The following is a 40,916-nucleotide window of genomic DNA, read 5'->3' on the forward strand; positions in this document are numbered from 1 at the left end:
TGCAAAATACCATTATCGAATTAAACGAAGCAAATACAATAAAAGAAGAATATATTGGCTATTACTTTAATCTTATTTCTGAATACATTGATAAACTGGATAAGTTTAAACGTTCTGTTGATAATAAATTAATCACTAAACGATTTGATGATATCCGCATATTGGTTAACAATATTAACCTCACTAAAGAAAGAGAAGAGTTGTTTATAAATTTTGATAAAGCCTTCCTTAAAATATTCCCAAACTTTGTCCAGGCATATAATGCCCTGTTTTGTGAAGAAAACCGGGTGAAACTACTCCCTAACCAGTTATTAAATACCGATCTGAGGATTTTTGCTTTAATAAGGCTGGGAATTAATGATACCGAAAAGATTGCCCACATCCTTGAATATTCGGTTAATACAATTTACAACTACAAAGCCCGTATTAAAAGTAAATCTATTGTTCATAATGATGAATTTGAGCATGCTATAATGGCGATAAAGGCAATATGATGGCATATATTACCAGGTATTATTTATACCACGTTTATATTTTAATGAAATTATAATTAAAATAATAACCTGATAATCAGATGATTGTATTGAATGTAAATTTATATTTCTTTATATTTTAATTTTGAGACTTGTTGCTGTCCAATATATCTGCTCTCTTTGATGTGTAATTCTTCGCAATCGTTATAGTGATTCGGCAATTACCAATTATAACCAGTTTTAACATTTATTAGTATTTATTTTAAAATGTATCAACATAACATGGTATGGAAACATGCCTGCGTGTTTGAATGCACTATACATACAAGTAAAACAATTATGCTTAACCTATTACTCACATCTAAATAAATCATTATGAATAAAAAACAATTACTATTAAAGTTACTTTTTTGTCCCTTGTTTTTATTGCTGTCCGTAGCGGCGTTTGCACAACAAACATTAGTTGCAGGTAAGATTACTGACGAAAAAGGAGAACCAATTCCCGGTGCAACCATAATTGTAAAGGGAAGTCCGAACGGAACAAATACCGATTTAAACGGAAATTATGCCATTAAAGCAACCGGCAAAAGCGTGCTTGTTTTCTCAAGCGTAGGTTTTGTTAAACAAGAGGTGGCCGTTAATGACAGGACTATTATTAACATAACGCTGGCAAATGATGAAAAGCTGCTAAATGAAATAGTAGTTATAGGTTACGGCACACAGCGCAGAAGGGATATTACCGGGTCTGTGGCATCGGTTAGGGGATCTGATTTTAAGGACCAGCCAATAACCAACCCTATATTAGCCTTACAGGGCCGTGTTGCCGGGGTTAATGTTATTCAAAGCTCGGGTGCGCCGGATGCTACCCCAAGTATTGTTATAAGGGGGCTTGCATCCTTCCATCAACCTAATCCTTTATACATTGTTGATGGGGTGAGAGTGCCTGATGTAAATAGCGTCAACGTACAGGATATTGCTACCATTGATGTTTTAAAAGATGCCGCCTCGGCTGCCATATATGGCTCTGCGGCGGCGGGTGGTGTTTTGGTTATTACCACTAAAAAAGGTACAGGAACACAGCCAACTATCAACCTTAGCGCACGCTATGGCATTACCAAACCTAAATTGGTTAGCCTGCTTGATAAAAACGGCTTTATACAACTGCAAAACATTGTTAATCCTAAATTTTTTGCTGGCGCTACAAAGTTAGATACTTTGGCTAATACAGATTGGGTACATACCATGTACCGCGATGCGGTTGAGCAGAACTATAATTTATCAATTTCTGGTTCAACGCCGGTTGTTAATTATCTTTTCTCCGGGTTTTACAATGGCCAAAAGGGTGTTTATCTTAAAAATTATTCCAACATTGGCGGGGCGCGTATCAACACCGATTATAAATTAGGCAAATTCATAACAATAGGTGAGCAACTGGGTATATCGCAGCGCCAAACCTCACCATTGATAGGCAACGAGGCCAATCTGCATAATGCACCTTTCAGAACGCAGCCTATCATCCCGATATATAATAAAGACGGGAGTTACGGCACTGTACCGGCCGGATATAATGGGTTAGCATTTCAAGGACCAAACCCTTATGGTGCAGTACAATCAGCAACCGCGTCAAACGCTAAAAATAATTTGCAGGCAAATGTATATGCTGATATCAAATTGCCGCTGCATTTGGATTTCCGCACCACTATCGGTTATTCATATTATTATGAAGCGCAGGATTATTTCCAGGATGCTTATAAATTTGGCTCGGTTTCATTACCAAATAATACACTTTTTAAATATGATGTACAAAGCAGCCAGTTATTAACTAACTATGTACTGAGCTATAACCAAAGTTTCGGCAAACATAATATCAGTGCTTTAGCCGGTTATGAGCAAATTGTGAACAAAAACAATAGCCTGTATGGCAGTGAAAGCTCCATCGGAATAAACGGTTATTCTTTTGTTCAAACATCATCATCTAGTTTGGCGCTTTCAGGTACGAATGATCCTAACGGCCTTATCAAATCGCAGTTTGGCCGTATCAACTATAATTATGCTAACAAGTATTATCTGTCAGGCTCTATCAGGCAGGATGCCAATTACAACGTATTTGGCCCTAATAAGCAAAAAGGTGTGTTTCCTGCTGCATCAGCCGGCTGGAACCTGGGCGAGGAAGAGTTTTTTAAAAGAGCGGTACCTGCGCTCAATGTGTTAAAATTCCGCGGCAGCTATGGCTCGTTGGGTAATAGCAATATTCCTGCCTATAGCTATGCTTCTACCTACACGCAGAATAATACCAGTACCGGCATTTCTGGCGGAGCACAAGGCTTTGCGCCCGGCCAGCCTTTTCAAATTGCCAATTCCACCACCAAGCTGCCTAACGCGAATGTGCATTGGGAAACAGTTACCGAAACTAATATCGGTTTAGATGGCGAAGCATTAAGCGGCAATCTGTATTTTTCTGCTGAGTGGTATAATAAAAATACTAAAGACATGCTTTATGCGCTGCAATTACCCACCAGTACAGGTTTTACAACGCCGTATATAACAAATATTGGCAAGGTTAATAACACAGGGTTTGATTTTATGGTTGGCTACCGTAATAAAGCGGGCGATTTAGGTTATGATATCAGCGTTACTGCCGGATTCAATAAAAATAAAGTGGTTAGTTTAGCAGGTGCAGCTACCGATGCTGTTTATGATGGTTATAACTATTACAGCAATGGCGATGCGGCTTTTCAAAAGATGGCCAACCAAACGCTCACTATTAGCAAAGCCGGGCTGCCGCTGGGTTCTTTTTATGGATATAAAGTGTTGGGCATATTTACAACTGATGCCGAAGCAGCCGGGCAAAAAGTTAATGGTAATGTAGCACACGCCGGCGATTTGCACTATGAAGACATAGATGGCAATGGCACTATTAATTCTAACGACAGGCAGGTAATCGGCAATCCAAACCCTAAACTGGTATATGGTATCAATATGCATTTTAACTATAAAGGATTTGATTTGGCCCTGTTATTTAACGGTGTGGCCGGTGCGCAATTGTTTAACGGTGTAAAAGCTTATGAGCAGTCATTATTCCAGGACGGTAATACTACCAGCCAGGTATTTAATGATTCATTTTTAGGCAACAATGGTCTTACCAAACAGCCGCGTTTGGGTATAGCGCAAAGCGGCGGATTTACGATGGACCCCAACCAGAATTATAGCTCGGTAAACAGCTATTTTGTAGAAAGCGGAAACTATTTAAAATTAAAAAATGTGCAATTAGGCTATACATTTAAAAATAGCCTGCTGCAAAAAGTCGCTATTAAATCGGCAAGGATATTTGTGATGACTAACAATGTGTTCACCATCACTAAATACTCCGGCCTTGATCCCGAACTGGGTAGTGCCTTTACGCCATCAGGCTATGGCACGGTAACTACACAAGGTATCGATGCGGTAACTAATTATCCACAAACAAAAATTTACACAGCAGGTCTGGATCTTACTTTTTAATATTCACTTTAAAAAACCATGAAAATGTTAAAATATATATATACAGCAGCACTGGCGGTCATCCTAATTACCGGCTGTAAAAAATCACCTTTAAACGTTGGGCCAACCAACGCGTATAGCACAACCAGTTACCCATCAACGTTGGCTGACCTGCAAAGTGTATTAGTTTCTTGCTACGCTAATCTGCGCGACCAGGGCATATACGGTTTTCATTTTTTACCCAAGGCATTGTCAAATTCCATGCATACAATCAACTCGCAATATAATGGCGACCCGGGATGGAACGAAATGGCCAATACCAACCTAACCGCGAGTAATCAATATTCGGGTGAAGCATGGCAGGCATTATACACTGGTGTAAAAAACTGTAATGTTACCATTTATGCAGCAAATCAATACACAACCCAACATACCGGCTTAAGTGCGGCCGATAAACAAACCATTAATTTAATACTTGGTCAGGCTTATTGTTTACGCGGCTGGTATTACATGGAGCTGGAATGCCTTTTTGGCGAAAGTTACATGACCGCCGGCGGCGCCAATGGCGATAAAATGGGCGTACCCATTTATACCGGTTTGCCAACAAGCCTGACTGAAACCCAGGTAGCACGCTCATCAGTTAAAGATGTATGGACGTTGGTTCAAAGCGACCTGCAGCAAGCGGCAACCTTACTAAAAGGAAAAGTATGGGGCTCGACCGAATTGGCGCGCGTAACCGAATGGTCTGCAAAGGGTTTATTAGGTAAAGCATATGTTTACACACAGGACTGGACCAACGCTAAAACAACTTTACTGGATGTAATTACCAATAGCGAAAAAGTATTAATGCCGTTTGCTACCTATCAAAATTCATTTAACGGCTCCAATAAATTTAACAGTGAATCATTATTTGAATTATATATTGATCAGGATTCAAAAGGTGGTTATGGTATTTACAGCGGCGCTGCAAACTCATCAACTATTAATGGCCTGATATGGGCGCCAAGAACATTTGGCGGGTATAATGGCAGTACGCCTTTTAGCGGAACTGAAACCCAAACTCAAGCACTGGGTTATCCAAACGAGTTCTTTCATGATAAAAACGTAACCCGTTTTGGTTTTACTTTAGGCAGCAACTACAGTCTTGTGGCTAACCCTAATTATAATGCCACTGTAGGGCCAACTTTTTACAACCAGCAATTAACCATAGACCCGGTATATAAGCAAAACGCTTTACAGATACGCACCAATAAAACTGCCGACCCGCGTTTGTTTGTAAATGCTTTACAACCGTGGATCGATTCGGTTAAGTTTGACGGCAACACTTGGGCTAAAGTTTCTAAAGTGGATGTTTATGTTGGCGATCCTACTAAATACGGCTGGAGCGTTAAAAAATATTCACCAATAGATTATAATGAGAACACTATTAATTCAGATAAATGGGATTATTACATTCTGCGTCTGGCAGATGTATACTTGCTATATGCCGAAGCTTCTATAAAAGGCGGCGACGCGATAACCGGGCTTGAATATATCAACAAAGTTAAGCGCCGTGCTTATAGCTATCCTATTAACGCACCATCACCTGTTGATTATCTGACGCTTACCAGCCCAACCAGTGCTACAGACCCGGTTTTAGGTACCAATCCGCTTTATTATGAGCGTTGGGCCGAACTATTTAATGAGGGTTCATGGTGGTTCGATGTTTGCAGGTGGCGCATAGGGCAATCAGAAGCAACCTATTATGCAAGCGCTTTAAATGTTAACGGTGCACTGCAATGGAGCGATGCTAAATCATATACATGGCCCATTCCGTTAAATGAAATAAATTCAAACAGCAAGATCAAACAAAATCCAGGGTATTAATAAATGGTTGGTTTAGTGTAAAGCCTGTAAAAAGGCTTTGCACTTTTTTAATCTTCATGCCTAAAGAGCGTGGGTAAAGGGAACTGTCATGTTCTGACCGCTTGTTAAAATTAAATCGTACATGAAACACATATATATACTCCTGCTTGGCTATATAATGCCGTTAGGTTTGGCCGCGCAGGAAAAACCGGCAGTTAGTGCAGGCATGAATAAGGTGAAGCTTGATTTTAGGCTTGATGCCCAGGGACATCCTGAATATGCGGTGTATTATGATCAAAAGCCAATTATAAAACCATCCCGTTTGGGTGTTAAACTATTAGATAATACCGGGCTTGATCATGATTTTGTAATAACCGGTACCGAAAAAAAATCAATCGACGAACAATGGAATCCGGTTTGGGGCGAGGTTAAAACTATTCGTAACCATTATGAACAGGTAATTGTTCATTTAAAACAAAATGGCCCTGGCAGATTGATGGACATTGTTTTCAGGGTATTTGAGGATGGCGTAGGGTTTAGATATGTGTTTCCGAAACAACCTGATCTGAAACATTTTATCGTATCAGACGAGGTAACCGAATTTGCTCTTGCAGGCAATCATAAAACCTTTTGGATACCAGGCGATTATGATTCTAATGAGTATCCGTACACCACATCAGCTATAAGCGAAATAAATAACCAGCCTATAGTTGCTTCATCCGATGATATTGCGGTAAAAACAGTACCAGATAAATATGCTGTGCAAACCCCGCTGATGATGAAAACCGCCGACGGTTTGTATATTAATATCCATGAGGCTGCTTTGGTAAATTATACATCCATGCAACTGCATGTTGATATTGCCACCTATAAACTTACGGCCAGCCTGGTGCCGGATGCACTGGGTAATAAAGCTTATATGAGCGCTCCCTGCCATACACCATGGCGCACTATAATTGTAAGCGATAAAGCCACTGATATCCTGGAATCAAAAATGATTTTGAATTTAAATGACCCTTCAAAAATTACTAACACCTCCTGGATAAAGCCAATGAAATTTGTAGGTGTTTGGTGGGAAATGCAAACCGGCAAAGCCACCTGGAACTATGCAAACCGGGCAGATACTGTTGGTACCGACGGCCAGCTGATACCTAACAAAACCCATGGCGCAAACACGGCCAATGTAAAACGGTACATTGATTTTGCCGCCAAAAACGGCATACAAGCGGTGTTGGTTGAAGGTTGGAATTATGGCTGGGAAGAATGGTTTGGCACCTGGAAAGAATACGTTTTTGATTTTGTAAAGCCTTATCCCGATTTTGATGTGGCAGCCATAACAAGCTATGCCTCGTCCAAAGGCGTAAAAATGATCATGCATAACGAAACATCAGGCTCGGCCAGTGACTATGAACGACAAATGGATACGGCTTTCCGGTTTATGAATAAATACGGCTATACTTCGGTGAAAACCGGCTATGTTGGTAAAATTATACCAAGGGGAGAGCATCACGACGGCGAATGGATGGTTAACCATTATGTTAGAGCCGCGCAAAAGGCTGCCGACTATCATATCATGATTGATGCGCATGAACCGGTAAGGCCGACCGGCTTGCAGCGTACATACCCTAACTGGATGGCCAGTGAGGCCGGGCGTGGTAACGAGTATAATGCATTTGGGCATGGCAACAAACCCGAACACGAAACCATAATGCCGTTTACACGCTTTATGGGCGGCCCGATGGATTATACGCCCGGAATACTTAAAATTACTAATTACACGTCATTGCCTGATAAACAAATCCATACCACCGTGGTGAAGCAACTGGCACTGTATGTAGTGTTGTATAGCCCGCTTCAAATGGCTGCTGATCTGCCTGAAAATTATGAAAAGTATTTGGATGCATTTCAGTTTATTAAAGATGTGCCTGTTGATTGGGATGATACCAAAGTTATTGAAGCTGAACCTGGTAATTATATTACAACTGCAAGAAAAGAAAAGGGGAGCGAGAATTGGTTTATAGGTGCTATAACCAATGAAAATAGCCGAAGCGCCTTAGTGCCGTTAAACTTCCTGGATAAAAAAGCAAAATATATAGCTACTATTTATGCAGATGCAGTTAATGCAGATTGGAAAACTAACCCGGAAGCCTACAGGATCAACAGCTACCTGGTTGATGCAAACACTACGCTTAATTTGAAATTAGCTAAAGGTGGCGGGGCCGCTGTTAGCATTAAGCAAGTAACTTCAGGTACTAAAGGAATTCCCAGTTATAAATAGATTGTTTAAAATCCCCGGCATCAATATTTCGTTATTTAAGCGTTTTATATTTGTTTCAATATTTAGTTCTTACTCTTTAAATGTGCTTAGCTGATATCATAAGTTCTTAAAATTGAATTTATATTATTGTTTAAAAGACTTTTATAAGTTTATTTGTAATTACAATATAGACCTGTATTATTTGATATGTTAAAAGAGGAGCGCCTAAATTATATTATAAATCAGATAAATATCCATAACAAAGTATTGTCTGCTGATTTAAGTGTTCAGCTTAATGTTTCAGAAGATACGGTTAGGCGAGATTTAAATGAGCTTACTGATGGCGGGCAAATCATAAAAGTACATGGCGGTGCCATTTCTAAATCTTTCCATTATCCTTTTTCTGAAAAAGAGGTTTATAAAAAAGATGCTAAAAAAGAGATAGCGCGTAAAGCTATTGAATTGATAGAAGACGGTATGGTTATTCTTGTTGGCGGTGGTACCACCATGATAGAGTTAGCCAGGATGATCCCCGAATCATTACATTGCACATTCTTTACCATAAGCCCGTTAGTAGCACTGGAGCTTGCCGAAAACCCCAGTTTGGATGTTAATCTTATTGCGGGTAAGCTATCATCCAATTCACAAATATTAGTAGGTGCCCAGGTTATTAGCCAGCTATCAGAAATTGAGCCGGATATTTGTTTTTTAGGTACTAATGGCGTTTCGCTTAAAAACGGGATAACAGACTCAGACTGGGAAGTTGTTCAGGTCAAAAAGGCAATGATTAAGTCGGCGGCCGAAACAGTTATATTAAGTATAAGCGAAAAGTTAGATTCTTCACAAAAAATGAAAGTGTGCCCACTTGACGCTATCACCTATCTCATTACCGATATTGATCCTGAAGATGAAAGTCTGGAAAAATATAGAAAAAAGGTAAAGCTACTTTAATCCCATATAAGGATAGTCGTATATTATTGTAAATTTCATACTAACTAATTAGTATTATATCTGTTGTTAAATTACAATAATAAATAATTAGTGGAATTTTGAAAGCTTAATGGCAGATCAACCTGCGGTTATTTGCGGGTTTTTTTAAAAAAAGTGCATAATAATGTTTTATTTTAAAAAATTAACATTATAATTACATATTGATAATACATGTAGACAAGTAGTTGCGGTTGCGTTTTTTTGCGTTATGATAGATAATTTATATTAAAATCTTAGTTTTCTAATTGAATTATATGAATTCGAACATAGAAACACTTTACAAAATAGCAAACAAGCCCGAAAAAACTATTATTGGCTTAATGTCCGGTACTTCTTTTGACGGATTAGATATAGCTGTTTGTAAGTTTACAGGATCTGGACTTGGAACGAATGTAAAAGTTAGTCACTTTACTACAATGGATTATGCGCCCGACTTTAAAGAAGCGCTAAAAGAAGTATTCGCGAAAAAACAGGCAAACCTTGAGCAAATTACCATACTTAATGAAATTATAGGTACTTATTATGGCGATTTAATTTTAGAGTGTCTTAATAAATGGGAGATATGTGCGACAGAAATAGACTTAATAGCCAGCCATGGTCAAACTATTTTTCATGCACCAAAACATCAACACCATATAGCTAATTACCCTAATGCAACTTTGCAGATAGGAGATGGCGACCACCTGGCGGTAAAAACAGGAATTATTACACTTAGTGATTTTCGTCAAAAACATATAGCTGCCGGAGGCGAAGGTGCACCATTAGCTGTTTACGGCGATTACCTGATATTTTCAAGTCCGGGCGAAAACCGGATCATGTTAAATATTGGCGGTATTGCAAACTTTACTTTTTTACCGTCAGGTCATTCAACAGGATTTTTTTCTACAGATGTTGGCCCGGGCAATACCCTTATGGATCAGTTTATACAATTGAAATCACCGGGGAAATATTATGATAAAAATGCAGAAATGGCTTCTGCGGGCAAGATAAATGAACTATTGCTCAATGCATTGTATGAGCATCCATTCTTTAAAACTGATTTTCCAAAAACTACCGGCCCCGAGCTTTTTAGTTTAAGGTATTTACAAAATGCAATTATAGTTTCAGGGCAAGAGGATATTTCAGATTTTGATATAATGGCAACGCTCGCTGCTTTTTCTGCTAAAGGAATAATTGAAGCGATAGAAAAAAGTATTCCGACAGATAAATCTTTCGAAATTTATTTAAGCGGTGGGGGCATGTACAATCCACTGCTTGTTAAATACCTGGAAAATCACTTTGGCCGTAAACTTAAATCAACAACGGCATTAGGGATACATCCTGATGCTAAGGAAGCGGTATTGTTTGCCTTATTAGCCAACGAGGCTGTGGCTGGCGGTAAAACCAGTTTTGGAGATCATCCGGGATTACCTACCGTATCAATGGGAAAGATTAGTTTCCCCAAATAAAAACTATATATAATACATAAGAGAGCAATTAATTTAAATCCAAACAATATGAAAAAAGTGTTACAAACGTTTAAACATGGTCGGTACCTGTTGGCATTACTGGTTGTAATGTGTTACGGAGAGCTGGCCCTTGCACAAAGTGCTAAGGTTACTATTAAGGGTATAGTAACCGATGTTCGTGATAAAGAACCAATTCCCGGAGCCGCTGTAAGGATATCCGGCACCCAGTTTGGTGCTACCACAGATATTAATGGCGGTTATTCATTTACTGCAACGGTTAGCGGGCCAACAATTACAGTTGCCATTAGCTTTACCGGCTATCGAACCTATACTAAAACTATCGCATTGGCAGGCCAAAACGATATTACAGTAAGTACAGAACTTTCAGAAGATGCGCTAAATCTTAATGAAGTTGTTGTAACCGGTAATACTATTGAAACTACTAAAAAACAATTAGGTAATGCTATATCAACCCTATCTGCAAAAGATTTACAAGGTGGTGCGGCAACATCAATTGATCAGGCTATGGCCGGTAAAGTTGCCGGAGCTCAAATCTCTCAAAACTCGGGTAATCCTGCGGGTGGTATAAGTGTGCATTTGCGCGGAAACTCTACCATAGCAGGTTCAAGCGATCCGCTTTATATTGTTGACGGTGTTATTATTAATAATAGTTCAGATCAATTGGTTGATTTGGGTGGTTATAGTCAAAACAGGTTGGTGGATATCAATCCTGCTGATATTGATCACATCGAAATTATAAAAGGTGCCGCGGGTGCTGCCATTTACGGATCGAGAGCAAGTAATGGTGTTGTACAAATATTTACCAAAAAAGGTAAATCCGGCGCGCCTGTTGTTACGGTTTCAACACAATTTCGCAGCAATTCAATTCGTAAAAAACTGGCGTATAATACTGAGCCATTCCGTTTTACCAATACAACCGCGTCTGATCTATCAACCGTGCCGGTACAGCGTTATGATTTACAGAGCATGATTTTTAGAACCGCATCAGGTACAGAAAGTAACGTTGCCGTAAGCGGGGGTACAGATAATACACAATATTACATAAGCGGTGGTTATTTAGGTAACCAGGGTATTGTAAAAGGTACAGATTTTCAAAGAGGTACCGGCCGTGTAAGGGTTGACCAAAGATTTAATGATTGGTTAAAAGTTAGTGCAGGCTTTAACTACAGTTTGAGTGGTAGCAGCGAAATACCTAATGGTGGTATAAACGAAGCTTATGGCGCGTTAACAGGTTTTATTTTTGCTAATAACTTTATTAATCCTAATCCAAATTCTATCTCTGGCGTTTACCCAGCACTTGCCCCAACAGGTTTATTAAGGACTAATCCGCTTGAGGCTATTAACAGGTTTAACTTTCATCAGCAAACAAGCCGTTTTATAGGGGATATTCAAGTAAATATTACACCTTTAAAAAACTTATCTATTAATTACACATTGGGTTATGATAACTCAACCCAATTGGCCACCGGCTTTATACCTGTAGGTAATACTACACCAACATATAATACAGGTTATTCAAGGCGGGCAGACAGGCTTGACCTGTTGCTTAACAATGATCTAAATGTTTCTTATAAAGCTGCTTTTAGAGAATTCACATCATCAACAGCAATTGGTGCCACTGCACAAACCGAGCGTATAAGCTCTTCGGGTATAACAGGTACGCAATTAAGCCCTGTTAGCCAGTCGGCTGCGAGCGGAACTACAATTGTTGCCAGTGATGCGAGATCAACCTTAAATATTTTAGGGTTTTTTGCACAGGAAACTATCGGCTACAAAGAAAAAATGTATTTAACAGGCGCTATCCGTAATGATGTATCATCATCTTTTGGTGCAAGCAACAGGTGGCAGTATTATCCTAAATTAAGCGGAACGTATCTTTTATCTGAAGAAGATTTTTGGAAAAAGTCTTCTTTAGCATCGGTTATTCCAAACTTTAAGTTAAGGGCTTCTTACGGGCAATCAGGTAATTTAACAGCCATCGGGCCTTATGATCAATTTAGTAGTTATATACCGGTTTCTTTAGCCGGTTTGCCGGGAGTAATAGCTCCGTCTCAATTAGGTAACCCTAACGTTAAGCCAGAACGTCAAACCGAAAAGGAAATTGGTTTGGATGCAGGTTTCCTGAATGATCGTTTAGGTTTTGAATTTACTTATTACAATAAAGCTGTAAAAGATCTTTTATTGCTGGTAACCTTACGCCCATCAGAAGGTTATGGAACACAATATCAAAACGTTGGTAACATGAGTAATAAAGGTATTGAGCTATTATTAAGAGGTATACCTGTTCAAAACAAAAATTTTAAATGGAACACAACGATTATATTTTCAATAAATAAAAATATTGTAAGTGATGTACCGGGTGGTGTAGTTACTTTCCCTGGTGGATTTGGCCAGGTTGCGGCAGTTAACGGTTATGCATTAGGCGCATTTTATTCTACCTATTTTGCCCGCAAAGCTGACGGATCGATTTTGCTGAATGCAGCAGGTTTTCCCCAAACAGAAAAATCCGGTCATGACCCTGTAACCGGTCAGCCAACCGGATCAACCCTGAGCAAAGTAATTGGTGACCCAAATCCAAAATGGACCGGATCATTTACCAATGAGTTTGCAGTTGGAAAAAACTTCACTTTCAGAATGCAATGGGATGCCTCATACGGCAACAAAGTATTTAACTTTACTAAACGTGTAGGTGACAGGGACATTTATGGTGGCCTTGCAGGTTATATGCCCGAGTTAGAAGGTAAAGTGCCAAAAGGAACTTCGGCAGCACTTTATGGTATTTTTGAAAACTGGATAGAAGATGGCTCATACCTTAAACTACGTGAACTTTCTGCCTCTTATGATTTAAGGTTAAAAATGTTAAAAAGTAAACCATTGCGTATCTCGTTATCAGGCAGGAACCTGCTTTCTATTGATCATTATAGTGGTTGGGACCCTGAAACTAACGCGGCAGGCCAAAGTAATGCTGTACGTGGTTTTGACTTCACCGAGGTACCAATACCAAGAACTATTGCAGTTGGTTTAAGTTACACGCTTTAATATTAAAAAATTAACATCATGAAAAGGAAAATCAATTATAAATATATCATCGTCGCTTTAACTTTTATAGTTTCATCATGTAAACTTAACCAGGTTAATCCCAATGCTGCAACAGATCAGCAGATATTAACCACCAGGGCAGGCATCATTGCTTTAAGTGTTGGTTTAAGGCAATATTATTCAACAACAGGCTTAGCTAATATTATGCTTACTCCTGACGTTACTGCCCGCGAGGTTAAAGGTATTGCAACTTTTACTAACACATTAGAAGTAGAAGCTGGCGGAACAGCTTTGCCTACTGTTAACGGTAATATTTTGGCTTACTGGACCTCAATGCAAACAGAAATGGGTATGTGTGAGAGCATTATAACTAATGCCCCTAAAGTTGCCACCGTAGAGCCTGCTTTATTAAGTGGCATTATGGCGCAGGCTTATTTGTTTAAAGCTATGTCTTTAGCAGAATTAGCGATGGCTTTCGAGCAGGCAAATATAGCTACCAGTATAACAGACCCTGTAAAATTTGTACCACGTGCGCAGGTTTTTGCTGAAGCAATAAGGTTGCTTGATCTGGGTATTACTACAATTACAGCTACACCACCTTCTGCAACATTTACAACCGCTGTTACCGGCCCTGAATTTGACTTAAAAAATACGCTTTACGCAATGGAGGCACGGATAAACTTAATGGCAGGTAATAATCAAAAAGCGTTGGATAATGCTAACCTGATAGATCTGACCAAAACATCTAAGTTTACTTATACCACGCTTAGCCCAAACCCGTTGTACACGCTCTATAATGTAACTATATCTTATCGCCCAAGAGACAATTTTGGCCTTCCGGCAGGTTTATATGATACCGGCGATTTAAGGTACAACTTTTACTTTACTACACCAAAAGCGGTTATTAATACAGATCCGGTAGTTTCAATGGCCGGTTTTGCCACATCTCAAACTACAAGCATCCCTGTTTATTTAACAGACGAAATTAAATTAATACAAGCCGAAGCTACTGTACGTTTAGGCGGCGATCTAAATGCTGCAGTAACTTTAATAAACGCGGTTAGAACACAAACTACCGGAGACCCATTTGGTGTTAACGCGGGTTTACCTGCTTATTCAGGTGCTATAGCAACTGATGCATTGTTAGCAGAGATTTACAAACAACGTTGTGAAGAATTGTATTTAAGTGGTTTAAAATGGGAAGATACCAGGAGGTTCAATCGCCCTGCGCCACCGGCTAACACTACAGAAAGGAACCGTATATTCTATCCATACCCAACACAGGAAAGAATTGTCAATCCGAATACACCGGTCGATCCGGCAATTTAAATTATTATAATAGTGGGGGACATTAGTCCCCTGCTATTAATTTTTTGACCATGAAAAATTTATTAGTTATACTATTTGTATGTGGCTTTACAGCTGGGTTTGCACAAGATCATGCCATAAATCAACAGAAATTGAGCAAAATCAGGGAGGCTGAGCAAAGCGCGGTGGTGTTGAATAATAACACGGGTTTTATCCCTTTAAAAGAAGTTCAGGGCTTAAAAGTAGCAAGCATTCATGCCGGTTATAGCTTTGCTTCAGTATTTGATAGTATAGCAAATAAATACAGCCATGTTACAGGTTTTAATGCTAATGATGTTCAAACTACCGAAGCTTACAACGCACTGCATGATAAGCTGAAATTGTATAACTTAATCTTGTTTACCATATCCAACAACACCAAATTTACACCTGCCTGCTTAGCGTTTGTAAAAGATATAGAAAGCTTAAACCGAGTAGTATTTGTAATAACCGGCGATGGAAAGAATTTAAACTATTTAAATGATACAAAATCTCCTGTAATTTATTGCAAAAACAATACAAGTGAAGGTGCTTCTGTAGCTGCACAGCTAATATTTGGCGGCGTTGCTGCCAGTGGTAAACTTACAGCTACTTATACATCTAACTTTAAGGTTGGTGCAGGTTATCAAACTCAAAAAATACGTTTAGGTTATTCAATTCCTGAAGCGGTAGCCGTAAATAGTGATATGTTGGCCGGGATAGACTCGTTAGTTGCTGCAGGCATAGCGGCCCATGCAGCTCCTTCGGTAGTGGTGTTATTGGCTAAAGATGGAGAGGTGATATTTCATAAAGCTTACGGCAAGCATACCTATGATGGTTCTGAAATAACTAAGCCTGATGATCTTTTTGATATGGCTTCGGTTACCAAGGTTACAGCAACTACGCCATCCATCATGCGTTTGTATGATAGAAAAGTTATTAGTCTTGACAGCCCGATAAGTAAGTACGTTGCCTTAGTTAGAGATGCACCAGATAAACGGGATGTTAAAATTAAAGAAGCTTTACTTCATGAAGCCGGATTTACGCCCTATATAAAATTTTATGAGCAGCTTAAGCCGACAGATATGAGCCGTGATTCATCAGCAGCATATCCAACTAAGGTGGCCGATAATTATTATTTACGCGCCAATTATTTTGATGAGGTTATGTGGCCCGTTACATTAAAATCAGAAGGGCATACCAGGGGTAAATTTGTGTACAGCGATTTAAGTATGTATATGATGAAAGAGGTTGTAGAAGAGGTTAGCCATACAAAACTGAATGATTTTGCAGCGAATGAGCTTTATTTGCCATTAGGTTTACAGGTTACCGGGTTTATGCCGCGCAATCGTTTTGCTAAATCAAGAATTGTGCCTACTACCGAAAATGATAATTGGTTTAGGAATATGCTGGTGCAGGGCTATGTGAATGATCCCGGATCAGCTATGGCAGGTGGGGTAGAAGGGCATGCAGGGTTATTTGCCAATGCTAACGATCTGGCAATTTTTTACCAAATGCTTTTGAACGAGGGAGCATATGGCAGTAAAAACTATTATAAGCCGGGTACCGTAAAAATGTTTACTTCCCGTCAGTCTAAAGTTAGCCAGCGTGGGTACGGCTATGATCGCGTCAGCACCGATAAGCAACCCGGCGATTATCGCTCTGAACAAGCTTTCGGGCATAGTGGTTATACAGGAACTTATGTATGGGTTGATCCTAAATACAATTTGGTATTTATATTCCTATCTAACCGTACTTATCCTGATGACGGTAAAACATTTGGCGTATCAAAAATAAATTTACGGCCGCGCATTCTGGATATGTATTATAACGCAATAGTGAACAGCAAACCAGCTGTAAAAAATTAATAAAAAAAGAATTAAGTTAAAAGACTAAACGAATTTAAGGTTTTGCATGTTTATTTAAATAACGTACAAATCGAAGATCTACCTGATCGAAAATATTATTTAATCAAATGGAACTAACAACAGAAAAAGATTCTAATTATAACAATCTTCATGAATTGTCACTTAGTGATATACTACAAAATATAAATGATGAAGACCAAACTGTGCCTTTAGCGGTTAAGAAAAGTATAAAGCAAATAGAAAAACTTTCGGCCGCCGTCACTAAGCAAATGAAAGCCGGCGGCAGATTGTTTTATATCGGTGCCGGAACCAGCGGCAGGTTAGGGGTATTGGATGCTTCAGAATGCCCGCCGACATTTGGTGTGCCGGCTGAGATGGTTATTGGCATTATTGCCGGTGGCGACAGTGCGATAAGAAAAGCAGTAGAAAATGCCGAAGATGATGAAAAACAGGCCTGGAAAGATATGGCAGCTTACGGTATAAATAATAAAGACGTAGTTGTTGGCATAGCAGCATCCGGCACCACGCCATATGTTTTAGGAGGGTTAGAAGCAGCAAATGCGCAGGGTATTGTTACTGGTTGCGTAGTTTGTAATGCTGATTGCCCTATTTCGCGCGAAGCACGTTTTCCGGTTGAAGTGGTTGTCGGCCCCGAGTTTTTAACCGGATCAACCCGGATGAAAGCCGGAACAGCCCAAAAACTGGTACTAAATATGCTTACTACCTCGGTAATGATAGGCCTTGGCAAAGTAAGAGGTAATAAAATGATCGACATGCAATTAAATAACTCAAAATTATACAAACGGGGAGTGAATATAATAATGAAAGAAACCGGGATAGATGAGGAAACTGCCGAAGGTTTGTTAAAAAAATATGGAAGCATACGCGAAGCCATAGCAGCGGCAGGTCATCGTTAAACCAAATTTTTAAATTAAAACAGATTACTCATATCAAGAATATATGCCCAGACTAAATTTGCTTGAAGAAACAAGGTTTGAAAAACTGCCGGTAACCATTTATGATAATGCAGCTGACGCCAGCATAGCTGTTGCCCGGCGCATAGCAAAGCTAATAAAGAGTAAGCAACGTAATAATGAAAAAACTGTATTAGGGCTTGCAACCGGCGTAACGCCAATAAAAGTATATGCCGAACTGGTGCGTATGCACAAAGAGGACAGTCTTAGTTTTAAAGACGTTATTACCTTTAATTTGGATGAATACTATCCTATGAGACCAACATCAGCGCAAAGCTATGTTACTTTCATGAAGGATAACCTGTTTAACCATATTGATATCGACCTTAACAATGTGCATATTCCTGACGGTACTTTAGCAAAAGATGAGGTAGCTGATTTTTGCCTGGAATATGAACGTAAAATAACGGCCCTTGGGGGCTTGGATATGCAAATTTTGGGTATAGGGCGTACCGGGCATATCGGGTTTAATGAGCCGGGTTCGGCACCAAACTCAGGTACCAGATTAGTTACTTTGGATGACCTTACCCGTAGTGATGCTTCGCGCGATTTTGGCGGCAAGGAAAATGTACCTACCAAGGCTATAACTATGGGTATTGGTACCATATTTAAAGCCCGCGAAATCATTTTAATGGCCTGGAGCAAAAAGAAGGCTTCCATTTTAAAAAAGGCTGTTGAGGGCGAAATTTCTGCAGATGTACCTGCAACTTACCTGCAGCTTTCTGATCATGTAGAGTTTATAGTTGACAAGGATGCTGCTTCAGAATTAACGCGTTTAGATACACCGTGGCTGGTAAAAGATTGTATATGGGATGAGCAGATTATAAAAAAGGCGGTAACCTGGCTCGCTCTAACTTTGAACAAGCCAATTTTAAAGCTTACCGAAGAGGATTACAATAACCATGGCATGGCACAACTGGCTACAGAAAAAGGGCCCGTTTACAATATAAATATTAACATATTTAATAAGTTGCAGCATACCATAACCGGGTGGCCGGGTGGTAAACCTAATGCCGATGATAGCCAGCGGCCAGAGCGGGCTGAACCGGCCAAAAAAAGAACAGTTATATTTTCTCCGCACCCTGATGATGATGTTATATCTATGGGGGGGACATTTATCCGCCTGGCAGATCAGGGCCATGAAGTGCATGTAGCTTACCAGACTTCGGGTAATACCGCTGTTTGGGATGATGATGCATTGCGATACGTTGAGTTTAGTATTGACTTTAACAAATATCAAAAAATTGATACTACACAGTTAGAAGACTTGTATATGCGGATGCGCAGCTTTTTAAAAGAAAAGCAGCCTAACCAAACAGATTCTGAAGAAATACTTACCGTAAAGGGCCAGATAAGAAAAGGCGAGGCTATTGCAGGTGCCAGGTATGCAGGTTTACCTGATGAGCGTATTCACTTTATGAATTTGCCATTTTATGATCGTTTTAAATCGCAAAAAAGTGTAAGCTATGAGGATGATATAAAACAAACGATGGATCTGCTTAATATGATTAAACCCCATCAAATATTTGCTGCCGGTGATTTTGCCGACCCGCATGGTACCCATAAGGTTTGTTTTGACATTATTATAAACGCGTTAAAGCGTTTGCGTGAAACAGAAGAATGGATAAAAGACTGCTGGTTATGGTTATACCGCGGTGCATGGCATGAATTTCCTATCCATGAAATTGAAATGGCCGTTCCATTATCACCCGAAGAGGTTACGCGTAAGCGGTTAGCTATATTTAAACATCAATCTCAAAAAGATATGCCTGTTTTCCCCGGGGAAGATTCAAGGGAGTTTTGGGTGCGTGCAGAGGACAGGACAAAAGAGACTGCATTTTGTTATAACCAGCTTGGCTTAGCCGAGTATGAGGCTATTGAGGCTTTTGTGCGCTGGGACTATTAAAATAGCGTTTCAGGATTTATTAAAGCGTTATACAGTATCTCTGCGGGGTGAAAGGCTCGTCGTTGTACCCCATCTTTTATCTGATGCCTGCAACTGGTACCTGCGGCTGCAATAAGAGTTGTATGCGGCTCTTTTTTAATAGCAGGAAAAAGCACAAGTGCGCCTATTTTCATAGAAACATCATAATGCTCTTTTTCATAACCAAATGAGCCCGCCATACCACAGCAACCTGATGGTATTAAATCAACTTCGTAATTTGTGGGAAGCCCTAATATTTTACCGGCAAAATCCATATTAGATAATGCTTTTTGATGGCAGTGGCCATGTAATGCTATTTTCTGGGGTAGGGTGGTAAAGCTTTTCTTGATAATTGCTCCGGCTTGAATTTCCCGGTAAAACCATTCTTCAAAAAGATAGGTGTGTTTGCCTATTTCCCTTGCTTTTTCTTTTAAGTCATCACTCACCAAAGAAAGATACTCATCACGAAAGGAAAGTATAGCCGATGGTTCAATACCGATAAGTGGTATTTGATCATTTACCTTGCCATATAGCTTATTTATATTTTGCTCTGCACATTTTTTAGCTTCTTCAAGCATTCCTTTTGATAGAAAAGACCTTCCGCTTTCGGCATGGTCCGGTATAATAACCTGGTAACCCAGTTTCTCTAATAACAGAATTGTTTTTTTGCCAATCTCCACATCAGTGTAATTGGTAAACTCATCGCAAAAAAGGTAAACCATCTTGCCGGTAATTTTAGATGTTTTTTGCCTTGCGTTATACCACGCAAGTAATGTCTGTCCCGCTGCTGCAGGTAATGACCTGTCAGGATGGAAGCCCGAAAAGTGATTCATAGCTTTGCGTATCAGGTTATTTCTGATAGCCATATTATAAATTCCGGACAGGCGCGATGCCAGCTTCATATTACTGCCAAAGTTGCCAATCAGTTTGGTGCGGAAGGGTATACCGTTTGCTTTTTGGTAATGATAAAGAAATTCGGCGCGCAGCTTGGTCATATCTACTGCCGACGGGCATTCAATTTTGCAGCCTTTGCAGGCCAGGCAAAGGTCAAGCACCTCTTTAACCATATCGGCTGATTTACCTGTACCTAAAGTTTCGGGTGTTTCATTCAGATATTGCCTGAGGATATTGGCCCGTGCACGCGTAGTATCTTTTTCATTGCGTGTGGCCATATAACTTGGGCACATGGTGCCGCCTGTAATTTCTGTTTTGCGGCAATCGCCGGATCCGCTGCATTTTTCGGTAAGACGCAGCATTCCTTCATCGCCGGTAAAGTCAAATAAAGTGTGATGATCCCTTTTTATCGCGTCAGCGTCATAACGCAGGTTAGACAGCATTGGTGGCGTATTAGTAATCTTCCCCAAATTAAATACCCCCGAAGGATCAAAGATGGCTTTTACCTGTTTAAACAGATCATAAACCCGCTCGCCCATTACATAGCTTATATATTCGCCACGTAAACGGCCATCACCATGCTCGCCTGATAGGGAGCCATTGTGTTTTTTAACTAAAATAGCTGTTTCTGCCAATACTTGTTGAAATAATGCCTGCCCTTCCCTGGTTTTTAGGTTGATCATAGGCTCTATATGCAATTCGCCTGCACCGGCATGTGCATAGGCTGAGAAGGGAATACGATGCTTAGTTAAAAGTATTTCAAGATCATGAATATAAGCCGGTAAATCTTCAACCGCTACCGCGCAATCTTCAATAAGGTTTACGGGTTGTACATCTCCTTTTAAGTTTCGCAGCAAGCCTAACCCGGCCTTACGCAGCTCCCAAGCTTTTTTGGTATCATTGCCGGTTAATATTGGGTAAGCATAACCTAATTGTGCCGCCTTTAAAGCATCAATAAGTTTATTGCATTGATTAATTAAGCCCTCTTCGCTACTGTCAAAAAACTCTACCATTAACAGTGCATTTGGTGCACCCTGTAAAAAGAAACGGTTTTCAGCTTGCCCGGCATTGTTAATAGCTTGTTCCAATATAACATGGTCAACCAGTTCAGACGCGCTGCAGCCGCAATTAACGGCTATTAAATTAACATGTAAAGCTTCCTGTAAGCTGGTACAGTGCACTGCCACTATGCCAACATTGTTGGGTGGCAGGTCTATAAGTTTTAGTTTAGCTTCGGTTATAAAACATAAGGTTCCTTCAGAGCCGGCAATGATGGTACTTAAATTTATACCTTGCCGTTGCTGCACCATGTTAACCAAGCTATCTAACGCATAACCGCTGTTTCTGCGTTTAACTTCTTTTTTTGGGAAGTTCTTTAATATCTCGTTTTGGTTTTGTTCAGATTCAGTAAGGGTAAGCAGTTTGTTGTATAGCCGGCCCTCTAAACCAGTACCGTTTCTTTTTTCGCTAAGCTTCTCATAAGCTATCTCACCAAAGACCAATTCGCCGGCGTCATGCATCAAAGCGGTTACTTCAAGCAAATTATCACGGGTAGCTCCCCATATCATAGAATGCAACCCGCATGAATTGTTACCTATCATACCACCTATCATGGCCCGGCTTGAGGTTGATGTTTCCGGCCCAAACATTAAACCAAATGGCTTTAAATAAGCATTGAGGTCGTCTCTTATTACGCCTGGCTGTACCCTTACCCATTTTTCCTGCGCGTTAACTTCTAAAACAGCGGTCATGTATTTAGAAATATCAACCACTAAACCATTGCCAACCACCTGCCCGGCAAGTGATGTGCCGGCTGCGCGCGGTATCAGGGTTAGTTTGTGTTTATTGGCAAATATAATGAGCTGCTTAATATCTTCGGCATGGCGTGGCATAGCTACCGCCAGAGGTTGTTCCTGGTATACCGAGGCATCAGTAGCATATACAGTTTTTACCGCCTGGTGGCTGGTTGAACTATCATAAAATAGTTCACCTGTTAAGTTTTTATCAAGTTCCAGGAAATTCAAATTTGACCAGCTCATGTTATATTAAATAGTTGGTTTTAAAACAGCTTTTTGTTGGCGGGTGAAACTACTGGCGGTAATTAATAAAAGTAAAAAGGTTATTGCGCCGTTAAGTAAAATAAGTTCATTATCAAACACATAACCATTAAATAAACGTGCAGAATTTAAACTTATAAAATAGCATATGGCCGGTGATAGCACACAGATGAAAGGTACCAAATGATCACTCACTTTTCTCTGTTTAACAAACAGCCCAAATGAATATAAACCCAGTAATGGGCCGTAAGTGTAGGTAGCTACTTTAAAAATAGCACTAACCACCGCCTCATTATTAATTGCATTAAAAATGATAATAGTTATAAATATTAATCCGGAAAACAGAACATGCACGTAGTTTCTTTTCCTGATCATTTTTTGGCTGTTAATATCTTCGCTTTTGCTAAAGTTTAAAAAATCAACACAAAAAGATGTAGTTAATGCGGTCAATGCAGAATCTGTAGTGGCAAAAGTGGCAGCTGTTAAACCTAACATAAACACTACTGCCGGCACCAGCCCTAAGTAATTTAGGGCGATGGTTGGGTATAAATAGTCTGTTTTAGTTACAGTAATTCCATTACGGATAGCATAGATATAAAGGAGGGCGCCCACGCTTAAAAAAAATATATTAATGACTACAAAAATTGCCGTAAAGCTGAACATGTTTTTTTGCGCCTCACGGATATTTTTACAACTCAGGTTCTTTTGCATCAGGTCCTGGTCCAGGCCCACCATTGCCAGGGTAATAAATATGCCGCCAATAAACTGTTTGCTAAAATGAAGCCTGTTAGGCAAAAAATCATTAAAGAAAAAAACCTGCGAGTAGCTGCTGTTTTTTATAGCCGTTACTGCCCCAAACAAGCTAAGGTGCAAGCTGCGGCAAATAAAGAAAAGTGATAAAAAAACAGAGGTGACAAGGAACAAGGTTTGCAGGCTATCGGTTATGATAATAGTTTTTAAACCGCCCTTATGTGTATAGGCCCATATTAAAAATAAGCATATAAATACGGTTACAGCCAACGGGACATGATAAAAATCGAAGATAAATTTTTGTAATACAATAACCACCAGATATAGCCGGAAGGCAGAGCCAATTACACGGCTTATTAAAAATATGGCTGCGGCGGTTTTATAACTGCGGTAGCCTAATGTTCCTTCAATATAACTATAAATTGAAGTGAGTTTTAAACGGTAGTAAAGTGGCAGTAATACCATCGTTATGATAATAAACCCCACCGCGTTGCCCAGCACAAATTGAAAGTAAGCAAAAGCATCGCCTGAAGGCGCCCCCACTTTGCCGGGAACAGAAATAAAGGTTACACCGCTAAGGGCCGTGCCTATCATGCCAAATGCAACCAGGTACCACTTTGATTTTCGGTTGGCTGTGAAAAAGGTAGCATTATCAGCAGTGCCCTTAGCTGTAAGCTGTGCAATGCCTATTAACACCACAAAATAACCAATTATGAAGGATAAGAGTATAATAGGAGACATAAAAATATAAAGTTTAATATGGCAAAACGCATTTGCGTAAATTTGCATTAATTTATTTAAATATGCAATAAAATGCATGTTCGATAAGTAAATTACTTGCGTTATTTTGCATATTTAATTTTAATGTTATATTTTTATTGTCGGCTGGTTTAAAAATATTAGCTTTTAACTAAACAATTAATTCTATGAGGAAGCACTTTTTTACAATTCTGGTTATTCTGGTAACGGGTTTTAAAATTCAGGCGCAGGGACGATCCGAAAATTTGTTTTATATGACTGATAGTCCGGATTCTTTTGAAAGTTTCCGAAAAAATGTAAGCCAGATATCCATTGTATGCCCGCAGGTATTTTTCATCAGTAAAGAAGGCGTATTGTCGGGCTCTGTTGATCCCAGGCTATTAGAAATTTCAAAAGCAAATAATATAAAGGTTATGCCTTTAATAGTAAATACAGGTTTTAATGCCCTGTTATTGCATAATATAGTTACTAATCCGGTAGCGCGTAAACGTGCAATTGACATGATGTTGCTATATGCAAAACAATATGGGCTTGATGGCTGGCAATTTGATATGGAGGGTCTTAACATTGCTGATCGTGATAATTTTACCTCTTTTTTTAAAGAAACAGCCGAAGCCTTGCATCATGAAAAATTACAGTTATCTGCAGCGCTGGTACATACTATAGAGAATGTTGGCGGGCCAACTGCTTACCATAGTTTTTTGTTTGAGAACTGGCGCGCGGGTTATAACTTTAAAGAACTTGCAGCGGCCGGCGATTTCTTGTCTATAATGACTTATGATCAGCATACCAGGCGCACACCACCCGGGCCTGTGGCAGGTGCAGATTGGATGGAGCGTATTGTTAAATATTTATTGGATGAGGGTGTGCCACCACAAAAGCTTTCATTAGGCATACCTAACTATTCTGTGCATTGGTTCCCGGATTATACCGAAGAAAGAGGAGGATTTTCTAATGGGCAGCAAATAGGATATAACACCGTGCAGTATTTGCTCGGAAAATATAATGTAAAACCCATCTGGAATGAAAAAGCAGGTTGCAATTATGCAGTTTGGGATAACGATGGCGTGTATGAATATATTTATATTGAAGATGCACAGTCGCTAAAACCCAAACTATCTATCCTGGCAAAATACAAATTGAGAGGCATATCTGTATGGGCGCTGGGCAGGGAAGACATTGCTTTTTGGAATGTGTTAAGTAAAGAGGCAAAAAAAAGATAATCTATTCGGACTCAAAAAAGTAAAGCCCGATGTAAGAGTGTTTACATTACAATAGGTTGCCGCGGGAATATGATTTATTATCGTGTGTTATTTAAAATCCTGCATAGGACAGGATGGGCAATACAGTAAAGCCATCTTTTTTTAATAAAAAATTAACAGCTGCAGGAAAAAATAATATTGTTGGTTTGCGGGGAGCCCTTTGTGGGCAGGTTAGCTGCGGCTGTTGGGTCTCTTTAATAATGGCATGAAGCCAGTTTATGCTTTAGTTTTTATATACTATTGTATTCGCAACGGGAAAGGTAATAAACCTATACCCGTTAAATTTATTACTGTACTGTACCATGTACACGTTGATACACCTTGGTACACCTTGGTACACCCAAAAATGCAATTAATTGAAAATGACCATGTTAGTTATTGTCAAATAAACTAACTATTAAATACGTGGTTAGCGATTGAAAATTAAGCAGCAAGCGCATGTTTAATAGGGTTAAGGGGCTTGCCGTTTAAATGATAATATTATTGCAGGAGGGTTACAGCGGCCACTTTAGCCATAATTGCGAGTAGCTAATGCTTTGTTACAAACGGATCATCTATTTTAAAAATTCCGAAACTTTTTAAAAGTGTAATTACCAATTAATACTATCTTAATACTTGCTCTTTATTTTCGCTGCAGATTTAAACTAAAGTGAAAAATATTTCTGCGGATCAGGTGAATGAATTACGGCAGGGGAACGAAAAGGCATTCGAGGCAATTTTTCACCGTTATTGGGAGCAGCTCTTTGCCGCCGCTCATAAACGACTACAGGATGAACAACAAGCGCAGGATATTGTACAGGACGTTTTAATACAGTTGTGGAATAGCCGGGCTTCACTTAATCTACAGCCTGAATATTTAGAATACTATCTGCTTAAAGCAGTAAAAAATCGGGTTATTAATTATTATCATTCCGAAAAAGTAAAGGAACGTATACTGCAAGAACAACGTGACCGTTTTGAAGCGATTAGCCAAAATGATATAAGCCTGCCCGCATACCAACAATTGGAAGAATTTTTACATACCCAAATAGAGGCGTTGCCGGTTACCATGCGCTCAGTTTACAAGCTGAAAGATAAAGAATATACGGTTCAGGAAATAGCCTGTAATTTAAACCTGGCAGAACAAACTGTACGGAATAACATAACCGAAGCTCAGCACCGGTTGCGAAAAGCAATCAAAGCCAAATTCAGAACGGAATATTCATTACTGATATTCTTGTTTGTGTTGTTAACAAAACTTTAACATAAGCTTTATTATTAGGTAAAGTATAAACAAGGGTTTCGCCTGTATAGTGGATGAATAACATTCACAACGTGCTAAAAAACTATTTCAAAGACCTGCTTGGCAGGTATCAGCAAGATCAGTTAAATGAAACAGAAAAAAAACTGCTTGATAGCTGGTATGATTCTTTTAATGATCCGGAAGCATCGCCATTAAATAATCCCCTTTCACGTAAGCGAATTCAACGGCAACTTGCCAACCGGCTCAAGGCGCATATGCAGCCGGCAAGGATAGTTAAGCTGCGGTTATGGCATTATGCAGCGGCGAGTGTTGTGCTGATCTCTTTGGTATCCGTGTTATTAATTACCCGTAAAACAGCAGCGCCAAAGCCTCAGGGGTTTGTAGTTCGTACAGAACCGGGACGGTTGCGGGAGCTCAAGCTACCAGATGGATCGAAAATATGGTTAAATGCAGGTTCTGTATTGAAGTTTGACCCCAATACTTTTCTTACGCAGCGCGTTGTCTACCTGGAAGACGGCGAAGCTTTTTTTGAAGTAACTAAAGATAAAAAGCACCCGTTTAGAGTGATCAGCCCTCAAATCACTACGTTGGTTTACGGTACCTCTTTTAATGTGAAAACTTATAAGAAACTTTCTTACAGTACAGTTAACGTACGCACAGGCAAAGTAATGGTAAGCTCAGCCACCCAAAATTTTCCTGATACGTTGCGGGCAAATGATGTATTGATTTATAATCATAGCCGGCATGTATTCAAAAAAGAAAATAGTTCGGCATTTGATGCCAATAGCTGGATCAAGGGTGTAACCAACATCAGAGATGCTTCTTTTGATGAGCTCACCCTCTTGTTTTATAATCAATTTAATGTGCGGCTTATTTCCAGAGACAAAAAAACGCTGAATCATCATTATTCTATTATAATTTTTCATGACCAGCCGCTGGACATGACCTTAAAACTTATTTGTAGTATTCACCATAACCATTACAGGAGAGAACAAAATGCAGTAACCATAACCCCATAAAAAAACCGGAGAGCTGCATCTACAGCTATCCGGTAATAGCTTGCCTTCAACAACTTGCAAATGTCAAGGCAGAACCAGAGTAATTAGTAACAATTAAACAGGTAATCAAATTTATGAAAAAAAATGACTTACTAATAAGAGTAATCATGCGCGCGTCTTTTTTAGCCCTTAGTTCCATTCTTATATGCAGTAATCTTTTGTTAGCCGGCAGCTCGTCGGCCCAAATTACAAACAAAATCAGCATCAGCTTTACCCGGCAGAAACTTAATGATGCTTTAAATCAGTTAAGCAACACCACCCATGTGCAAATTGGCTATGACAGCCACGAGCTCGGCATTGGTTCTTATCAAATTGGTCCGGAAATCTTTCGCTCCAGCAGTATCGAAACAGTGTTGAAGGAATTATTAAAGTTCACGGATATTTCCTATAAAATTGTTGGTCAGGGCATTGTGCTGGTCAAAAGAAGTGACCCGGTGAAAATACATGGTTTGGTGACTGATGATAAAGATGAGCCGTTACCCGGCGTAACCATCACTGTAAAAGGGGTCTCAACGAGTACTGCAACTGATAATAACGGTGTATTTAATATCATTGTAGCTGATACGACCGCACGGTTAACATTTACTTATGTTGGTTTCACTTCTCAGGAAGTTAAAGCCGGAAATCAGGCAAGCTTACATGTTCGCTTAACCCCCAATCAAAGTGTGTTACAGGAGGTGGTGGTTACCGCGCTTAACATAAAGCGCGAAACCAAGTCGCTGACCTTTAGCAGGCAACAGGTAAATGCCGATAATTTAGCCGAGGTTAAAAGCCCTAACCTGGTCAATGCCTTATCCGGTAAAATTGCGGGGGTGCAGGTTATACCGTCGGGTTTTAACACCGGTTCGGCCAGAGTGATCATCAGAGGAAATAATTCGCTTACGGGTAATAACCAACCTTTATTTGTAGTTGATGGCATGCCTATAGACAACTCACCGGGTGATTCGGGTAGCCTTGATTATGGTAACAACGCTGCCGATATCAACCCGAACGATATTGAAAGCCTGGAAGTACTAAAGGGCCCGAACGCGGCGGCGCTTTACGGATCAAGAGCAGCCAACGGGGTGATCCTGATCACGACAAAGAAAGGTTCAGGGCAATTTAAGGTTACTTTTAATTCTAATTGGCAGTTCCAGAAACTTACCGAATTTCCTGAATACCAGAACGCTTACGGGGTAGGTACCTCTTTTTATATTGATAACACACACACATTACCGGTGGCTAACGTTAATTATCGCAGTTGGGGGTCGCCAATGTTGGGCCAACCCTATGTAGCGCTTGACGGAAAGGTAAAGCCTTATTTACCGCATCCAAATAATGTTAAGGATTTTTATAATACCGCGCACCTGATCACCAACTCCATTGCGGTGGAAGGCGGAAACAAGCTGAGCAATTATCGTATGTCTTACACCAATTATACTGGTAACAGTGTGGTAAACGGTTTAAATGATAACAATTCGCATACCATTGATCTGCGTTTGCTCAATACGCTGGGTAAAGCAGTCACACTGGATACCAAGATCACTTATTTACGTAACAAAGTTAATAACCGCCAGTATGGCAACTCTAATGGCCGTAATCCCACCAACCTTTATACCCAGATGGCCCGTACAACAGATCTGGCCGAACTGATACCTTACCAGGACCCGGTTACCGGTCTGGAAATTGGTACACACCGTAACTTCAGTAACCCGTACTGGGTGATTAACAAGAACCCTAACGAAGACATCAAGGATCGTATACTGACAACTTTTAGCCCCGAAGTTAAAATCGCGCCGGGCATTAAGTTTACCGGGCGTTTGGGCGCAGATATTTACTGGCGAAAGGGTTATGAGTTTAACGATATCGGCTCCATCATTGCAGGTAACCCTGATGGCTATTTGCGTACGTTCAATACCGATCAGGCCAACCTGAATTTGGAAGGGTTTTTCAGTATCAATAAAAAATGGAGGAATTTTTCTTTTATCGGCATTTTAGGTGCCAGCAGCTTTAGCTCTAATTATGAGAACCGTGGCGCTGCTGTTAACTCTTTATTGCAGCCCGGGCTGATCAATCTGTCGAACGCTAAGGAATTTCCTACGGTTACCCAGAACATCCTGAAGAAAAAGATCAATTCTACATACGGATCTTTATCAGTTGGCTTTCATAACTATGCATTTATTGATGTTACGGGCAGAAACGACTGGTCGTCCACTTTACCCAGACAGAACAATTCTTACTTCTACCCGTCATTTGGCGGCTCGCTTATTCTGAATGAGCTGTTCAACTTTAAGGATAACATAATCAGCTTGGCAAAATTAAGAAGTTCTATTGCTGCCGTAGGTAACGATTCAGACCCTTATCAATTAAGTCAAACTTACTCGTTTAATGGTTTTTTTAATGGTGCAACCCTGGCATCTTTATCAACTAAAATGAATAATCCTGACCTTAAGCCAGAACGTACCTCATCTTTTGAGTATGGTTTTGACCTGGGTTTATTTAAAAATCGGGTAATGATTAATGCCACTCATTATTCGTCGTCTACTACTAATCAGATCATTACTGCCCAGCTACCTACTTCCAGCGGTTACCAGCAGCGTATTTATAATGCCGGCGAAATTAGTAATTGGGGTAATGAGTTAAGTATTAATGCAACCGTATTCCGAAACAAAAGATTCAATTGGAACACACAGCTTAATTTTTCAAACAACAAGTCGCTGGTTAAAAGCCTGATACCGGGGGTTGACCGCTTTGTACTGAACAACAACTCCAGTTATATCTATGTGTATGCCGAAGTAGGAAAGCCTTATGCTTACCTGCGGGGGCTTGGTGTAGCACGCGATGCGCAGGGACACATGCTGATTGATGATGGTGGCGGATTATTAACTAAGAACAATGATATGCCTTTTGGCACCGCGTCGCCTGATTGGCTGGGCGGTTTCGGAAATACTTTCTCTTATGGCCCATTTACATTATATGCCCTAATTGATATTAAAAAAGGCGGCGTAATGTATTCCGGAAGCTATTCCAAAATGCTGGTAAACGGTGTTTCGGCAGAAACGCTGTATGGCCGCGACGGCTATTACAAGCATAGTATCATTCTGGGGGAAACCGGTTCTGAACTGACTGGAGGAGCTATGTGGGATGCTTACTATGCAAATGGAAAGAAAAACACAACTTATATCTCGCCGCAATCTTACGAGTATGCCAGACCGAACTATGCGGAGTTTGTTATGTTCGATGCTTCCTATGTAAAATTACGCGAAGTTTCTGCCGGGTACAACCTGCCTGCAAAACTTCTAACCCATACGCCTATCAAAACGGCCAGAGTATCAGCAGTAGGGCGTAACCTGGCTATACTTTACCGTAAAACACCGAAAGGTATTGACCCGGAATCTTCATCAACCTCGGGCAACGGCCAGGGTATTGAAAACGGCTCATTGCCACCTAATGCTACTTATGGGTTTAATATTAATCTAACTTTTTAATTGCATCATGAAGTACACTTATATAATTATCATATCAGGATTTATCTTATTGGGCCTGGGGGCTTGTAAAAAAAACCTGGAAAGTATCAATATCGACCCTAATCATCCCACTAAAGTGGAGCCTGATTTTCTGCTCACTTCCTCTATCTATAATTCGCTTAACCTGCTTGGCGGGGATATGAACCGTGTAGTGTTTTTTAATTATACGCAGTTTTTCTCCGGTTTTCAGGGCGAATTTGAACGCTATACGTATAATGACGCCAGCAATAACACCTATTGGTCTAACCTATATATTAAATGTTTGCAGCCGGTTAACCAGATCGATTTGAATTACCGTACTGATCCGGCCTACCGCAACAGGGTATTGATTGCCCGTATCTGGAAAGATTATCTTTTTTCTGACGCTGTTGCCATATGGGGTGGTTTGCCTACAGATAAAGCGCTGAATGGGGCTCCGAGTGTGTCTTATACCAAAGAGCAGGACGTTTATACCAATTTACTATCTGATTTGAAAAACCTGGCAGATTCCATTAATACCAGCGGGGATAAATATAGCGCGAATGCTGATAAGATCTACGGCGGCGATCTGCTCAAATGGAAAAAATTTGCCAATACGCTTCGTTTAAGACTGGCGATACGCATCTCTAATGATGCGCCGAACGGCGATCCGGTATTAGCCAAAAAGGTTATACAGGAAATTGCGTTGGATGAGCAAAATACCATCACCAGCCAGGCAGAAACCGCGGCTGCTACCTGGGGAACAACCAGCGACAGCTGGAGTTATTTATATAATTACATTGTTTATGGTTATACAGCCAATAAAGCTACCATCCCGGTTCTTTGCGAATCGCTGGTCTATTATACCGTTCCTTATGGCGACCCAAGGATCACCATTTATGGGCAACCTGCCAAACAAGGCCCGCAGATAGGCAAATATTTTGGTCAGAATATTGCTTATGGCGGCGGTTCGGCTTATGCACAGGGTGTAGTTAGCCCACACATCGGGTTAAAGCAAGATGATTATTCATATGTAGGTGCAAGATTCCTGAAACCCGACGCGGAATACGTGTTTATATCCTACGCGGAATCCTGCATGCTGAAGGCTGAAGCAGCGTTAAAGGGCTGGTGGAGTACTGCGAGCACTGCGCAAACCTATTATTACCAGGGTATAGGCGCTTCATTTGATCGTTATGGCCTTACCCCGGCGCAAGCCAGTGCCTATGAAAATACACCGGGCATTAAATGGGGTACCGCCTCGGATACTACCGGCCGAAAAGTGCAGTTTCAGGACTGGATGGGCATTTGTAGTAGCTATGTATCTGCCGGCGATACTTATCGTCAAATTATTATGCAGCATTGGCTGGCTATACCTAATCAGGGTATTGATGCCTGGACCTTGATCCGCCGCACCCGTCAACTGGATTTTGAGCCGCAGTTTGCAACCTACGATGGCAATTATGCTTATGTACCACAACGCCTACTGTATCCTGCCAGCGAATACTCCACCAATGGTGCCGAAGTTACCAAAGCGGCTACCTGGTTAGGGGGCCCTGATAATTTATTTACCAAACTGTGGTTTGCCTTACCTAATAAGAAAAATGCCAGTTTACCCTATTAACTCTAAATAAAATGAAAAAACTAATTTATATACTAAGCGTATTACTGCTTGTAATTGTAGCGTGTAAAAAGCAAAATGAATATTTACCGCCGGCATTTAATTATCCGATACCAGCGGTGCCGATAACAGAAAATGTTAATGTGGGGGCTTACTATTACAATTACGCTGCTGCCGATTGGGCAAAAAAGTACACCAATACCCCTGTTCAGGGCGAATATAGTTCGTTAACCCCTGCGATTATGGCTCAAGAGCGCCAATGGGCCGATGCAGCAGGTGTTGACTTTTTTGTTTTTAACTGGAATGGCACTACTACAGGCGACCCCATCTTAAACAGCTTTATACAAGGCAGAAGTAACAATGTAAAAATGGTTATTAATTATAACATAGCACATTTAGGGGTAACCAATGCTTCGCCATTAACAGCCGCTAAGTTAACTACCCTCATCAACGAGTTTACCAGTTTAGCTAACACTCATTTTAATAAAGACTATTACTATAAAATTAATGGGCAGCCGGTAGTTTTAATTACACCTTTAAATCTTTCAGCCAGTTTAACCACCAGCGTTAACTATACCACGGTGATACCGGCACTAAGGCAGGCAATGACAGCGTTAGGAATTAACGTGTATATAATTGGCGAAATTACTACCGGCTGGTTACCGCCTGTGAGGTACGCCACTGCTACCAAAGTGATGGATGGTGTAGTAGCCAGTGATTGGTCAACAGATAATTATGACCGCTCTGTATTTATGCCAGCTTTTACCGATACCAATTGGAAAAACTGGACAGATTCAACAACTACCTGGAAAGTTAACTTTGTTCCTGCTATATTTCCAGGCTTTAATGATAAAACAACAACACCGTTAAGTAAATTATATAATCAAAACAGAAGCTCGACTTTTTATACCGATATGTGCAATGTGGCAAAACGCAATATGGGCAATAAACGGATTGTTTTAATTAACTCCTGGAACAATTTTCAGGCAGGCACTACAATAGAACCTGCCAAAGAATACGGAACAACTTATTTAGATATAACAAAAGCTCAGTTTAAAATTAAGTAACGATTAATGATCTATTAAAAAAAATAACATGACAACTTTAAAAAGAAGAACATTCATCCAATATCTTTCAGTTATGGGCGCAGCATTGCCTTTAAATAGCTGGGCAAAAAGATTTAAGCCTGTTGCTGATAAAGCTTTTAATTTTATGTTTTTAGGCGATTTGCACTTTGATAAGCTGATGCATCATGACATGGATTATCTGAAAGAAAAATATCCTAATGATATTAGGCAAATAGAGAATTATTCGCGTATAACACGTGATAATTTATCAAGTTTAATGCAGGTATCTAAAGAATGCGCCAATGAAACAGATGCCAAATTTTACCTTCAGATTGGAGACTTTGTAGAGGGCTTATGCGGTTCGAAGGAACGGGCTGCAATTCAAACCACCGAGTTAATAAACTATGTGGAGCAACAAAAATTCGACCGCCCCTTTATTGCGATAAAAGGTAATCATGATATTACCGGTACTGGTGCGAAAGAGGTTTATGAGGAAATAGTTTTGCCTTGGCAAAGTAAACAATTAAGGCAGCCGGTTACTTCGGCAAATAATGTTTATGTGCACAATAAGGCCCGGTTTATTTTATTTGATTGCTTTAACGAAAAAGATGGTTTGGTTTGGTTAAGAGAGGTAATAAAAGATCATAAGCCTGATGAACAACTGTTTTTTTGCACGCACATCCCGGTAGTGCCTTATGATGCGCGTGCCAATTGGGCGATATATATTAAGCCCCAGCAACAGCAGGACCGCGAAGAGCTATTAAATATGCTTGCAGAACATAAGGCAATAGTTTTAAGTGGCCACCTGCACAAAACAAGCATAGTGGTTAGGAACACATCCAAAGGTAACTTTGTACAAGTTGCAATTGGCAGCGTTATACCATCATTAAATGCACCTATAAAAAATCATTTGAAAGGGTTAGATGCCTATACCACTGATTTGACTGACCTGGAACCAAATTTTACACCGGCAAGCTTACAGCTTCGCAAGGATATTCTGGCAAAAGAAAAATCCTTCATCCGTCATTATGAATATGCTGATTTTTGCGGATATGCTGCTATAAGCCTCGATCAGCAAAATGAAGTAAACCTATCCATATTTGCTAATGCTGATAAACAGCCCTGGATTAAAGTTGATCTCACCAAACTTTTTACTGCTTAAACATAAAATCCATATGAAACATTACAGGGTTTTGTTAGCGGCATTACTGGTTTTTTTAAAGCTGCCGGTTATTGCGCAGGATATAAGTTTTATAGCATTAGGCGATATGCATTATGACCGTTTGCAGGATCATGATTTAAAATATGTAACCAGCAGGCCCCAGGATCTAAGACAGATTATGGACGAGTACCCACAATATACCGCTTTCTACCTGCCTGAATTTTTGCAACTGATAAAAAAACAGAGTGCTGCTATCCCTAATGTCAAAGCAGTGGTACAACTGGGCGACCTAGTGGAAGGCGTTGCGGGAAATGCTGCTTTAGCCAGGCAAATGGATCGCGGTGTAGTTGATTTGTTGCATGATGTTAATTTGCCGGTTCCATGGGTGCTTACTAAAGGCAACCACGATGTAAGTAACAGCCCGGGGCAGCCGGAAGCATGGGAGGAAGTTATTCGGCCTTTTATTGAAGGACAGGTTGGGAAACCTATCGGGCATGGGATGTATACTTATTCATTAAGTGCAAACACCGAGTTGTTTGTATTGGATCAGTTTTTTAGCATAGACCGAAAGGTACCTGAGACGGAAATGATCGCATTTTTGGAAAAGGAACTTTCCGCATCCAAAGCGACCTATAAGTTTGTACTGACCCACCAGCCGGTTATACCGGTAACGCAACGTTGCTGGCACCTGCTGAGTGGCATTCGCCGACCGATGCAGGACACCACTTTAAGAGAGCGTTTTTTGAACATGCTGGCCAAAAATAAAGTTATGGTGTTATGCGCGCATTTACATGAGTATGCCGTGGTATCACGCAAAACGGCCTCGGGTAATGTGGTACAGGTAATGATCAATAGCGTAAACCGCGGTCCGGGTGCTGCTGTTCCCCGAAAGGAGAGCAAGGAATACAGAGGAGAGCAATGGATCGATGATGATCCCAAGTGGGAACCTTCAACGGCTGAACGTCGGAGAAAGATACTGGCTCATGAAAAAAAATATATTACTGATTTTCAGATCGCCGACCTGCCCGGTTATGCGGCTATATCTGTTTTAGACAATCAACACAAAGTGATACTGAACTATTATAACGGGTTTGCCGAGCAACCCTATCAAAGTATTGATTTGAGTGAATTGCAGCAGACGGGCAGGTTAAATAATTAGCATAAATATAAAGATTCCCGACAGTTTTGCCAGGGGACTGTATGTTTGCTTTTTATTTCTTCATTCTAAAAACCACCGTCTTAGGCGGTGGTTTTTTAGTATAATGGAGCAATAGCCGTGGCTGAGCTGTTGTACCATTCAGATAATTATTTAAAACTAATATAATGAAGTACCTGTTATATTTTTTTCTACAATACCAGGATGAAAAAAAAGGAAGAAAGGAAGTATTTTGATCAAGAATGGGCCGATATGAAATCCCATTTGAAGTCTTTTTTTAAGAAAGCGCAACAAGAAGATCTGCACGGTTTTAGGGTGCAGGTTAAAAAATTACGTGCCTTTTTAATCTTATCAGATAGTATGGGCGATCACCCCAAATTGGCCGGGTATTTCAAACCCATCAATAAAATATTTAAACAGGCAGGCGAGATACGGAACGCGTATATGAACCAGGAATTAGGCAAGGCGCAGCAAATTCATAACAATGCGTTTATGGACAGTCAACACCAATTGGAGATTAAGGCAGGCAGGAAATTTAAATCAAACAAAGTGAGATTTTTGGAAAGATTAAACGTTACACGCCGGGTATTAAAAGGGAAAATAAAGCCGGTAAGTGATCTGTATATTAGCCTGTTTTATCAAACCCGACTGGAGCAAATCGGGGATTCTCTGGCAATACTTAAATTTGATGACTCCTTACATCAATGCCGTAAACAGGTCAAGATCCTGATCTATAATTATAAATTGGCCCATGCCGTTCCGGCCATTGGTTTTAACAAGGATTACCTGGAGCGGGTACAAGCCGTTATCGGGGATTGGCACGATCATGTGCTGGCTATCAAATTATTTTCTAATGAGATGATAGATCAAGCGGCGGTTACCAAGCTGAAAGAGCAGGATAGCCGGTTAAAAAAGCAGATCACTGCACTGACTAAAGATTTTTATAACCAGGCAACCACGGTAACAGAGCTACCTGTTGAACAAATAAGCTAAAAAGCGATGGGCGCAGAGTCTTCTGCACAGTGTAAGCCGGTTATGTTAATTGTCGATATCCGTTACCAGTATGAAAAGCAGCAGATAGCCAGTCCGTGGGAAACATATGAATCGTGCGGGATAAACTCACTAAGGTCAGCAAGGGTTTTGGCATAGCCGGCGATCTTTTCTGTAGCCCGGGCGTTATAGTTGTTATTGAGCCTTTTCTACCAGGGGCGTAATTTTAAATTTAAACTGATAATGTTGATAAGGTAAAAGATATTGATTTAACGGCAACCGCCCCCAACTGTTCACACTGCCGACACCCATTTGTTTAAAGTCAATATCTAATTGAGTTTGGACGCGCGGTTTTAGTTCGCCTGAATGCCGCTGATGCTTTTCGTCACCATCATCAAGATCACTATCAAAAAAATGAAGGGCACTCATACTAAGCGGAACATCGGATTGTATCATAATCCCTTTATTTGTGATGGTATTTGTTAATTTATACCAGCGAATATCTGTTTTTGTTCCGGTCTCCTGCGGGCGCACATAGGGGTGGAACTGTTGGCTAACTGTTTGTTTATAAATCCCTAAATCAGCTGCGGTATTTCTGTCCTGATAGTTTTCCTGTGGACCCCGACCATAATATGCAATAGATTCAAAGTTTTCGGGCAAAATCCATTGCATACCAAACTTTAACAGCATGCTTACTTTTCTTGTAGCATCCGGTATTAATTCCTGACTTACCAACATTTCTCCTGAACCATTAATTGTATAGGTAATATTTAGCTTGGCGTATACTTCGGATAAGTCATAGCTTGTGGTTACTAAAACCAGGTCCTTGTCTTGCTTGGTTGAAAAACCTGATAGCTTTAAATTTGCTGCTGCTTCTTTCCATGGTTTTAAAATAAGTTGCAGTTTGGCACCCATGTCATTATCTGTAGGGGCCCGCCAAAAGTTAGGGCGAAGGCTAAAGCCATTAGCCAATAAATTTTGATCGTTAACAACATATCGGGCTAATAATCCTGTTTTTTTATCGAAGCTAATCGTCATATTAGATGAGCTTATATTGTAAAACAAATCATCAGTTGACGTCACCACTTTTGTAGTGGAAGTAATATCTGGCTTATTAGTATAAGTGCCTACTATTGGTAATTGCTCTTCCGCTATACGATGGCTTGCCGGAATAAGCAGAGCTTCTTGCTTTTGCAGATAGGATAGGTTAAGTAATATTTCTCCCTCTTGCGGAATATTGAGAGGCAGAATAACCCGGCCTGTTTGCTGAGGCTGTATATCAATAGCCGCAACCTCGCCTGATTGTATAACAGTTCCGTTCTGCACGAGTTGCCAAAGCAATTTTACATTTGAAAGATCTTTGAAAAAATTCTCATTAAAAATTTCAACTGTATTGTTTCCCTTCCACTTGCTATGGATATTCTGATAAACTTTTTTCACTTCCCATGCTTCCGGATCAGGGTCCCGATTTGATTGGAATACCCCATCACTCATGGAATTATTATCACTTGGCACATCAGGCGGGCCAAAGTCGCCTCCATAGGCATAAATGGTATCACCTTTCGCTGTGATCTTTCGTATTCCCTGATCAACAAAATCCCAGATAAAGCCTCCTTGAAAAGCATGCTTGTTGTTTCTGATAATGTCCCAGTAATCTTTAAAATTACCCAGAGAATTACCCATTGAATGAGCATATTCACACATAATGAAGGGCTTATCCGGTTTAGTATTGTTCTTTGCGTAATCCACCATATTCTCAGGCGTTGGATACATTGGATTGATAATATCAGTGTTCCACTGGGTTGTAAAAGTTGTATTATTGGCAACCCCTTGTTCATATTGTATCGGCCTGGTTGTATCTCTGGCCTTAAGCCATAAATAACATTCATAAAAATTATAACCGTTGCCTGCTTCGTTACCCAAACTCCAGGTAATAATGCTGGGATGATTCTTATCCCGCTCTACCATGCGCTGTAGCCGTAACATATGAGCCTGTTTCCATGATGGTTTATTGGCAAGAGTTTTAGTAATATCATATCCTATACCATGCGATTCTATATTAGCCTCATCAACAACATATATCCCATATTGATCGCACAACTCATACCAATATTCATCATTAGGATAATGACAGGTTCTGACAGCGTTAATGTTAAACTTTTTCATAAGTTTAATATCAACCAACATAGCTTCTTTTGATATGGTTTGCCCTGTTATCGGATCTGTTTCATGCCGGTTAACTCCTTTAATCAGCACAGGCTGGCCGTTTACCAGCAAATGGCCGTCTTTTATTTCCACCCTTCTGAACCCTGCTTTTTGTGGGATCACTTCCAATAGTTTGCCGTCTTTATCGGTAAGCTTTATCAGCACATGGTATAGATTGGGCGTCTCAGCCGTCCAAAGGTTTGGATTCACCACGGGAATATTAATCGTTTTTGATGTTTGATTTGAAAATAACGCGTTGCCTTTTGCAATAAACCGCCCATTATTGTCAGTTATCTCAACGGTTGCATTGGCTGCGCCTGTTTTATTTAATTTAAGCGTTACCTCAAGCCCAGCATTTTTATAATGCTCATCTAAATGCGCATTTAGCTGTATATCGTTAATATGCAGGGGGCGGCGAGCAACCAGGTAGCAATCGCGCATAATACCGCCCAAACGCCAAAAGTCCTGACCTTCAAGATAAGTGCCATCACTCCAGCGCATCACTTTCAATACAATCAGATTTTTACCAGATTTTATATACGGGGTAATATTAAATTCTGATGCCAGTTTGCTGTCTTCACCATAGCCGGTGTATTTACCGTTTACCCATATCTGTATATTTGATTTGGCTGAGCCGATATGTAAAATGATTTGCCTGCCTTTCCAACCTTCGCCAACAGTTATTTCTCTGCGGTAAACACCGGTGGGGTCAAAGCTTAGGGGGACAAGCGGTGGATTAGGTTTCATTTTATTTTGAAACTCATAGCCAATGTTAACAAAAATGGGGTAACCATATCCGTTTACCTCCCAGGTTGCCGGAATTTTGAAGCTATCCCACTTATGATCGTCAAATACCACACTTTGATAATCCTCAGGCAGATCGGCAGGCTTCTCTACCCACTTAAATTTCCATGCGCCATTCAGGCTCAAATAGTTTGACGATTTTTGCCAGTCATTTTCCGCCGCCTGTTTTGCCGATTCATATACATTATACGATGCGTGCATAGGCAGCCGATTTTCTTCGCTCCTGGTCTCATCTAACCACATGGGTTTTTGGGCCATAGTGGAATAAAAAAACAGTGCATAAATCAGTGTAACAACCAGTCGTTTCATTTTATCAGTTGTAAATAAAGTTTAATTATTAATGATTGCTTAACATAATTACGGTTAACTGCCGCAGGATAGATGCGCTAAAATAATAAAACTTAGCTATTACATATCCGTCCAATTATATCCCATTACCAATATTTAGCAAAAGTGCCTGATTATATTAAACCCGTAAAAACACCTGTTTTAATATTTGCTCAACTATTTCAGCTTATATTATTACCAGCTATCCGTTCTGAAGGGCGCCACCGGTAGCCCTTCGGTATTATAAACATCTCCGGTTACCCAATCTTTAAAAGCGTATCTGACTGCTACGGGGACCTTTATCTTATCACTTTCAACCATAATTCCATTACCCGAAATTCTTGCTTTGGCAGGATAGAATACTTTATCGTCTCCGGCTATTTCAAAAGCTAACAATTCTTTGCCAAAAGAGGTAAGCCCATTAGGGGTATAATTAAAACTGATATAAGCACTGC

At 40.2% G+C, this 40,916-nt stretch carries 23 protein-coding genes and 1 pseudogene; 20 read left to right on the forward strand and 4 right to left on the reverse strand.

Annotated elements, in window-relative coordinates:
* The 11 genes from JWR23_RS01330 to nagB form a co-directional block, all read left to right on the forward strand.
* A partial coding sequence (locus tag JWR23_RS01330) for a DUF6377 domain-containing protein (protein ID WP_299511937.1) occupies positions 1 to 494 on the forward strand: 494 nt, incomplete at its 5' end.
* Positions 495 to 848: 354 nt separating this feature from the next.
* Positions 849 to 3,974, forward strand: coding sequence for a TonB-dependent receptor (locus JWR23_RS01335; protein ID WP_299511939.1), 3,126 nt, complete (start codon positions 849 to 851; stop codon positions 3,972 to 3,974).
* A gap of 18 nt (positions 3,975 to 3,992) precedes the next feature.
* Positions 3,993 to 5,819, forward strand: a complete 1,827-nt coding sequence (locus JWR23_RS01340) for a RagB/SusD family nutrient uptake outer membrane protein (RefSeq protein ID WP_299511941.1) — start codon at positions 3,993 to 3,995, stop codon at positions 5,817 to 5,819.
* A 121-nt stretch (positions 5,820 to 5,940) separates the two neighbouring features.
* Complete coding sequence (locus tag JWR23_RS01345) at positions 5,941 to 8,076, forward strand: glycoside hydrolase family 97 protein (RefSeq protein WP_299511943.1); 2,136 nt, start codon at positions 5,941 to 5,943, stop codon at positions 8,074 to 8,076.
* A 186-nt stretch (positions 8,077 to 8,262) separates the two neighbouring features.
* Positions 8,263 to 9,006, forward strand: coding sequence for a DeoR/GlpR family DNA-binding transcription regulator (locus JWR23_RS01350; RefSeq protein ID WP_299511945.1), 744 nt, complete (start codon positions 8,263 to 8,265; stop codon positions 9,004 to 9,006).
* A gap of 293 nt (positions 9,007 to 9,299) precedes the next feature.
* Complete coding sequence (locus JWR23_RS01355) at positions 9,300 to 10,493, forward strand: anhydro-N-acetylmuramic acid kinase (protein ID WP_299511948.1); 1,194 nt, start codon at positions 9,300 to 9,302, stop codon at positions 10,491 to 10,493.
* A 48-nt stretch (positions 10,494 to 10,541) separates the two neighbouring features.
* Positions 10,542 to 13,553 carry a SusC/RagA family TonB-linked outer membrane protein gene (locus JWR23_RS01360; protein ID WP_299511951.1) on the forward strand — a complete coding sequence of 1,004 codons (3,012 nt, stop codon included), beginning with the start codon at positions 10,542 to 10,544 and terminating at the stop codon, positions 13,551 to 13,553.
* Positions 13,554 to 13,571: 18 nt separating this feature from the next.
* Positions 13,572 to 14,882 carry a RagB/SusD family nutrient uptake outer membrane protein gene (locus tag JWR23_RS01365; RefSeq protein WP_299511953.1) on the forward strand — a complete coding sequence of 437 codons (1,311 nt, stop codon included), beginning with the start codon at positions 13,572 to 13,574 and terminating at the stop codon, positions 14,880 to 14,882.
* A 50-nt stretch (positions 14,883 to 14,932) separates the two neighbouring features.
* Positions 14,933 to 16,747 (forward strand): serine hydrolase, encoded by a 1,815-nt coding sequence (locus JWR23_RS01370; RefSeq protein WP_299511955.1) that lies wholly within the window; start codon positions 14,933 to 14,935, stop codon positions 16,745 to 16,747.
* A 107-nt stretch (positions 16,748 to 16,854) separates the two neighbouring features.
* Positions 16,855 to 17,664, forward strand: a complete 810-nt coding sequence (gene murQ / locus JWR23_RS01375; RefSeq protein WP_299511958.1) for an N-acetylmuramic acid 6-phosphate etherase — start codon at positions 16,855 to 16,857, stop codon at positions 17,662 to 17,664.
* 43 nt (positions 17,665 to 17,707) lie between these two features.
* Positions 17,708 to 19,627 carry a glucosamine-6-phosphate deaminase gene (gene nagB, locus JWR23_RS01380; RefSeq protein WP_299511961.1) on the forward strand — a complete coding sequence of 640 codons (1,920 nt, stop codon included), beginning with the start codon at positions 17,708 to 17,710 and terminating at the stop codon, positions 19,625 to 19,627.
* Here the strand turns inward: nagB and JWR23_RS01385 are convergent.
* Together JWR23_RS01385 and JWR23_RS01390 are read right to left on the reverse strand one after the other, a co-directional pair.
* A complete protein-coding gene (locus JWR23_RS01385; RefSeq protein WP_299511964.1) occupies positions 19,624 to 22,578 on the reverse strand; it encodes an FAD-binding and (Fe-S)-binding domain-containing protein in 2,955 nt (984 codons plus the stop codon). The genes nagB and JWR23_RS01385 overlap by 4 nt on opposite strands.
* A gap of 6 nt (positions 22,579 to 22,584) precedes the next feature.
* Positions 22,585 to 24,087, reverse strand: coding sequence for a sodium:solute symporter (locus JWR23_RS01390; protein WP_299511967.1), 1,503 nt, complete (start codon positions 24,085 to 24,087; stop codon positions 22,585 to 22,587).
* 185 nt (positions 24,088 to 24,272) lie between these two features.
* Between JWR23_RS01390 and JWR23_RS01395 the strand changes: the two genes are divergently transcribed.
* The 9 genes from JWR23_RS01395 (at position 24,273) to JWR23_RS01435 (ending at position 37,128) form a co-directional block, all read left to right on the forward strand.
* Positions 24,273 to 25,328, forward strand: coding sequence for a glycosyl hydrolase family 18 protein (locus JWR23_RS01395; RefSeq protein ID WP_299511970.1), 1,056 nt, complete (start codon positions 24,273 to 24,275; stop codon positions 25,326 to 25,328).
* A 688-nt stretch (positions 25,329 to 26,016) separates the two neighbouring features.
* Positions 26,017 to 26,610, forward strand: coding sequence for a sigma-70 family RNA polymerase sigma factor (locus JWR23_RS01400; RefSeq protein ID WP_299511973.1), 594 nt, complete (start codon positions 26,017 to 26,019; stop codon positions 26,608 to 26,610).
* Positions 26,611 to 26,663: 53 nt separating this feature from the next.
* Positions 26,664 to 27,629, forward strand: a complete 966-nt coding sequence (locus JWR23_RS01405; protein WP_299511976.1) for a FecR family protein — start codon at positions 26,664 to 26,666, stop codon at positions 27,627 to 27,629.
* Between the two features lie 113 nt (positions 27,630 to 27,742).
* The gene (locus JWR23_RS01410) at positions 27,743 to 31,135 is read left to right on the forward strand and encodes a SusC/RagA family TonB-linked outer membrane protein (protein WP_299511979.1); all 3,393 of its coding nucleotides are present in this window, start codon (positions 27,743 to 27,745) and stop codon (positions 31,133 to 31,135) included.
* A gap of 7 nt (positions 31,136 to 31,142) precedes the next feature.
* The gene (locus JWR23_RS01415; protein WP_299511982.1) at positions 31,143 to 32,753 is read left to right on the forward strand and encodes a SusD/RagB family nutrient-binding outer membrane lipoprotein; all 1,611 of its coding nucleotides are present in this window, start codon (positions 31,143 to 31,145) and stop codon (positions 32,751 to 32,753) included.
* Positions 32,754 to 32,764: 11 nt separating this feature from the next.
* Positions 32,765 to 33,817, forward strand: coding sequence for a glycoside hydrolase family 99-like domain-containing protein (locus tag JWR23_RS01420; RefSeq protein ID WP_299511985.1), 1,053 nt, complete (start codon positions 32,765 to 32,767; stop codon positions 33,815 to 33,817).
* A gap of 28 nt (positions 33,818 to 33,845) precedes the next feature.
* Complete coding sequence (locus JWR23_RS01425; RefSeq protein WP_299511987.1) at positions 33,846 to 34,979, forward strand: metallophosphoesterase; 1,134 nt, start codon at positions 33,846 to 33,848, stop codon at positions 34,977 to 34,979.
* 13 nt (positions 34,980 to 34,992) lie between these two features.
* Positions 34,993 to 36,138, forward strand: coding sequence for a metallophosphoesterase (locus tag JWR23_RS01430; protein WP_299511990.1), 1,146 nt, complete (start codon positions 34,993 to 34,995; stop codon positions 36,136 to 36,138).
* Positions 36,139 to 36,339: 201 nt separating this feature from the next.
* Positions 36,340 to 37,128 (forward strand): CHAD domain-containing protein, encoded by a 789-nt coding sequence (locus tag JWR23_RS01435; protein WP_299511992.1) that lies wholly within the window; start codon positions 36,340 to 36,342, stop codon positions 37,126 to 37,128.
* Between the two features lie 192 nt (positions 37,129 to 37,320).
* Here JWR23_RS01435 and JWR23_RS01440 read toward each other — a convergent pair whose 3' ends face one another.
* Together JWR23_RS01440 and JWR23_RS01445 are read right to left on the reverse strand one after the other, a co-directional pair.
* The gene (locus JWR23_RS01440) at positions 37,321 to 40,443 is read right to left on the reverse strand and encodes a glycoside hydrolase family 2 TIM barrel-domain containing protein (RefSeq protein WP_299511994.1); all 3,123 of its coding nucleotides are present in this window, start codon (positions 40,441 to 40,443) and stop codon (positions 37,321 to 37,323) included.
* A gap of 213 nt (positions 40,444 to 40,656) precedes the next feature.
* Positions 40,657 to 40,916: pseudogene (locus JWR23_RS01445) on the reverse strand (sialate O-acetylesterase); the annotation flags it as partial.

Origin of the sequence: Mucilaginibacter sp., from assembly GCF_028288205.1 — a bacterium.
Taxonomy (GTDB): Bacteria; Bacteroidota; Bacteroidia; order Sphingobacteriales; family Sphingobacteriaceae; genus Mucilaginibacter.

What these genes read in the sequence shown, in the direction of transcription:
- JWR23_RS01405 (WP_299511976.1), top strand. Translation starts at nt 26,664, where the DNA reads ATGAATAACATTCACAACGTGCTAAAAAACTATTTCAAAGACCTGCTT.
- JWR23_RS01335 (WP_299511939.1), top strand. Translation starts at nt 849, where the DNA reads ATGAATAAAAAACAATTACTATTAAAGTTACTTTTTTGTCCCTTGTTT.
- JWR23_RS01410 (WP_299511979.1), top strand. Translation starts at nt 27,743, where the DNA reads ATGAAAAAAAATGACTTACTAATAAGAGTAATCATGCGCGCGTCTTTT.
- JWR23_RS01350 (WP_299511945.1), top strand. Translation starts at nt 8,263, where the DNA reads ATGTTAAAAGAGGAGCGCCTAAATTATATTATAAATCAGATAAATATC.
- JWR23_RS01420 (WP_299511985.1), top strand. Translation starts at nt 32,765, where the DNA reads ATGAAAAAACTAATTTATATACTAAGCGTATTACTGCTTGTAATTGTA.
- JWR23_RS01425 (WP_299511987.1), top strand. Translation starts at nt 33,846, where the DNA reads ATGACAACTTTAAAAAGAAGAACATTCATCCAATATCTTTCAGTTATG.
- JWR23_RS01385 (WP_299511964.1), bottom strand. Translation starts at nt 22,578, where the DNA reads ATGAGCTGGTCAAATTTGAATTTCCTGGAACTTGATAAAAACTTAACA.
- JWR23_RS01370 (WP_299511955.1), top strand. Translation starts at nt 14,933, where the DNA reads ATGAAAAATTTATTAGTTATACTATTTGTATGTGGCTTTACAGCTGGG.
- JWR23_RS01435 (WP_299511992.1), top strand. Translation starts at nt 36,340, where the DNA reads ATGAAAAAAAAGGAAGAAAGGAAGTATTTTGATCAAGAATGGGCCGAT.
- JWR23_RS01355 (WP_299511948.1), top strand. Translation starts at nt 9,300, where the DNA reads ATGAATTCGAACATAGAAACACTTTACAAAATAGCAAACAAGCCCGAA.
- JWR23_RS01345 (WP_299511943.1), top strand. Translation starts at nt 5,941, where the DNA reads ATGAAACACATATATATACTCCTGCTTGGCTATATAATGCCGTTAGGT.
- JWR23_RS01365 (WP_299511953.1), top strand. Translation starts at nt 13,572, where the DNA reads ATGAAAAGGAAAATCAATTATAAATATATCATCGTCGCTTTAACTTTT.
- nagB (WP_299511961.1), top strand. Translation starts at nt 17,708, where the DNA reads ATGCCCAGACTAAATTTGCTTGAAGAAACAAGGTTTGAAAAACTGCCG.
- JWR23_RS01360 (WP_299511951.1), top strand. Translation starts at nt 10,542, where the DNA reads ATGAAAAAAGTGTTACAAACGTTTAAACATGGTCGGTACCTGTTGGCA.
- JWR23_RS01440 (WP_299511994.1), bottom strand. Translation starts at nt 40,443, where the DNA reads ATGAAACGACTGGTTGTTACACTGATTTATGCACTGTTTTTTTATTCC.
- JWR23_RS01430 (WP_299511990.1), top strand. Translation starts at nt 34,993, where the DNA reads ATGAAACATTACAGGGTTTTGTTAGCGGCATTACTGGTTTTTTTAAAG.
- murQ (WP_299511958.1), top strand. Translation starts at nt 16,855, where the DNA reads ATGGAACTAACAACAGAAAAAGATTCTAATTATAACAATCTTCATGAA.
- JWR23_RS01390 (WP_299511967.1), bottom strand. Translation starts at nt 24,087, where the DNA reads ATGTCTCCTATTATACTCTTATCCTTCATAATTGGTTATTTTGTGGTG.
- JWR23_RS01415 (WP_299511982.1), top strand. Translation starts at nt 31,143, where the DNA reads ATGAAGTACACTTATATAATTATCATATCAGGATTTATCTTATTGGGC.
- JWR23_RS01395 (WP_299511970.1), top strand. Translation starts at nt 24,273, where the DNA reads ATGAGGAAGCACTTTTTTACAATTCTGGTTATTCTGGTAACGGGTTTT.
- JWR23_RS01340 (WP_299511941.1), top strand. Translation starts at nt 3,993, where the DNA reads ATGAAAATGTTAAAATATATATATACAGCAGCACTGGCGGTCATCCTA.